Source organism: Phenylobacterium sp. (assembly GCF_035569475.1).
Classification (GTDB): domain Bacteria; phylum Pseudomonadota; class Alphaproteobacteria; order Caulobacterales; family Caulobacteraceae; genus Phenylobacterium.
This window is the reverse complement of record NZ_DATMNA010000107.1, coordinates 1-55,642: the sequence shown is the minus strand read 5'-3', so window position 1 is coordinate 55,642 and position 55,642 is coordinate 1. Positions and strand designations below refer to the sequence as shown.

50 protein-coding genes and 1 tRNA gene (1 of these 51 cut by a window edge) are annotated in these 55,642 nt (G+C 69.9%); 26 read left to right on the top strand and 25 right to left on the bottom strand.

Going from position 1 to position 55,642, the window contains the following annotated elements; genetic code table 11:
- The 5 genes from VNW53_RS17320 to VNW53_RS17300 all read right to left on the bottom strand — a co-directional run.
- Positions 1-752 carry the 5' portion of a hypothetical protein gene (locus VNW53_RS17320; RefSeq protein WP_325557095.1) on the bottom strand. The gene continues 106 nt to the left of window position 1, outside the view, so only the first 752 of its 858 coding nucleotides appear in the window; the start codon lies at positions 750-752; its stop codon lies off the left edge, out of view.
- A 9-nt stretch (positions 753-761) separates the two neighbouring features.
- Positions 762-1,739: a nitronate monooxygenase family protein gene (locus VNW53_RS17315; RefSeq protein WP_325557094.1), complete on the bottom strand. Its 978-nt coding sequence runs from the start codon at positions 1,737-1,739 to the stop codon at positions 762-764.
- A 199-nt stretch (positions 1,740-1,938) separates the two neighbouring features.
- Positions 1,939-2,718 carry an SDR family NAD(P)-dependent oxidoreductase gene (locus tag VNW53_RS17310; RefSeq protein WP_325557093.1) on the bottom strand — a complete coding sequence of 260 codons (780 nt, stop codon included), beginning with the start codon at positions 2,716-2,718 and terminating at the stop codon, positions 1,939-1,941.
- Between the two features lie 30 nt (positions 2,719-2,748).
- Positions 2,749-3,564: a peroxide stress protein YaaA gene (gene yaaA / locus VNW53_RS17305; protein ID WP_325557092.1), complete on the bottom strand. Its 816-nt coding sequence runs from the start codon at positions 3,562-3,564 to the stop codon at positions 2,749-2,751.
- A 42-nt stretch (positions 3,565-3,606) separates the two neighbouring features.
- Positions 3,607-5,016, bottom strand: a complete 1,410-nt coding sequence (locus tag VNW53_RS17300; RefSeq protein WP_325557091.1) for an FAD-binding oxidoreductase — start codon at positions 5,014-5,016, stop codon at positions 3,607-3,609.
- A gap of 68 nt (positions 5,017-5,084) precedes the next feature.
- Between VNW53_RS17300 and VNW53_RS17295 the strand changes: the two genes are divergently transcribed.
- A complete protein-coding gene (locus VNW53_RS17295; protein WP_325557090.1) occupies positions 5,085-5,354 on the top strand; it encodes a type II toxin-antitoxin system VapB family antitoxin in 270 nt (89 codons plus the stop codon).
- Positions 5,351-5,749: a type II toxin-antitoxin system VapC family toxin gene (locus tag VNW53_RS17290; RefSeq protein WP_325557089.1), complete on the top strand. Its 399-nt coding sequence runs from the start codon at positions 5,351-5,353 to the stop codon at positions 5,747-5,749. Before VNW53_RS17295 ends, VNW53_RS17290 begins: the two co-directional genes overlap by 4 nt.
- On the opposite strand, the gene VNW53_RS17285 is transcribed toward VNW53_RS17290, so the two are convergent.
- The 5 genes from VNW53_RS17285 to VNW53_RS17265 form a co-directional block, all read right to left on the bottom strand.
- The gene (locus tag VNW53_RS17285; RefSeq protein ID WP_325557088.1) at positions 5,737-6,669 is read right to left on the bottom strand and encodes an L-threonylcarbamoyladenylate synthase; all 933 of its coding nucleotides are present in this window, start codon (positions 6,667-6,669) and stop codon (positions 5,737-5,739) included. The genes VNW53_RS17290 and VNW53_RS17285 overlap by 13 nt on opposite strands.
- A 33-nt stretch (positions 6,670-6,702) precedes the next feature.
- Positions 6,703-7,455 carry a methyltransferase gene (locus tag VNW53_RS17280; RefSeq protein WP_325557087.1) on the bottom strand — a complete coding sequence of 251 codons (753 nt, stop codon included), beginning with the start codon at positions 7,453-7,455 and terminating at the stop codon, positions 6,703-6,705.
- Between the two features lie 75 nt (positions 7,456-7,530).
- Positions 7,531-8,853 (bottom strand): YceI family protein, encoded by a 1,323-nt coding sequence (locus tag VNW53_RS17275; protein WP_325557086.1) that lies wholly within the window; start codon positions 8,851-8,853, stop codon positions 7,531-7,533.
- Between the two features lie 34 nt (positions 8,854-8,887).
- Positions 8,888-9,493, bottom strand: coding sequence for a YceI family protein (locus VNW53_RS17270; protein ID WP_325557085.1), 606 nt, complete (start codon positions 9,491-9,493; stop codon positions 8,888-8,890).
- Between the two features lie 85 nt (positions 9,494-9,578).
- The gene (locus VNW53_RS17265; protein ID WP_325557084.1) at positions 9,579-10,073 is read right to left on the bottom strand and encodes a DUF421 domain-containing protein; all 495 of its coding nucleotides are present in this window, start codon (positions 10,071-10,073) and stop codon (positions 9,579-9,581) included.
- Between the two features lie 97 nt (positions 10,074-10,170).
- On the opposite strand from VNW53_RS17265, the gene VNW53_RS17260 reads away from it, so the two are divergent.
- The 4 genes from VNW53_RS17260 (at position 10,171) to VNW53_RS17245 (ending at position 16,428) form a co-directional block, all read left to right on the top strand.
- Positions 10,171-11,526: an amidohydrolase family protein gene (locus tag VNW53_RS17260; RefSeq protein WP_325557083.1), complete on the top strand. Its 1,356-nt coding sequence runs from the start codon at positions 10,171-10,173 to the stop codon at positions 11,524-11,526.
- Positions 11,523-12,635: a dipeptidase gene (locus VNW53_RS17255; RefSeq protein ID WP_325557082.1), complete on the top strand. Its 1,113-nt coding sequence runs from the start codon at positions 11,523-11,525 to the stop codon at positions 12,633-12,635. Before VNW53_RS17260 ends, VNW53_RS17255 begins: the two co-directional genes overlap by 4 nt.
- A gap of 42 nt (positions 12,636-12,677) precedes the next feature.
- A complete protein-coding gene (locus VNW53_RS17250; protein WP_325557081.1) occupies positions 12,678-14,420 on the top strand; it encodes an acyl-CoA dehydrogenase in 1,743 nt (580 codons plus the stop codon).
- Positions 14,421-14,565: 145 nt separating this feature from the next.
- The gene (locus tag VNW53_RS17245) at positions 14,566-16,428 is read left to right on the top strand and encodes an ATP-binding protein (protein ID WP_325557080.1); all 1,863 of its coding nucleotides are present in this window, start codon (positions 14,566-14,568) and stop codon (positions 16,426-16,428) included.
- Here VNW53_RS17245 and VNW53_RS17240 read toward each other — a convergent pair.
- The gene (locus tag VNW53_RS17240) at positions 16,416-17,597 is read right to left on the bottom strand and encodes an amidohydrolase family protein (protein WP_325557079.1); all 1,182 of its coding nucleotides are present in this window, start codon (positions 17,595-17,597) and stop codon (positions 16,416-16,418) included. The genes VNW53_RS17245 and VNW53_RS17240 overlap by 13 nt on opposite strands.
- A 17-nt stretch (positions 17,598-17,614) precedes the next feature.
- On the opposite strand from VNW53_RS17240, the gene VNW53_RS17235 reads away from it, so the two are divergent.
- Positions 17,615-18,229: a DNA-3-methyladenine glycosylase gene (locus tag VNW53_RS17235; RefSeq protein ID WP_325557078.1), complete on the top strand. Its 615-nt coding sequence runs from the start codon at positions 17,615-17,617 to the stop codon at positions 18,227-18,229.
- An 84-nt stretch (positions 18,230-18,313) separates the two neighbouring features.
- Here the strand turns inward: VNW53_RS17235 and VNW53_RS17230 are convergent, their stop codons facing one another.
- From VNW53_RS17230 to VNW53_RS17205, 6 genes are all read right to left on the bottom strand, one after another.
- The gene (locus tag VNW53_RS17230; RefSeq protein ID WP_325557077.1) at positions 18,314-18,670 is read right to left on the bottom strand and encodes a hypothetical protein; all 357 of its coding nucleotides are present in this window, start codon (positions 18,668-18,670) and stop codon (positions 18,314-18,316) included.
- Between the two features lie 54 nt (positions 18,671-18,724).
- Positions 18,725-19,282: a hypothetical protein gene (locus tag VNW53_RS17225; RefSeq protein WP_325557076.1), complete on the bottom strand. Its 558-nt coding sequence runs from the start codon at positions 19,280-19,282 to the stop codon at positions 18,725-18,727.
- A gap of 103 nt (positions 19,283-19,385) precedes the next feature.
- Entirely contained in the window at positions 19,386-20,288 is a 903-nt protein-coding gene (locus VNW53_RS17220; protein ID WP_325557075.1) for a DMT family transporter, read from the bottom strand.
- Positions 20,289-20,333: 45 nt separating this feature from the next.
- On the bottom strand, positions 20,334-22,232 hold the full coding sequence (locus VNW53_RS17215) for a PQQ-binding-like beta-propeller repeat protein (RefSeq protein WP_325557074.1): 1,899 nt from the start codon (positions 22,230-22,232) through the stop codon (positions 20,334-20,336).
- A gap of 10 nt (positions 22,233-22,242) precedes the next feature.
- On the bottom strand, positions 22,243-24,159 hold the full coding sequence (locus VNW53_RS17210; RefSeq protein ID WP_325557073.1) for a PQQ-binding-like beta-propeller repeat protein: 1,917 nt from the start codon (positions 24,157-24,159) through the stop codon (positions 22,243-22,245).
- Positions 24,160-24,300: 141 nt separating this feature from the next.
- A complete protein-coding gene (locus VNW53_RS17205; RefSeq protein ID WP_325557072.1) occupies positions 24,301-26,367 on the bottom strand; it encodes a hypothetical protein in 2,067 nt (688 codons plus the stop codon).
- A gap of 196 nt (positions 26,368-26,563) precedes the next feature.
- Between VNW53_RS17205 and VNW53_RS17200 the strand changes: the two genes are divergently transcribed.
- From VNW53_RS17200 to VNW53_RS17185, 4 genes are all read left to right on the top strand, one after another.
- Entirely contained in the window at positions 26,564-27,148 is a 585-nt protein-coding gene (locus tag VNW53_RS17200) for a TetR/AcrR family transcriptional regulator (protein WP_325557071.1), read from the top strand.
- Between the two features lie 108 nt (positions 27,149-27,256).
- Positions 27,257-27,643, top strand: coding sequence for a YciI family protein (locus tag VNW53_RS17195; protein ID WP_325557070.1), 387 nt, complete (start codon positions 27,257-27,259; stop codon positions 27,641-27,643).
- Positions 27,640-28,902, top strand: a complete 1,263-nt coding sequence (locus VNW53_RS17190) for an RNA polymerase sigma factor (RefSeq protein ID WP_325557069.1) — start codon at positions 27,640-27,642, stop codon at positions 28,900-28,902. The genes VNW53_RS17195 and VNW53_RS17190 overlap by 4 nt, the downstream gene beginning before the upstream one ends.
- A gap of 27 nt (positions 28,903-28,929) precedes the next feature.
- Positions 28,930-30,159 carry a pyridoxal-dependent decarboxylase gene (locus VNW53_RS17185; protein ID WP_325557068.1) on the top strand — a complete coding sequence of 410 codons (1,230 nt, stop codon included), beginning with the start codon at positions 28,930-28,932 and terminating at the stop codon, positions 30,157-30,159.
- Here the strand turns inward: VNW53_RS17185 and VNW53_RS17180 are convergent.
- Entirely contained in the window at positions 30,156-32,123 is a 1,968-nt protein-coding gene (locus VNW53_RS17180; RefSeq protein WP_325557067.1) for a CocE/NonD family hydrolase, read from the bottom strand. The two genes, VNW53_RS17185 and VNW53_RS17180, sit on opposite strands and share 4 nt — an antisense overlap.
- A 77-nt stretch (positions 32,124-32,200) precedes the next feature.
- Here VNW53_RS17180 and VNW53_RS17175 point away from each other — a divergent pair, with 77 nt between their 5' ends.
- Complete coding sequence (locus VNW53_RS17175; protein WP_325557066.1) at positions 32,201-32,629, top strand: VOC family protein; 429 nt, start codon at positions 32,201-32,203, stop codon at positions 32,627-32,629.
- 225 nt (positions 32,630-32,854) lie between these two features.
- Here the strand turns inward: VNW53_RS17175 and VNW53_RS17170 are convergent, their stop codons facing one another.
- Complete coding sequence (locus tag VNW53_RS17170; protein WP_325557065.1) at positions 32,855-33,256, bottom strand: DUF1801 domain-containing protein; 402 nt, start codon at positions 33,254-33,256, stop codon at positions 32,855-32,857.
- Between the two features lie 334 nt (positions 33,257-33,590).
- Here VNW53_RS17170 and VNW53_RS17165 point away from each other — a divergent pair, with 334 nt between their 5' ends.
- Genes VNW53_RS17165 through VNW53_RS17150 form a run of 4 tightly spaced genes read left to right on the top strand, consistent with a single transcriptional unit; the run spans position 33,591 to position 43,444 of the window.
- Complete coding sequence (locus VNW53_RS17165; RefSeq protein WP_325557064.1) at positions 33,591-35,510, top strand: efflux RND transporter periplasmic adaptor subunit; 1,920 nt, start codon at positions 33,591-33,593, stop codon at positions 35,508-35,510.
- A gap of 55 nt (positions 35,511-35,565) precedes the next feature.
- The gene (locus VNW53_RS17160) at positions 35,566-38,649 is read left to right on the top strand and encodes an efflux RND transporter permease subunit (RefSeq protein WP_325557063.1); all 3,084 of its coding nucleotides are present in this window, start codon (positions 35,566-35,568) and stop codon (positions 38,647-38,649) included.
- Complete coding sequence (locus VNW53_RS17155; RefSeq protein WP_325557062.1) at positions 38,646-41,978, top strand: efflux RND transporter permease subunit; 3,333 nt, start codon at positions 38,646-38,648, stop codon at positions 41,976-41,978. Before VNW53_RS17160 ends, VNW53_RS17155 begins: the two co-directional genes overlap by 4 nt.
- Positions 41,975-43,444 (top strand): efflux transporter outer membrane subunit, encoded by a 1,470-nt coding sequence (locus VNW53_RS17150; protein WP_325557061.1) that lies wholly within the window; start codon positions 41,975-41,977, stop codon positions 43,442-43,444. The genes VNW53_RS17155 and VNW53_RS17150 overlap by 4 nt, the downstream gene beginning before the upstream one ends.
- Here VNW53_RS17150 and VNW53_RS17145 read toward each other — a convergent pair.
- The 3 genes from VNW53_RS17145 to VNW53_RS17135 are packed head-to-tail and all read right to left on the bottom strand — an operon-like array spanning position 43,428 to position 45,101.
- Complete coding sequence (locus VNW53_RS17145; protein ID WP_325557060.1) at positions 43,428-43,991, bottom strand: demethoxyubiquinone hydroxylase family protein; 564 nt, start codon at positions 43,989-43,991, stop codon at positions 43,428-43,430. The two genes, VNW53_RS17150 and VNW53_RS17145, sit on opposite strands and share 17 nt — an antisense overlap.
- Entirely contained in the window at positions 43,988-44,494 is a 507-nt protein-coding gene (locus VNW53_RS17140; RefSeq protein ID WP_325557059.1) for a disulfide bond formation protein B, read from the bottom strand. Before VNW53_RS17140 ends, VNW53_RS17145 begins: the two co-directional genes overlap by 4 nt.
- Before the next feature lie 28 nt (positions 44,495-44,522).
- Positions 44,523-45,101: a YqaA family protein gene (locus VNW53_RS17135; protein ID WP_325557058.1), complete on the bottom strand. Its 579-nt coding sequence runs from the start codon at positions 45,099-45,101 to the stop codon at positions 44,523-44,525.
- A gap of 116 nt (positions 45,102-45,217) precedes the next feature.
- Here VNW53_RS17135 and hppD point away from each other — a divergent pair, with 116 nt between their 5' ends.
- The 8 genes from hppD (at position 45,218) to VNW53_RS17095 (ending at position 52,252) form a co-directional block, all read left to right on the top strand.
- Complete coding sequence (gene hppD, locus VNW53_RS17130; protein ID WP_325557057.1) at positions 45,218-46,312, top strand: 4-hydroxyphenylpyruvate dioxygenase; 1,095 nt, start codon at positions 45,218-45,220, stop codon at positions 46,310-46,312.
- Between the two features lie 5 nt (positions 46,313-46,317).
- Positions 46,318-47,301, top strand: coding sequence for an isoaspartyl peptidase/L-asparaginase (locus VNW53_RS17125; protein ID WP_325557056.1), 984 nt, complete (start codon positions 46,318-46,320; stop codon positions 47,299-47,301).
- On the top strand, positions 47,301-48,434 hold the full coding sequence (locus tag VNW53_RS17120) for a homogentisate 1,2-dioxygenase (protein ID WP_325557055.1): 1,134 nt from the start codon (positions 47,301-47,303) through the stop codon (positions 48,432-48,434). Before VNW53_RS17125 ends, VNW53_RS17120 begins: the two co-directional genes overlap by 1 nt.
- Positions 48,431-48,724, top strand: coding sequence for a hypothetical protein (locus VNW53_RS17115; RefSeq protein WP_325557054.1), 294 nt, complete (start codon positions 48,431-48,433; stop codon positions 48,722-48,724). The genes VNW53_RS17120 and VNW53_RS17115 overlap by 4 nt, the downstream gene beginning before the upstream one ends.
- The gene (locus tag VNW53_RS17110; protein WP_325557053.1) at positions 48,721-49,725 is read left to right on the top strand and encodes a fumarylacetoacetate hydrolase family protein; all 1,005 of its coding nucleotides are present in this window, start codon (positions 48,721-48,723) and stop codon (positions 49,723-49,725) included. Before VNW53_RS17115 ends, VNW53_RS17110 begins: the two co-directional genes overlap by 4 nt.
- Positions 49,722-50,219 carry a MarR family winged helix-turn-helix transcriptional regulator gene (locus VNW53_RS17105; RefSeq protein WP_325557052.1) on the top strand — a complete coding sequence of 166 codons (498 nt, stop codon included), beginning with the start codon at positions 49,722-49,724 and terminating at the stop codon, positions 50,217-50,219. The genes VNW53_RS17110 and VNW53_RS17105 overlap by 4 nt, the downstream gene beginning before the upstream one ends.
- 120 nt (positions 50,220-50,339) lie before the next feature.
- Positions 50,340-51,878 (top strand): sensor histidine kinase, encoded by a 1,539-nt coding sequence (locus VNW53_RS17100; RefSeq protein ID WP_325557051.1) that lies wholly within the window; start codon positions 50,340-50,342, stop codon positions 51,876-51,878.
- Complete coding sequence (locus tag VNW53_RS17095; protein WP_325557050.1) at positions 51,875-52,252, top strand: response regulator; 378 nt, start codon at positions 51,875-51,877, stop codon at positions 52,250-52,252. The genes VNW53_RS17100 and VNW53_RS17095 overlap by 4 nt, the downstream gene beginning before the upstream one ends.
- 2 nt (positions 52,253-52,254) lie before the next feature.
- Here VNW53_RS17095 and VNW53_RS17090 read toward each other — a convergent pair whose 3' ends face one another.
- The 3 genes from VNW53_RS17090 to VNW53_RS17080 all read right to left on the bottom strand — a co-directional run bounded on the left by VNW53_RS17090 (position 52,255) and on the right by VNW53_RS17080 (position 54,882).
- Positions 52,255-52,563 carry a hypothetical protein gene (locus tag VNW53_RS17090; protein ID WP_325557049.1) on the bottom strand — a complete coding sequence of 103 codons (309 nt, stop codon included), beginning with the start codon at positions 52,561-52,563 and terminating at the stop codon, positions 52,255-52,257.
- A gap of 121 nt (positions 52,564-52,684) precedes the next feature.
- Positions 52,685-54,559 (bottom strand): ferrous iron transporter B, encoded by a 1,875-nt coding sequence (gene feoB / locus VNW53_RS17085; RefSeq protein WP_325557048.1) that lies wholly within the window; start codon positions 54,557-54,559, stop codon positions 52,685-52,687.
- Positions 54,556-54,882 carry a FeoA family protein gene (locus tag VNW53_RS17080; RefSeq protein ID WP_414693293.1) on the bottom strand — a complete coding sequence of 109 codons (327 nt, stop codon included), beginning with the start codon at positions 54,880-54,882 and terminating at the stop codon, positions 54,556-54,558. The genes feoB and VNW53_RS17080 overlap by 4 nt, the downstream gene beginning before the upstream one ends.
- A 157-nt stretch (positions 54,883-55,039) precedes the next feature.
- Between VNW53_RS17080 and VNW53_RS17075 the strand changes: the two genes are divergently transcribed.
- A tRNA-Leu gene (locus VNW53_RS17075) sits at positions 55,040-55,123 on the top strand.
- Positions 55,124-55,298: 175 nt separating this feature from the next.
- The coding region (locus VNW53_RS17070) for an SLC13 family permease (protein ID WP_325557047.1) at positions 55,299-55,642 on the top strand (344 nt) is incomplete at its 3' end.

The following is a 55,642-nucleotide window of genomic DNA, read 5'->3' as shown; positions in this document are numbered from 1 at the left end:
AGCGCCCCACTGGCGGCGACTTCTAGGATCGAAACTTGATAATCGCTGGGCTCACGTATTCTTAGCTGAAGGGCGTCGCCGCCGGTTCTGGCATGCTGCACCCAGCGTTCATAAAAACCACCCTGGCCCGTGGCGGAACCTACGTAGAGCAATTTGGTATTGGGGCAGGTCAGAACGTATACCCCTTTGACGGCGCTGAGAGCAGTCTTCCAAGCTACCGGCAACGCCTCGATTTCAGACAGGGGTTTGATGAATTTCAAATAGCCTGGGAATTCCGGCTCCTGGAATTTGGACCGGAGTTCCAACACCGGCTTGTTCTGCTTTTCCGCCTGCTGAACCCACGCCAGAAAGCCAGGCCCCCAATCGATCACAAGCTTGCCGATATACTCACCAAGACGCTCAGATAGCGCGAGATCAAACGCGACATATTCCTCGCCTTCAACCGCATTGCGGATGTGAACCGCGGGGAGACCGATCTCTCCTGGTTGTGCCTCGCCGACGTCGTAGAGCCCTGCGAAGAGGGTTTCCTTTCCTGGCGTAACGACGAAAACGGCCCAGAAGGGCGCTGACAACGATCTGGCTGATCGCGGACTCTGCCTCGACTGATAGGTTACGAAGTCCGCTGAATGGTCGCGCCAAAGTGCATATGGTGTCCGATCTGCATCAGCCCGGCTGTCTTGATGCCTGACTAGCCTGACTCCCTTTGGATCGATCTCCGCGTCTCGGAGCAGCGCGTTGAAGGTGATGGGCATAGCGCCTCCCTACGCCAACGCCTTCGCCCGAAGCGCCGCCACGCGGTCGATCGCGGCTTCCGCCTCGGCCATGATCCGCGCCACGATCTCGCCGGCCGGGGCGATATCGTGGACGCCGCCCGCCGACTGGCCCATGGCGAAGGCTGAGCGGTCGATGTCCAGGCCCTCCACCTGGCCGCCGATGCCGCCCATGACGCCGGCGCGGCTGGACAGGATCGCCTGTTGCGGGAAGGGCTGGATGTCGGCAGGCCGGCTCTCCCACTCCTCGACGTAGGGGTTCTTCTTCACCCGCATGGGTTTGCCGGAATAGCTGCGGGTGCGGACGGTGTCCTCGTCGGAGGCCTCGACGATCACCTCGCGGTACATCTGGCCCGCGTGGGCTTCCTGGCTGGCGATGAACCGGGTGCCCATCCAGACGCCGACGGCGCCCAGGCTGAGCGCCGCGGCCAGCCCGCGCCCGTCATAGAGCCCGCCCGCGGCCACCACCGGGATCTTCACCGCCTCCACCGCCTGGGCCACCAGCGGCATGGTGCCGACCAGGCCTGTGTGCCCACCGCCCTCGCCGCCCTGGCAGATCACCGCGTCGCAGCCGGCCTGCTCGGCCTTCACCGCATGCTTCACCGCCCCGCAGACCACCATGACCTTCAGGCCCGCGGCCTTCAGCTTCTCCATGATCGGCATGGGCACGCCCAGGCCCGCCACGAAGGCGGACGCGCCCTCCTGGATGATGATCTCCACGCTGGCGGTCAGGCTGTCGGGACTGGCGGCCAAGAGGTCGACGCCGAACGGCTTGTCGGTCAGGGACTTCACCTTGCGCATCTCGTCGCGGATGAAGTCGGGCGTTCGGCCGGCCATGCCCAGCACCCCGTAGCCGCCGGCGTTGCTCACCGCCGCGACCAGTTCCGCGTAGGAGACCCCGCCCATGCCGGCCAGCATGATCGGGTGCTGCACGGCCAGGAGGTCGCAGAGCTTGGTGTGCAGGGTCATGGGGCGTTTCCTCGTTTTGAGCACGATGGCGCACCCGCCCATCCAGTGTCATCCCGGAAAGCGCGCAGCGCTTGTCCGGGACCCATAAGCTCAAGCTTCGGATAAACGCAGCAGCGCCGCTTCAGCAGCTTCGGCGCCATCCGCGTTTATGGATCCCGGTCTTCGCTTCGCGAAACCGGGATGACACCGAGGGGGAAGGTCAGAAGATCGTGTAGCCGCCGTCGATCACGAAGCTGTCGCCGGTGTGGAAGCGCGAGGCGTCCGAGGCCAGGTAGACCGCGATGCCGGAGAAATCGTCGCCCTCGCCCCAGCGGCGGAAGGGCACGCGGCGGATGACCTGGTCGTTGAACTTCTCATTGCCCTGCGCGCCGGCCGTCATGTCGGTGGCGATCCAGCCCGGCAGGATGGAATTGGCCCGCACGCCGTGGCGCGCATACTCGACCGCCAGGCCCCGGACCATGGCCAGGACGCCGGCCTTGGTGGAGGCGTAGGCCTCGTTGCGCGGCGCGCCGTGGATGGCGGATGTGGAGGACGTCACGACCAGGGAGCCGCCCGGATCGCCGTCCTTCGCGCGCTCCACCATGTGGCGGACCGCTTCGCGGAAGGTCCAGAACACCGCGTCCAGGTTCACCGTGGTCACCCGGCGCCACTTCTCGGTGGTCATCTCGTCGAAGGGCGCGCCGCCGCCGATGCCGGCGTTGGCGGCGCAGAAGTCCAGGCGGCCGAAGGTCTTGATCACCTCGGCGACGCCCGCCACCACCGCGGCCTCGTCGGCCACGTCGACCTTCTGCACCAGCACCTTGCCGCCGTGCGCCTTGAGCGCGGCTTCCGCCTTGGCGTTCTTCTCGGGGTTCTGCCCCCAGATGGCGACGCTGGCGCCGGCCGCGGCCAGGCCCTCGGCCATGCCGAGGCCGATGCCGCCATTGCCGCCGGTGACCAGCGCCACCTTTCCCGTCAGGTCGAACGGCTTGAACGCCATGACCGATGCCTCCCTTTCAGCAGTTGTGATTCATGATCGGGCCGCCGCCTTCGCCGCCGCGCGCGCCTGCGCCACCGGCGGCGGCTGCGGCCGGGCGAAAGTGAACGCGTCCTCGCCGGAAAGCGAGGGGACGAAGCGGTAGCCGTCGACGTCGAAGGCCTTGAGGTCCTCCGGCTTGTCGATCCGGTTGTCGATGGCGAAGCGGGCCATGGCGCCGCGCGCCCGCTTGGCGAAGAACGACATGATCCGCGCCTCGCCGTCCTTCTCTTCCAGGAAGCGGCAGGTGACGACGCCGGCCTTGAGCGCGGCGCGGTCGACGGCGCCGAAGTACTCCTGGCTGGCGCAGTTCACCACGACCTTCCGCCTGTGCCCCGCCAAGGCCGCGTCCAGCGCCTGCGCCACCCGCGGCCCCCAGAAGTCGTAGAGGCTGGCGCCGCGCCTGGTCTTGATCCGCACGCCCATCTCCAGGCGGTAAGGCTGGATGGCGTCGAGCGGGCGTAGCACGCCGTATAGGCCCGACAGGATCCGCAGATGGTCCTGCGCCCAGCCCAGCGCGCGCTTGTCCAGCTCGCGCGCCTTGAGCCCAAGATAGACGTCGCCGTTGAAGGCGAAGGCCGCCTGCAGGCCTTCCTCGCTGTCCGGCTGGAAGGCCTGGAACCGCTCGCGGTTCAGTTTCGCCAGCGCGTCTGAGAGGTCCATCATCCGCTTCAGGTCGGCGACCCGCAGCTTCTTGGCGACCACGGCAAGCTCGGCCGTCTGGTCGGCCATCTGCGGCGCGCTGATCGGCGCGCTGATCGGCGGCGCGGTGAAATCGAGCGCCTTGGCCGGGGAAAGGACGATGAGCATCGCGGGATGCTTTGCCGTGTCCCGGCGATGGCGCCAAGGGCCCTAGAACAGCACCCGCGGATTCATGATCCGCTTGGGGTCGAGCGCGCGGCGGATGGCCGACAGGGCCTCGATCTCGACGGGAGATTTGTAGCGCCGGGCCTCCTCGGTCTTCATCGAGCCCAGGCCGTGTTCGGCGCTGATCGAGCCGCCCATGGCGGCCACGATGTCGTGGACGATCCGCGAACCGGCGTCGCGCCGCGCCGAGTGCTCGGCGTCCGAGCCGCCGTCGGCGCGCAGGACGTCGTAGTGGATGTTGCCGTCGCCCATGTGGCCGAAGGCGGCGATGCGGCAGCCGGGGGCGAAGGCGCGCATGGCGGCGTCCGCCTCGGCGAGGAAGTCCGCGACCCGGCTCACCGGCACCGCGACGTCGTGCTTCCAGGTGGCGCCCTCCGGCTTCTGGGCGGGGGACTGGTTCTCGCGGATGGCCCATAGCGCCTTGGCCTGGCTGTCGGTCTGGGCGACCGCCGCATCGGCGATCAGCCCGTCCTCCAGGCCGGACGCCAGGAACCGCTCCATCGAGGCCTCGGCCGACCCCGGCTCGCCGGAGGAGAACTCCGCCAGGACGTACCAGGGATGCACGCCCGCCAGCGGATCGCGCGTCCCGGCGATGTTCTTGAGCGCGAAATCGACGCCGAGGCGACCCATCAGTTCGAAAGCCTCGACCGCCCCGCCGGTCTCGTCCTTGGCGCGGACCAGCAGCTTCAGCGCCGCCGCGGGGCTCTCCAGCCCGATCATCGCCACGGCCCGCGAGGCCATCACCGGATAGAGCTTCAAGGCCGCCGCGGTGACGACGCCCAGGGTGCCCTCCGCGCCGATCAGCAACTGCTTCAGGTCATAGCCGGTGTTGTCCTTGCGCAGGCGCTTCAGCCCGTTCCAGACCTCGCCGTTCGGCATCACCGCCTCAAGGCCCAAGACCAGGTTGCGGGTCATGCCGTAGCGCAGCACCTGGGTCCCGCCGGCGTTGGTGGAGACCACCCCGCCGACCGTCGCCGAGCCCTCCGACGCCAGGCCCAGCGGGAAGCGCCGGTTCATGGCCGCCGCCGCCTCGTGCACCGCCGACAGGGTTACCCCGGCTTCGGCCACCAGAACGTCGTCGAAGGCGTCGCTCTCGCGGATCGCCCGCAGCCGCTCGGTGGAGAGCAGCACCTCGCCCATGGGGATCTGGCCGCCGACCAGGCCGGTGTTGCCGCCCTGGGTGGTGATCGGGGTCCCTGCCTCGAAGCAGATTCCCACCACCGCCGCCACGTCCGCCGTGGTCCTGGGCAGGGCCAGGAACGGCGTCTCGCCGCTCCAGCGGTCGCGCCATTCCAGCAGCTTGGGCGCCAGCCGCTGCGGATCCTGGCTCCAGCCGCCCTCACCCAGCACGGCCTTCAGGCGGGAGAGCACATCGGCGGGGACGGGCGCGGTCATGAGGGCGAAACTACGCTTCGCGGGTCGGCGTTTCCAGTATATACTCCGATATATATGGAGCCTGGCGGATGGCCATCCTGATCAAGAACCCCGAGACAGAGCGCAAGGCGCGCGAATTGGCGACACTCAAGGGAGAGACGATCACCGGCGTGATCGATGGCGCCCTCGACCGAGCTCTGGCGGAGGCCCTGCCGAAGAGGCGGCCTACCGCCGCGGAAATCATTGCCGCGACGGACCGGATGCGGGCAAGCGCCGGCATTCGCGGACCTGTCGCACCGGTCACCAAGGAAGAATGGGACGAGATCAACGAGATTCCCGGCCTTGAGGATGACGATTGATCGCCGTCGACGCTTCCGCACTCGTCGCAATCGCCGCGCAGGAGCCCGACCGGGATCGATATATCGCTGTGCTGGAGCGAAGCGACGCCGCCCATATCGCCGCGCCAAACTATCTGGAGACCGGCTTGCTCCTCGTTCGCCGCAAGGTGGTCGCGAACCGACGGGATTTCGATATCTGGCTCAGTGGCGTCGGCGTGACTCTACGGCCCGACCTGCCTTTGGCGACTGAAGCGCTCGACGCCTACCTTCGTTTCGGCAAGGGCTTCCATCCGGCGCGCCTCAACCTCGCCGACTGCTTCGCCTACGCTCTCGCCAAGACCCTCGAGGCGCCGCTGCTCTTCAAGGGCGACGACTTCGCCAGAACCGACATCCGGTCGGCCCTTCAGCCGACGTAGCCCGCCGCGCGGCGCAGGCGGTCGTTGATGGCTTCGCCGAGGCCGGTGTCCGGGATCGGGGCCACGGCGATGCCCGCGGCGCCGGAGCGGTCGGCGGCGCGCAGGTAGGAGAAGAGGTTGGCGGCGGCTTCGGCGAGGTCGCCGGCCGGGCTCAGGTTCAGGGGCTCCGGGAAGCCGGGACCGAAGCCCAGCCAGACCTCGCCGTCGCGCGGCTCGGTGGCGTTCAGGCGCAGCGGCAGGTCCGGCGCATAGTGGCGGGCCAGGCGGCCGGGCGAGCGCCTGGCGTCCGCCTGGGCCTCGGCGAGCGGGCCGATCACCGCCTCGATCTCGGCGCGGGTGACGGCGCCGGGACGCAGCAGGCGTGGGACGTCGAGCAAGGCGACGACCGTCGACTCCAGGCCGATCTGACAGGGTCCGCCGTCCAGGCCCGCGGCCGCGGCCGCGCCGGTTTCCGCCATCGCGTCGGCGAGCGTCGTGGGGCTGGGCCGACCGGAGCGGTTGGCGGAGGGCGCGACGATCGGGCCGCCGAAGGCCTCCAGCAGGGCGTGGGCGAGCGGATGGGCGGGGCTGCGCACGGCCACGGTGTCGAGGCCCGCGCGGGCGAGGTCGCAGACCGCCGCCTCGTCGGAGACCGGTAGCACCAGGGTGAGCGGCCCCGGCCAGAACCGCGCCGCCAGCCGCTCGGCCCGGTCGTCGAAGCGGGCGATCCGCCGGGCCGCGGCCACGTTGGCGACATGGGCGATCAGGGGGTTGAAGGCAGGCCGGCCCTTGGCCTCATAGACCCTCGCCACCGCGCGGGGATCGGCGGCGGCGGCCGCCAGGCCATAGACCGTCTCGGTCGGCAGGATGACCAGGCCGCCGGCCCGAAGCGCGGCGGCGGCGATCTCGATCTTGGCGGCGATGTCGGCGGCGGCGTCCACGGCGGTGGGTTACACCGCCGCGGGCCAAAGCGCCTACCTGGGTTTGCGGAACTTGTAGATGAACTGGTCGGTGTGGCCGCGGATGCTCTTGTCAAAGACCAGCTTCTTCAGGTCGTCGCCAGGGTTCTTCAGGGCGGCGCTCTCGCCCACAAAGACGAAGCCCGCGTCGGTGACCTGCTTCTTGACGATCGCCGGGTCGATGCGGTGCAGGGTGTCGGTGTCGCGCATGCCGGAGCCGGCCTCGGCGGTGTGGTCGACCACCAGGAAGATCCCGCCGGGCTTCAGCGCCTTGTAGACCGCCCGGTTGAGGACCATCGGGTCGATCTTGCCCATGAATTTGTCCGGATAGTCGTGGTAATTCTGGACCGTGAACACCAGGTCCACCGGCTCGGGCGTCGCGAAGGCCGCGCCGGGCTGCAGGATCACCGAGGTGTTGGCGTAGCCGGTCTTGGCCAGCTCTTCGTTCTTCACCGGATCGGGCTGCGCCTCCTTGGCGTACTCGGTGGGCCAGATCATGTAGACGTGGCCCTTCTCGCCCACGATCTTCGAGAAGACCTTGGTGAAGTAGCCGGAGCCCGGGATCAGGTCGACGACCCTGTCGCCGGGCTTCACGCCGGAAAAGGCGACCACCTCGGCGATGTGGCGGCGCGCGTCGGCGTCGCGGTCGGCGTCGCGGCCCTTGTCGGCGACGGCGGCGTCCACATAGGCGGGGATCGCGGGCGCGGCGACGGCGCTCGCCGCGGCGAGGCCGATCGCGGCGCAGGCGGCCAGGAGCAGGGTTCTCATCTTCATGTCCTAACGCTGGTAGGTGAAGCTGCCGCGAAGCTCCGGCCAGCGCCTCGCCCTGTCAACGCCGCGGGCCTACCGCTTGTCGCGTGTGGCGTTCAGTTGGACGCGAACCGTCACCTTGGCCGGCACCTGGTCGGTGGCGGCGAACTCACCCTGGCCCACGCCGAACAGGGTCCGGTCGAGGCTGGTCTCGCCGCTCACCTGCGCCTTGTCGCCGACGATCTTCAGCTTGAAGGGCAGGTCCACCGGCTTGGTCACGCCGCGCAGGTCGAGCGTCCCATGGGCCACATAGCTTCCCTCGCCCTTCTTCTCGAACTTCGTGGCCGTGAACACCGCCTTCGGATGGGTGGCGGCGTCGAACCAGTCCGCGGCCGGCAGCGAGGCGTCGCGCTGGTCGTCGCCGGTCTTGGCCGAGGTCATGTCGATGGTCACGGTGACCTTGGATTTCTCCAGCGCGTCGGGGCCGAAGAGGATGTCGGCCCTCCAGGCGTTGAACCGGCCCTGGACGGCGTCGCCGCTCCACTTGGTCTGGAAGTTGAGGCTCGAGCCCGGCGCGACCTTCCAGGCGACGGCGCCGGTCGGGGCGGCCTGCGCCGGCGCCGCAGGGACTGCGGACGACGCCGCGGCGGCGGCGGCGGCCGGAGCCGGAGCGGCCGGGGTCTCGGGCAGGAAGGGCGCCGCCGGCGCCTCGGCGGCCGGAGCCGGGCCCGAGGCCGGGCGCGGCGGCTGGACGAATTGGCCGAAGGCGGCGGTCGCGGCCACGGCCAGCACGATCAGCAGCAGGCGCGGATCCCACCAGCGGCCGGCGACGGCGCCCGGCGCCATCCGCGCCAGCACCGGCGTGTCGCGCTCGAAAAGCTGGTGCTTCAGCGCCCCGGCCACGTGCAGCCCGAAGAGGCCGTAGAAGCCGAACGCCAGGAGTTCGTGGCCGTTCTTGCCGATGGCGTTGGCGATCTGCTTGGCGGCGGGGGCGAGGCCGTCCGTCCCCGGGATGTTCGGCCAGGCCACGGACCAGAAGAGGATGGTGGGAATCGCCGTGCGGCTGGTCGAGACCATCAGCCAGCCGGTCAGCGGCATGCCGATCATGATCAGGTAGAAACCCCAGTGGACGATCGCCGAGAGCACCCGCTCCCAACGCGCCAGGGCCGCGGGTTCCGGCGGCGGCGGATTGGTCAGGCGCCAGCCCAGGCGAACGATGCTCAGCACCAGGATCGCGATGCCGATCGACTTGTGCAACTGGAGCAGCGCGAAGGCTTCGGGGGTCTTGCCGCCCATCCGCCACGCGATCAGGACCTGCGCCACGATGGCGAGCGCGATCAGCCAGTGCATGATGATCGCCGCCGTCGCGTAGCGGCTCTTGCCGCCCAGGCCTCGGGCGTAGCGAGCGTTGGTCATCGGATGCCTTCCCTGCGAAGCTTCGCCCTACCTACTACTTCTTTTCGAATTCGACCTCGAAGATCACATCCACCTCGTCGCTGGTGAACTGGTTCAGGACGAAGCCGGTGAGGCCGAAGTCGGATCGCTTGATCTGGGTCGAGCCCGAAAACCCCAGGCGGGTGCCGAGCGGCGTGATCCCGTGGCCCGCGCCGTCGAAGGTGACGTCCAGGGTCACCGGCTTGGTCACCCCGTGAAAGGTCAGGTCGCCGGTCACCGTCCCCTTGCCGTCGGCCCCGCCGGCGACCGCGGTCGAGACGAAGGTGATGACCGGGTACTTGTCGGCCTCGAAGTAGCCGGCGATCTGCTTGTCGAAGGAAAGGTCGTGGGTGTCGACCGACTTGGGATCGACGGTGAAATTGACCTTGGTCTGCTGCCAGTTGGCCGGGTCGTAGGTGAAGCTCCCGTCCAGCCCGTCGAGGCGCAGGGTGTAGTGCGAGAAGCCCATGTGGACGATCTTCACCGTCAGGCTCGCGTGCTTCTTGTCGAGGACGTAGCTGCCGGCGGGCACCTTGCCCGGATCCGTCGTGGACGGCGCCGCGACGGCCGCGCCGCCCAGGCCGAGGGTCAAGGCGAGGATGGCGGCGCAGATACGGATCATGGTTGAGCTCCGGGCATCGGCCCAAGATGGTGGGCGCGGAACCTAGCCCCAAGTCCGGCGGAGCGGATTTACGGCGTATGACCGGTCAGCCCGCGCCGGACGCACGCCGGATGACGCTGATCTTGCCGCTGTTCTCCAGGGTCGCCAGGCGCACCTCGCCGGGAGTCTCGGCCTGCTCCAGGCGAAGGCTCTCGCGCAGGTCGGCCTCGCCTATCCCGTGCCACAGCATGGCCTTGCGGTCCTCGACCCCATCGCGGACCAGGGTCACCGGCTGGGCCTTCATCACCTTGGCGAGCCAGCCCCAGCGCAGCGTCAGCATGGCGAACACCCGGTGCAGCACGACGAGCAGGAGGGTCGCGGCCAGGGCCGGCCAGAACGGAGCCTTGCCGGTCATCGCGCGGCTGAGGTTGGAACCCACCACCAGGGCCACGACGATGTCGAGCGGAGAGGCGTTCGAAAAGGTCCGCCGCCCGGCGATGCGGATGTAGGCGATGCCGAGCAGGAACAGGATGATCGCGCGGGCGCAGAGCTGGGCGGCGGTGGCGTCGCCGTTGTCGGGCCCGATCAGTGCGCGGAACATCTCCATGCCGCGCCTAACGCCCAGGGTGACGCCGCGTTGCCCTTGCCCGCCGCCCGGGCGCGACCTATCGCTTACGGCGTCGGCAAGGGGGACGTGCGTGATCCGATTGGGCCTGGGAACCGCCGTGGCGGCCTGCGTCGCCGTACTCGCCGCGGGTCCCGGCCGGGCCGCGGACGCGCCGGGCGTCACCCTCTACCGTCACGCCAGCCTCATCGACGGAACCGGCGGCCCGACGCGGCCGGGGATGTCGGTGCTGGTCGAGGGCGAGCGGATCAAGGCCGTGACGCCGGACGCCGGGCTTGCGGTCCCGACCGGCGCGCACGTCGTCGACCTGATGGGCAAGTACCTGGCGCCCGGCCTGGTCGATTCCCACGAGCACCTGGCCACGCCGCCCAACCGCCGCGCGGCCGAGGCCAACATGCGCCGCGACCTCTACGGCGGGGTGACCGCCATCCGCGACATGGCCGACGACCTGCGCTCGGTGGCCGAGCTCGCCCGGGAATCCCGCGCCGCCGAGGTTCCAGGGCCGGACATCTTCTATGCCGCCCTGATGGCCGGCCCGAGCTTCTTCGTCGATCCGCGCACCCATGCGGCGAACTTCGGCGTCGAGCCCGGCCATGCGCCCTGGATGCAGGCGATCGACGCCGGGACCGACATCCGCACCGCCGTCACCCTGGCCAAGGGGACCTCCGCCACGGCGGTCAAGATCTACGCGAACCTGCCGCCGGATCTGGTCAGGAAGATCGCCGCCGAGGCGCACCGCCAGGGGATGGCCGTCTGGACCCACAGCGCCATCTTTCCGACCACGCCGGCCCAGGTGCTGGATGCGAAGCCCGACGTGACCTCCCACACCTGCTACATGGCCTATCAGGTGGCCGGCGTTCCGGCCTCCTACCAGGCGCGCGTCCCCGTGGATCCCAAGGCCATGATCGGCGGCGACAACGCCGTGATGGCGGGCCTCTTCGCGCGGATGAAGGCGCAGGGGACGATCCTCGACCCCACCTTGCGGGTCTACGCCGAGGACGCTGAGCGGTTCGCCAGGAACCCCAAGGGCCGCGCCCCGCTCTGCCCCCTGGATCTCGCCGTGGCCCTGACCCGCCAGGCCTTCCTGGCCGGCGTGCCGCTGTCGACCGGCACCGACGGGATCGCGCCCGCCTCCGATCCCTGGCCGACCGTCTATGACGAGCTGTCGCTGCTGGTCGGCAAGGCGGGGCTGACGCCGGCCCAGGCGATCCATGCCGCCACCGAGGTCGGGGCCCGCGCCGCCGCGCAAGGCTCCGACATGGGGACCGTCGCGCCGGGCAAGCTCGCCAACCTGATCGTCCTCGGCCGCGACCCCACCGCCGACATCGAGAACCTGAAGAGCCTGGAGACCACGATCAAGCGTGGCCGCGCCTATCCGCGCGCCGACTTCAGGCCGCCCACCGAACAGGAACTGAGAGACGCCCCATGAGCCTCGACCGCCGCGCCGTCCTGGCGCTGGGCGCCGCCGCCGCGGCCGCGCCCGCCTTCGCCGCGCCAAAGGACCCCATCGCCGGCTGGACGGTGATCAACGCCCTGGGCGGACTGCTCGACCCGAACACGCCGGACCTGCCGCGCGTCGTCATGACCCCGCGCATCCTCGGCGACGCCCACGCCTCGGGCATGACCGCGGTCAACTGCACGCTGGGCTACGTCTTCGGTCCAAAGGAGCCTTTCGAGAGCACGGTGGCCGACGTGGCCTATTGGGACCGGATCGTGCGCGAGAATCCGCGCGATCTCCTGAAGGTGTTCACCACCGCCGACATCGCCCGGGCCAAGGCCGAGAAGAAGATCGGCCTGATCTACGGCTTCCAGAACTGCGCGATGATGGGCAAGGACGCCAGGCGGGTGGACACGTTCGCCGACATGGGCGTGCGGGTCTTCCAGCTCACCTACAACAACGAGAACCAGCTCGGCGGCGGCTCCATGGCGCCTGAGGATCGCGGCCTGACACCCTTCGGCCGCGAGGTGATCGAACGCATCAACGCCAATCGCGCGATGGTGGATCTCAGCCACTCCGGCCGGCAGATCTGCCTGGACGCCGCGCTGGCCTCCAAGCAGCCGATCTCGATCAACCACACCGGCTGCCGCGCGCTCACCGACCTGCCGCGCAACAAGACCGACGAGGAGCTGCGCCTGGTGGCCGACAAGGGCGGCTTCGTGGGCATCTACTTCATGCCGTTCCTGAACCTCTCCGGCCACGCTGCCGCCGCCGACGTGGTGGCCCACATCGAACACGCCCTGAAGGTCTGCGGCGAGGACCATGTGGGCATCGGCACCGATGGCGGCACGACCCAGATCGACGACCTGGAAGCCTACAAGACCGCGCTCGCCAAGGAGCATGCCGATCGCGTGGCCAAGGGGATTTCCGCCCCCGGCGAGCGGGCCGACACCCACCCCTTCGTCGACGACCTGCGCGGCCCGGGCCAGTTCCGCGAGCTCGAGCGCCTGCTGGCCGCGCGCGGCCACAAGCCCGCACGGATCGAGAAGATCCTCGGCGGCGCCTTCGTGCGCTACGCCCGCGACATCTGGGGCGCCTGAGCCTAAAACAACCGCCGCCAGCCGACCTAGAAGAGCCCATCCATGACCTTCCGCGCGCCCGTCCGGGACCTCGCCCTTGCGCTTTCCAGTGTCGGCCACGACGCCCTGATCGCCCGGTCCTTCCCGGAGCTCGACGCCGACACCGTGGCCGCGGTGCTGGAGGCCGCCGGCGGCTTCACCGCCGATGTCCTCGCGCCCCTGAACCGCGTCGGCGACGTCCAGGGCGCCCGATATGAGAACGGCCACGTCACCGCGGCGCCGGGTTTCGCGGACGCCTACAGGGCGTTCGTCGCGGGCGGCTGGAACTCGCTCTCCGCCGACCCGGAGCACGGCGGCCAGGGCCTGTCGAAGGCCATGGAGCTTGCGGTCTTCGAAATGGTGCACGCCGCCAACATGGCCTTCGGCCTCTGCCCCATGCTGACCCAGGGCGCCATCGAGGCGCTCGCCCTGCACGGCACGGAACGCCAGAAGCGCCTGGTGCTGCCCAAGCTGGTTTCCGGCGAATGGACCGGCGCCATGTGCCTGACCGAGCCGCAGGCCGGCTCGGACCTGTCCGCCCTGACCGCCATGGCCAGGCCCGACGGCAAGGGCGGGTGGCGCCTGTCGGGCCAGAAGATCTTCATCACCTGGGGCGACCACGACGCGGCCGAGAACATCTGCCACCTGGTGATCGCCCGCACCCCCGATGCGCCCCCCGGCGTGAAGGGGATCAGCCTGTTCCTGGCCAGCAAATACCAGGTCAAGGACGACGGCAGCCTCGGCCCCCGCAACGACTTCCGGGCCGGCTCCATCGAGCACAAGCTGGGCATCCACGGCTCGCCCACCTGCGTCATGCTCTACGAGGGCGCCGAGGCCGAGCTGGTGGGCGAGCTGGGCCAGGGCCTGCCACACATGTTCGTCATGATGAACGCCGCGCGCCTGCAGGTGGGCGTCCAGGGCGTCGCCATCGCCGAGCGCGCCTTCCAGCAGGCGCTCGCCTTCGCCCAGGAGCGCAAGCAGGGCCGCACCGTCTGGGAAGCCGACGGCATGATCTACGGCCATCCGGACGTGCGCCGGATGCTGATGCTGATGAAGGCCAAGATCGAGGCTGCACGCGCCATCTGCCTGACCACCGGCGTCCTCGCCGACGTCGGCCGCCTGGCGGAGACGGAAGAGGAGCGCGCCGCCGCCAGGGCCCGCCAGGAACTGCTCACCCCCATCGCCAAGGCCTGGTCGACGGACGTCGGCGTCGAGGTGGCCTCGCTGGGCGTGCAGGTGCACGGCGGCATGGGCTTCATCGAGGAGACCGGCGCGGCCCAGCACTATCGCGACGCCCGCATCGCCCCGATCTACGAGGGCACCAACGGCATCCAGGCCATAGACCTCGTCGGCCGGAAGATCGGCATGGCGGACGGCGCGGTGATGCGCGCGCTCTGCGCCGAGCTGGCGCTGACCGCCGAACACCTGAGCGAGGTCCCCGACCTGGCGTCCGTCGGCCGCCGCCTGGCCGCCGGCGTCGCGGCGCTGGAGCGGGCCACCGACTGGCTGCTGGCCCACCGCGGCGTCCCCAGCCTGGCGGCCGCGACGCCCTACCTGAAGCTGGCCGGCGACGTGATCGGCGGGGCCATGCTGGGCCGCCAGGCCCTGGCCGCCGCGGGCTCCGACGATCCGTGGATGCGGTCGAAGGGCGCGCTGGCGCGGGTCTACTCGGGCCAGGTGCTGGCGCAGGCGCCCGGCCTCGCCGACGGGCTCATGGACGGGGCGGACGATCTCGAGGCCACGCCCGCCGCGGCGCTCGCGCCCTAGACCCTGTCCCGGCTATATCTGGAGCCCTTCTCCTCCATTCAGGTTGATCCAGCCTGAGTGGGAAGGGCTCTAGCTGCCGCTTCCACGAAGGATTCTCCGAGGTTTAACCTTTGGCGCGCCATCCTGCCGCAGGGTGAGGGGCCAGATGACACGACCGGTCTGGGAATTCGCGCGAGCGCGCGCCGCCGGCGAGGCGGTAACGCAGGGGCTGAGCCTCTACCAGCTCACGCTGCATGGCATGGTCCACCCCATCGCGTTCTTCGCGGTGTTCAACGCCCTCGCCGCGATCGGCTTCGCCCTGATTGGACATCCCGCGCTCGGGGTCGCGGCCTTCCTCGGCTACTGCGCCATCGACGTCGTCAACCAGTGGTTCATCCGCCGTTGGCTGGCCGGCGCGGCGCAGGCCGACGAGACCAAGGGCTTCCGTAACCTGGCGTGGCTCTGCGCGTTCCGCATCTCCGGCTATGTCATCCCCACGGTGGCCCTCGCGCTCAGCGGACGTTCGGCGGAGCTGCTGCTCTTCGCCCTGCAAGCCTCCACCCTGCTGGCGGTGGCGATCTCCACCGGCATCCTCTCGCGCCGCGTCTACTGGGGGTTTGCGAGCCCGGTCCTCTTGGCCCTCGCCGGGGTGACGCTCCACCTCCTGGGGCCGCCGGCGGCGGCCGCGGTGCTGATCAGCCTGTTCAGCCTGGCCCTGCTCATGGGCTTGATGGTCGAGGGGTCGAATCGCACGATCCACGTCCTGCACCAGGCCTTCGCCGGCAACGCCGCCCTGATTCCGGAGCTGAAGACCACCCGCGACCAGGCGATCGCCGAGCGCGCCGCGGCCGACGAGGCCCGCGAGGAGGCCCGCCAGGCCGGCCGCGCCAAGTCCAACTTCCTGGCCACCATGAGCCACGAGATCCGCACCCCTATGAACGGGGTCCTGGGCATGGCCCAACTGCTGCAGCGCGACGAGACCAATCCCGCCCAGAAGGAGCGCCTGGCGGTGCTGATCGACAGCGGCGAGTACTTGCTCTCGATCCTCAACGACATCCTCGACGTTTCGAAGATCGACGCCGGGCGCCTCGACATCCTGCCGGCCGCGGAGGACATGCGCCTGTTCCTGGAGCGGCTGGTGGGATTCTGGGGCCCGCGCGCCGACGAGAAAGGCGTGGCCATGGTGCTGGAGATGAAGCCGGGCACGCCCGACTTCGTCCTGATGGACGCGCTGCGCCTGCGCCAGGTGTTGTTCAACCTGGTGGGCAACGCGCTGAAGTTCACCGAGCAGGGCTCGGTCTCGGTGATCGCCGACGCCATGCCCAACGGCGAGGGCGCGGTGTTGCTGCACATCGTCGTGGTCGACACCGGCATCGGCATCGCCGAGCAGCACCTGCCGCAGCTCTTCACCCGCTTCAGCCAGGGCGACGAGTCCGAGATGCGACGGTTCGGCGGCACCGGCCTCGGCCTGTCCATCGCCAAGCAGTTGATCGAGCTGATGGGCGGCAAGATCTGGGCGGAGAGCAAGCCGGGCCAGGGCGCGGCCTTCCACATCAAGCTGCCGCTGGCCCTGGCCGACGGCCCCGCGCTGGCCCGGCGGCCCGCCGCGGCCCCGGACAAGGCGGCGACGCCCGGGGGCTTGCAGATCCTGGCGGTGGACGACAACGCCGTGAACCTGCTGGTTCTCGACCAGGTGCTCGCCAGCTTCGGCCACGAGGTCGCCAAGGCCGCCGGCGGCGCAGAAGCCCTCGTGCAGATGGGCGAACGGCCCTTCGACCTGATCCTGCTGGATATCCAGATGCCCGGCATGACCGGCGTCGAGGTGCTGCAGCAGCTACGCGCCGAGGAGGGGCCCAACCGCAACGCCCCGGTGGTGGCGCTCACCGCCGACGTGACCTCGGGCGGCCGCCAGCGCTACCTGGACCTGGGCTTCACCGAGCACAGCCCCAAACCGATCCAGATCCAGGAGCTGATGGACTCCATCGGCCGCGCCATGGCCGCGCCGCGCCGCAAACGTCAGGCGGCCTGAAGCTTCGGCAGGTCGTGCAGGGCCGGATCGAGGCCCGCGCCCATCAGGTCGATGAAGTTGTCGCGATAGAAGCGGCACCGCACCTCGTCCGGCACGCCCGCGAGGCTGTCGTTGAACCGCTTCAGCGGGTTGCGGCCGCCCTCGACGTGCGGGAAGTCCGACGAGAACAGCAGCATCTCCGGCGCCGTGTTCTCGATGATCCAGCGGGTGTCCTCGTGCGGATAGGGCGTGGCGCGGAACTGGCGGCGCAGGATCTCGCTGGGCTTGCCGGAGAGCTTCTGCAGCCGCTCCTCCTTGCCGAAGGCCGCGACGCCGGAATCCAGGAAATGCATCAGGCTGGGCAGCCATGAGGCGCCCAGTTCGATCGCGCCCCACCTGAGCCGTGGGAAGCGGTCGAAGACACCGTCGATCACCAGGGCCGACAGCGTCTGCCAGAGCGAAAGCGGGATGGCCATGAAGGTCAGCGAGGTGAAGTTCTCGTCGCCGCCGTGGAAGTCCTTCACGAAGGGCAGGCCGTTCTCAAGGTAGTCCTTGGCCATCTTCTCCTCGCCGCCCACGTGGAAGAGGATCGGGATCCTGGCTTCCTGCGCCAGCGCCCAGAGCGGGTCGAGCTCCACATGGCTGGGCGAGAAGCCGTTCGGATGGCGCGAAGGGATCACCAGGGCCTTGGCGCCCAGCGCCAGCGCCTCGCGGGCGATGTCGGGGGCCCGCGCGCGGTCGATCAGCGGCACATAGCCGGTGGCCAGCAGCCGGCGATCCACCGAGCAGAACTCGGTCATCATCCGGTTGTGGGCGCGGGCGGCCTCAACGGCCAGTTCCGCCTCGCCCATCTGCTCCAGGCCGAAGTTCGAGAGGCAGGCGGTGGTGAACACCAACTGGCTGGCGAAGCCCAGGTAATCCAGCGTCTTCGGCCGGTCGGACGCCTTGAAGGCGCCCAGGGCTTCGTAGTTCTTCCGCAGGAGGATGTTGGCCTCGGCGCCGGCCAGGAACTCCGGGTTCTCCGCCTGGGCGGCGGCCTTGGCGAACCACTCGGGCAGCACGTCCTTGCGCCCGGTCTTCTCGACGAAGGCCTCGCGGAATTTCGGGTCGAGGTAGCGGTTGATCGTCCCCGGCAGCTCCATGACGTGGGAGTCGGCGTCGTGAACGGTTTGGCCCTCGACGTACGGCATGCGAAATCCTCCCGCTTATGATCGCCCCCATTTCGCGCCCCGAGGTCGCGCGCCGTCAAGCGGAGCTGTTCCACGCGCCCAGCGTCCAGGCCGCCCGCGAGTTGATCGGCTGGACCCTGACGGTGGACGGCGTGGGCGGGCGGATCGTCGAGACCGAGGCCTATCACTATTCGGACCCCGCCTCGCACAGCTTCCCCGGCCCCACGCAGCGCAACGCGGTGATGTTCGGGCCGCCGGGCGCGATCTACGTCTACCGCTCCTACGGCATCCACTGGTGCATGAACCTGGTGTGCGGCGACGAGCCGGGGAGCGCGGTCCTGTTGCGCGCGCTCGAGCCTACGGCGGGCCTGGACCTGATGATCGCCCGGCGGGGTCTGGACGATCCGCGGCGGCTTTGCTCCGGGCCCGGGCGCCTCTGCCAGGCGCTGGGCGTGACCGGCGAGCACAACGGCCTCAAGGTGACCGAGCCGCCGTTCGAACTGACGCCTGGCCTGTCCGTCGAGGTCGCGGTCGGCCCACGCATCGGCATCACCAAGGCGGCGGATGTGCCCTGGCGCTTCGGCGAGCGCGGCTCGCGCTATCTCAGCAAGCCGTTCCCGAAGATCATCCCTGCCGATTCCGGGGAGGGATGATCTGGGCGCATCCAGACCCTGTCCCGGCTCACTCTGGAGCCCTTCTCCTCCACTCAGGTTGATCCAACCTGACCGGGAAGGGCTCTAGCGGCGGTTCTCGGAGGCGGCCACGGCGCGCGCGTTGGACGCCGCCAGCTCCGCGTCGGGAATCTGCACCATCTGGCTCATCTCGAGCTTCGGCGGCACGAAATTGGAGCTGAACGGCACGGTCGCGCCAGGCGCCGTCCCCCGCGAGGCCGCAAGCCCGCTCAGCGTCTCGTCGGTCTGGACGCGGGACTGCAGGACGGACAGATCGTTGGCCGCCGCGATGTCGCGGCTGCGCTGCGCCTGGGCGGCGGCGTCGCGCTGGGCGTCCAGCGACTGGGTCAGGCCAAAATAGGGCTGGGCGGCGGCCGCCCCGCCGACGGCGGCGAGGACAAGGGCGGCGATCAGGGTACGCATACTGGACACCTCAAAAAGGGAGGTTCAGTAACGCTTGGCCCCGGCCAAGGTTCCCTACTCCTTTCGCTCCACGTGGAAGCGGGCGAGCTCGGTCTTGGGCGCCTCCCAGTCGGGGCTGAGCTCGACGGCCTTCTGGTAGTCGAAATAGGCCGACTTGGCGTCGTCGAGGCCCTCATAGGCCAGCGCGCGGTCGAAATAGACCTTGGCCGGCGCCTCGACGCCGAGCGCCAGGCCCTTGTTCAGGTCCGGCAGGCTTTCGGCGTACCTGTGCATGCCGATCGAGACGGCGCCGCGGTTGGCGTAGGCCTCGCCCAGATCGGGCTTCACGCGGACGGCCTCGGTGAAGTCGCTGGCGGCGCCTTCCCAGTTCATCCGGCGCATCTTCAGGATGCCGCGGTTGACCAGCGTGCCGGCGCGGTCGCGGTTCGACAGCATCTCCTTTTCGAGGGACTCCGTGCAGGTGCGCTCCAGCCGCGCCTCCGTCTTGCCGGAGATGGCGGCCTTGGAACAGGCCTCCGCCAAGCCGCCGCCGATCACCGTGACCGAGGCCCGCGCCTCGGCGCCTGCCGCCAGGGCGGCGATCAACGCCGCGCCGAAAATCAGCCGGTTCATCTACTTTTTCCTCCCCGCCGCGCGGCCGGAGGCCGCGTATCGGCGTTCGCTTGGAGAGTCCTCCCGCGGCCGGCGCCTGTCAACGCGCGACGCTGACGCCGCGTCAGGCGGGGGTGCGGCCGAAGCGCCGCAACTCGCGGTGCAGGATGTAGAGGCCGCTGGCCGCCACCACAGCGGCGCCCGCCAGGGTCACCGGCTGCGGCAGCTCGCCCCAGACCAGGTAGCCCAGGATCGTGGCCCAGATGAGCTGGGTGTAGTCGAAAGGCGCCACCACGCCCACCGGCGCCACGCGGATCGCCTCGGTGAGGAATAGCTGCCCCACCCCGCCGATCAGGCCGGAGAAGATCAGCGCCGCCAGGGTCGCCGGGTCCGGCGTCACCCAGTCGAACAGCGAGACGCCGAGGCCCAGGAGCGTCCCGGCCAGGGTGAAATAGAAGACGATGGTCGCGCCCTTCTCGGTGACCGAGATCTGGCGGATCTGCACCATGGCCAGGGCGCTGCCGACCGCGGCGGTCAGGGCGAAGGCGACGCCGGTCAGGTTCATGTGGCCGGGCTGCGGGCGCACCATGATCAGGACGCCCGCAAAGCCCACCAGCACCGCGCCCCAGCGGTGGCGGCCCACCGCCTCGCGCAGCATCAGGGCCGACAGCGCGGTCATGAACAGCGGCGCGGCGAAGGTGAAGGCGGTGGCTTCGGTGAGCGCCAGGCGCTGCACCGCCGAGAAGCTGCAGCACATGCCGACCAGGCCCGCGACGGAGCGGGTCAGGTGGCCCCAGGGCCGCTGGGTCTTCAGCACCGAGAAGCCGGTCGTTCGCCAGATGTAGAGGCCCAGCGGCAGGAAGGCGAAGGCGTTGCGGAAGAACACCAGCTCGAAGACCGGAATGCCGCGATGCCCGGCCCACTTCACGGACGCCGTCAGGCCGGCGACGCAGACCATCGCCATCGTCCGGTAGGCGATGCCGAGGCCGTTGCGGTGGTGCGGAAGCTGGGCAGTCGGCGCGCTCACCGGCGCGGTGTGGGGGCCTGCGCTCGCGCGGTCAACCGCTGCGCCCTATCGGCCGTCCACCGAGAAGGCCAGCAGCAGGTTGCTCGCGCCGGCGCTGCCGCCATAGCCGGAGTGGATGAACAGCCGCCCACCGGCGATCGCCGCGCCGCCCATGTCCAGGCTGCCGCCGCTCGCGGCCCTGATCCCATTGACCGTGTCGGCCGGCGTCGTGGTGTCGAAATCCCAGATGAGCTTGCCGTCGGCGGCGTAGGCCCGCAGGTGACCGTCCAGGGCGCCGGTGAACACCGCGCCGGGCATGGCCGTCACCGCCTGGGAGTAGCCCGGCAGGCAGCGGCCCGACGGGACGTTGCAGGCGATGCCCTTCGGCGCGTCCATTTGCCAGAGGACCTTGCCGTCGGCCACGCTGAGGCCCGCGATGCCCGGACGCCCGCGGCCCGGGAAATCGGCGAGCGCCGCGTAGACGATCCGCCCGTCGGTGGCCGTGCCCCACTCGACGCCGCCGCCGGCCCCGCCGCTGCCGAGCTTGGCCGTCTGCCAGACGGTCTTTCCGGTGTCCGGGGCCATCGCATAGACGATCGAGGACTTGTTGCCGGTGATCACCAGATCCCTGCCGCCGATGCTGACCAGCATGGGCGAGGCCCCGAAGTCGTAGTCCGGGCCGCGTTCGCCCAGCGGCCCGTTGACGGTCCCGGACATGAAGTTGTCGCGGGCGAGCACCTGGTTCACCCAGCGGATCTTGCCGGTCTTCAGGTCCATGGCGATGACCGCGTCGGAGGTCGGGTGCTCCACCTCGGTGTAGGAATCGCCGCTCGCCACGTAGAGCTGGCCGCGCTTCGCGTCGATGGTCGGCGCCGACCAGAGCGCGCCGCCGGCCGGTCCGAACATCTGGGTCCCGGCGACGTTCTTCCGCGTGGGATGCGGCGCCTCGTCGAGGATCGCCTGCTTCCAGATCTGTCCGCCGCTCCGCGCGTCCAGCGCCACGACCGCGCCGATGAAGGTGCAGCAGCCGTAGGCGCCGACATTGCCCTGGCTCTCCTCCGAGGCCGACAGCGGGACATAGAGGATGTTGTCGTAGAGCGCCGGCGAGCCGGTGATGCGGCCCACCGCGTGATCGCCGACGCGGACCTTCCACAGCGCCTTGCCGGAGCCGGCGTCGAAGGCGCGGACATACATCCGGTCGTCGCCGAAATAGAGCGCCCAGCCGCTGGGCGCGGTCGCCAGCTTGCCGATGGTCATCGAGGCGCGCCCGCCGCCGCGGTAGTCGAAACGCCAGTGGACGCAGCCGCTCGCGGCGTCGAGCGAATAGACCTTGCCGCCCATGCTGGCCACGAACACGCGGTCGCCGAACACCAGCGGCTGGGTGTTCTTGGTGCCCGGATAGGCGAACGCCCATTTCACCTTCAGGCGCGGGATGTCGGCGGCGGCGAAGCCCGGCTTCGGCTGATAGCGGCTGTTGGCCACATCGCGGCCCCAGCCGTTCCATTGCGGTCCGGTCGGCTGCAGCGAGCCGTTGGCCCTGCAGGGGTTCGGGTCGGGCGCGGCGGCCACCTGCGGCACCGGCGACTTGCCGGTCAGGAACCGCACGACGCCGTAGATCTCGGCGGCGCTCATCCCCTGGGCCATCGGCGCCATAGCCCCGATCGTCAGGGCGTCATAAACCTCTTCCGGCGCGCGGGCGCCCAGCATCTGGCGGGTCGGCGCGCGTCCCGTCGCCGGCTCATGGCAGCCCGCGCACCTGGCCTTGAATATCGGCTCCCCGCTGACCGGATAGAGCCCGGCGGAGTTTTCCGGCGGGACCACATAGCCGGGCCGGGGCGTCACCGCCGGGCGCGTCGGCGGAGCCGACGCCGGCGGCTGAGCCATCGCCCAGCCGCTCGTCCAGACACTCGCCAGGACCGCCGCGGCCAGCGCCGCCAGGACCCCGGCCGCCCGCGTGGTCCGCATGGGCGGCGCCCTACTTGCCGTCCACCGAATAGGCCAGCAGCACATTGACCCCGTTGGAGCCCACGCGCGCCGCGCCGTTGTTGCCGCTGGTGACGAACACCATGCCGCCGGCGATGGTCGGACCCATGCCGTCGAAGCCGCCGCCGGGCTGGCCCTTGACGCCGTTGACCGTGTCGTAGGTCCGCGACGTGGTGGAATCCTCCCAGACGATCTTGCCGGTCTTGTCGTCATAGGCGCGCAGCCAGCCGTCCAGGCCGCCCTCGAAAACCAGGCCTGGCATCACCGCGGGCGCGGCCGGCTGGGCGCGGGCGCAGCGGCTGGGCCGGTCCTTGTCCGGGGCGTAGTGGCAGGGCGCCTCAGGCGCGGGCGCCGACCAGGCGATGGCGCCTGTGGCCGGGTCGAGCGCATAGACGCCGGCCTTGCCCTTCGGCGCGCCGGGCCGCGGATTGAACAGATAGGGCAGGTCCGAGATCGGGACGAAGACGTGGGTGGCGTTGGCGCCGAGGCCCCATTCCACGCCGCCCAGGGCGGAGCCGGCGCCGACCTGGGTCTTCCAGACGACCCTGCCGTCGTCCGGATCGATCCCGTAGACGATGCCCGACTTCTGGCCGGCCACCAGCACCTGCTTGCCGGCCTTCAGCGTCATCAGGACCGGCGTCGCCCCGAAATCGTAGTCCGGGCCCATCGGCGTCGGGCAGTTGCCCGACTGCGACGACGGCCCGCAGCCCATGACGAAGTTGTCGTGCTCGGTCACCTGGCGGCGCCAGCGGATGGCGCCGGTCTGGATGTCCAGGGCCACCACCGCGTCGTCGCCGTCGGTGTCGACGTCGGTGTAGCTGTCGCCGGTGACCACATAGACCTGGCCGCGCTTGCGATCGACGGAGGGCGCCGCCCAGACCGCGGCCCCCGCGGGCCCCTGGACCTTGCCGCCGCCGTCCTTCTCGCGGATGGTCCTAATCGGACCGGTGACCATCGGCGTCTTCCAGAGCAGCTTGCCGCTCTTCAGGTCCAGCGCCGCCACCGAGCCGCGGAAGGTGCAGCAGCTATAGGGCTTGCCCATGGCCGCAGCTTCCTCGATCGAGGAGATCGGCACGATCAGGCGATCGCCCACCACCACCGGCGCGCCGGTGAGCACGGCGAAGGGATGGTCCTCGAGCCTGTCGCTGCGCCAGAGTTCCTTGCCCGTCTGCGCGTCGAAGGCGCGGACCAGGCGGTCGCTCTGGCCGATGAAGGTCGCCCAGCCGCTGGGCGCGATCGACGAGCGGATGACCATCGGCGTGGTGCGCGAGACCAGGTCGTCCACCGACCAGTGGACACAGCCGGTCCGGGCGTCGAGCGCGTAGAACTTGCCGGAACGGTTGGTGACCCACAGCCAGTCGCCGACCACCGCCGGCTGGCCGCCGCCGGTCATCGAGAAGGCCCACTTCACCTTCAGGCGCGGAGCCTCGGCGGCGGTGAAGCCCGGGCGGCGCTGGAAGCGGGTGGCGGCGTCGTCGACGCCCATGCTGGCCCAATCGCCCGGGCCGGCCTTGATGGGCGGGTTGGAGGCGCACTTGGGATCGGTCCCGATCACGCCGCCCTTGATGGCGACCTGCGGCATCTCCTGGCCGGTCGGACGCATCGGCGCCGCCGAGGCGGACGCGGCGGCGGTGAGGTAGGCGGCCACCGCCTGCTTGTCGGCGTCCGAGAGGCCCTGGGCCATCGGCTGCATGATGCCGCTGGTCAGCGCCTGGACGATATCGCCGGGCGCGCGCTGGCCGAGGTCGGCTCGGCTCGGGGCGCGCGGCGAGCCGCCCTCGTGGCAGGCCTTGCACCGGGTCTCATAGATCTGCTGGCCGTTGGAAGCCGGTTGAGCCTGGGCGGAAAAGCCGAGGGCCCAGGCCGCCGCGACGGCGACGCCGAAAAGCCAGGTACGAACTAAGCGCAACGTGAAATCCCCCGGATGGCCCCGGATCCCGGGGCTCTAAATGCTTGAATCGAAACCCGCGCAGCATGCACCGCGCGGGCCTCTCGGTCACCTGGATCGTCGCGACCACCGCGCGGGCGATCGCTCCGTATCCGTTCGCCGTCAGCGGCCGCCGGCCGCCGCAGGCGTGGCCGCCGGCATGGGCTGAGCCGCCGGCGCGGCCTTGTCGCCGCCCTGCGCCGCCTGGCCGCCGCGGCCGCGGGCCATGAACTTCTGCGCCGCCGCCAGTTCCTTGGCGTCGATCGAGCCGTCGTGGTCGGAGTCGATCAGGTCGAAGTACTGCAGCAGCGTCCGGGCCGGGCTCTTCGGCCCACCCCGCAACTCGGCCTTCTCGATCTTGCCGTCCATGTTGGTGTCGAGGACGCCCATCATCAGGTTGGCCTGGAGCATCTTCTCGTATTCCGGCGTCTGGTGAGTCACCGTCTCGTCCGTCCAGCGATAGTGCAGGTAGGTGGCCATCATCTCTTCGCTGGTCTGCTCACCCCAGTAGACCGTCTTCTTCGGATCGGGATTGCCCGGGTTCCGCGTCGAGTTGTCGTAGGTCCAGGTGGTCAGGACCTTCGAACCCGCCGGCACCTTCAGCGGCGTCTTCAGGAAGTACTCGTACTGCCAGTTGAAATTGTAGCGCGGCAGGGCCAGCAGCTTCTCTTCCTTGCCGTTCGGATAGATGATCGAGACCTGGGTCGAACCGCCGCGCACATGAGCGTGCGGGGTGATGCCGTAGAGGAGCGCTTCCTTCGGGAACTCGATGTAGCTGCTCTCCTTGTGCCACTCCTCGCCCGCGGGGATCTCGATGTTGAAGTTGAAGATGCCGAAGGTCCGCAGGATGTACTTCGGCTCCTGCCCCTTCGGGTAGAAGTAGATGCCCATCTGGGTCTGCTCGGTCGTCTCGCGGCCGTAGGGCGTATAGTGGTTCTGGAAGCCCACGCCGCCGGATGCGGGCACCCAGACGCCGGTGTCGACCGGCTGGATGTTGGAGCCGCGGCCCGGGCCGTAGCCGCCCAGCGAGGCGCCCCACTGGGTCTCCGAGAAGGTGTTGCCGGCGTGGTCGGAGGCGACGACGCCGGTCAGGATGTGGTGCACGACCTGGCGGTCGGAAACGCGGAAGGTGGTGGCCTTCATCCAGCGGCCCTCGGTCATGGCGTTGGCGACCACCGGATGCTGGTAGTCCATGACGCCCGTGGCCGCGATCTTCACCGCCGGCACGTTCAGGACCACGTCCGGCTTGCCGAGCGGCCATTCGGGGGCGTGGAAGGCGATCTTCTTCAGCGGGTCCTCTCCGGCCCCGCGCGGCGCGCCGGCGTCGATCCAGTGGACGAGGGTCTTCATCTGCTGCGGCGTAAGCCGGTCGTCGTCCTGGAAGGCGCCCACGGTCTCATCGGCCAGGTAGGGCGGCATCCGGTGGGTGCGGATCACCTCGCGGATCATCGGCGAGAAGCCCTTGACCTGCTCATAGTTGTTGAGCGGCATCGGTCCGATCCCGCCGGGCTGGTGGCAGGTGGCGCACTTGGCCTGGATGATCGGGGCGATGGCCTGGGCGTAGGAAATCCGGGCGTAGGCGCCGGCGTGGGCGCGCTCCGGGAAGGCGATCAGCTCGCCCTTCGCCTCGCGGGAGGTGAGCGCGACCTTCTGGCCGGCCACCAGGGCGTCTATGGCCGCCTTGGCCCCGTCCACCGGCCCACGGTAGGCGATGGACCAGCTCCGCGGATCGATGACGATCACCTCCGCGGCGCGGGTCACGCCCAGCTCTTCGCCCACAAGTTGCTCGTAGTCGAACAGGATCGGCATCTCGAGGCCCGCAGCCTTGGCGTCGGCGATCACCGGGTCGCGCCGGTCGCCGATGCGGCTGTCGACCGCCAGCATGTCGACCTTCTGGCCCGCGTAGGCGGCCTTGAGCGCCATCAGCGCCTGGGCGTCGGCGTGCAGTTGCTTGTCGCCGCTGGCGTAGGTCACCAGGACCACGGCCCTGTCGTCGCCCATCCGGTAGAGCTGGCGGCCCAGCAGGTCCTGGTCGGCCAGCATGAAATCGTCGACCCGCGCCGGCCCCGTCACCTTGGACGCCTCGGCCTTGGCGCTCGAAACGCCGTGCGGAGAGGCCATCAAGGCCAGGGCGCTTGCCGCCGTCGCCAGCGCGCCGAGCCCGATAATCGCCTTACGTGAAATGCCCATGATCCTCTCCCTCGCCCCTCTTCGCCGGCCCGCGCGACGCGCCGTGGCTGGCCCAGGTGTTCAAATCCCGCTCTAGCCCCGTGACATTGCGGATGCGTTTCTGGCCTGACCTTGCGGAAGCCTGCCGCACGGTCCACAACGGCCTACCACGGCGAGTTACGAGACACAGTGGATCATAGTGGATTCCAGCGCCCAAATGTCAACGGTTTCCGACGCGCGTGTGGTGCGCACGCGCGAGGCGCTTCGCCGCGCCATGACGGCGCTGGCCGAGGAAAGCCCGCTGGATTCGATCACCGTGCGCGCCATCGCCGCGAAGGCGGGCGTGGGCTACGCCACCTTCTTCCGGCACTACGCGGACAAGGACGCCCTGCTCGCCGACGTCACCGACAACCTGGTCCGCGAGTTCCTGGCCCAGGCCGCGCCCTGGCTGCAGCAGCGAGATCGGACCGGCGCAGCCAAGTTCCTCTGCGCCTTCGTCGAGAGCCATCTCGCCATCTACAAGGCCCTGATCGCCGGCGGTTCCGGCGAGACGGTGCGCGCCGAGATGCTGCGTCAGACCATGGCCACCATGGTTCAGGCCCGCCCGCACCGGCCGGACGGCCCGCTGGATGACCTCGTGCTGTTCCAGACCGTCTCCGGCATTCTGAACTTGCTCGCCTGGTGGCTCCGCAATCTCGACAGCGTCGACGCCGACACCATGGCGGAGATCATCGAGCGCCTGATCCTGACGCCGGTCAGCGCCGTGCGCCACCAGCCGCCGGCCGGATTGGACAGAGCCTAGGCTTTAACCCGCCCGCCTGGACTCGGGCGCGAGGCGTATCTTTTTGCGGACCCCTGTCGGAGGCGGTTAGGCTGACGCGTCCTCAGGCCGCCACAGGAACCCGCGCCGATGCTCTACGCCCTGCTCTGCTACAATTCCGAAGAGGCGGTGTTCTCCTGGACCAAGGAGCAGGACGACATGGTCATGGCCAGGCTGGGCGTCGTGCACGAGCGGCTGGCGATGCAGAACAAGCTCGGGCCGTCGCTGCGCCTGATGCCGACCACCGCGGCCACCACCCTGCGCAAGAACGCCGACCCGCCGCTGATCATCGACGGCCCCTTCGCCGAGACCAAGGAACAGCTTCTGGGCTTCTACGTCATCGACTGTGACGACCTGGAGGAGGCCCTCGGCGTGGCGCGCGACCTGGCCGCGGCCAATCCCGGCGGCGCCTATGAGATCCGGCCCCTGCTCCTGTTCCTGCCCGGGACCCTGCCGGAAGGAGCCGCAGCCGGATGAGCGAGGACCTCGCCTGGATCGATGCGGCGCTGACCTCGGCGCGCCCCCAGGCGATCGGCGCCCTGCTGCGATACTTCCGCGACCTGGACACCGCCGAGGAAGCTTACCAGGAAGCCTGCCTGCGGGCGCTGAAGAGCTGGCCGCAGAAGGGGCCGCCGCGCGACGCCGCGTCCTGGCTGATCATGGTGGGCCGCAACGCCGCCCTGGACGGCGTGCGGCGCAAGGCGCGGCTCACCGAGCTGCCGCAAGAGGACGCCATCTCCGACGTCGACGACGTCGAGACCCCGATGGCCGAGCGGCTGGACGGCGCGCACTACCGCGACGACATCCTGCGGCTGATGTTCATCTGCTGCCATCCGGAGCTTCCGGCGACCCAGCAGATCGCGCTCGCCCTGCGCATCGTCTGCGGCCTGTCGGTGAAGCAGATCGCCCGCGCCTTCCTGGTCGGCGAAGCGGCCATGGAGCAGCGGATCACCCGCGCCAAGGCCCGCATCGCCAAGGCCGAGGTCCCGTTCGAGGCGCCGGGACCGGTGGAGCGCTCCGAGCGGCTCGCGGCGGTCGCCTACATGGTCTACCTGGTGTTCACCGAGGGTTACACCGCCGGGCGCGAGACGGCCGAGGCCCGCGGGCCGCTCTGCGAGGAAGCGATCCGGCTCGGCCGCCTGCTGCTGCGGATCTATCCCGCCGAACCGGAGATCATGGGCCTGACGGCGCTCATGCTGCTGCAGCACGCCCGCGCCCCGGCCCGTTTCGACGCCGACGGCGCGGCCGTCCTGCTGGAAGACCAGGACCGCACGCTCTGGAACCGCGACATGATCGGCGAGGGCCTGGCCCTGATCGACAAGGCCATGCGTCACCGCCGGCCGGGGGCCTATCAGGTGCAGTCGGCGATCGCGGCCCTCCACGCCCGCGCCGCTACGCCGGCGGACACCGACTGGGCCGGGATCGAGGCCCTCTACGGCGCGCTTGAGGCCATGCAGCCCTCGCCGGTGATCACGCTGAACCGCGCCGTGGCGGTGTCCAAGACCCGCGGGCCCGCCGAAGCCCTGGCGATGATCGAACCCCTGGCCGATGCGCTGGGCGGCTATTTCTACTTCTTCGGCGCGCGCGGCGCCTTCCTGCTCCAGCTCGGCCGCGACGCCGAGGCGAGGCAGGCCTTCGACCGAGCCATCGCGCTCGCCAACACCGCCGCCGAGGCCGCCCACATCCGCGGCCAGATCGATCGCCTGACAGCGGACGCCAAGGCCCGCGCGAGCTAGGATCACCGCCGAAACGGAGACGTCCACATGCGGCAACCGCTGCCCGAGCAGGGCCAAGCCTGGCCTGAGCTGAAGGCCCGGATGCTCGCCTACGCTGACGGCGACGTGCGCTGGCGCGAGGGCAGGACCGCCGTCTACGTCTTCAACGCCGGCCCCGAGGTCGAGCAGGTGCAGAAGGAGGCCTACGCCCTCTTCATGTCGGAGAACGGCCTGGGCCCCGCCGCCTTCCCGAGCCTGAAGCGGATGGAGGAGGAGGTCGTGGGCTTCGGCTTGGGCCTGCTGCACGCGCCCGAGAACGCTGCCGGCGCCATCACCTCGGGCGGCACCGATTCCATCACCATGGCGATCAAGGCCGCCCGCGATTTCGCCCGCAAGGCGCGCGGCGTAGGCGGCCCGCTGAACATCGTCGCGCCGCGCTCGGCCCACCCGGCCTTCGACAAGGCCTGCGCCCTGATGGAGATCGAGGTGCGGCGCGTGGCCCTCAAGGACTACCTGGCCGATCCGGCGGCGATGGCGGCGGCGGCCGACGCCTCGACCGTGATGATCGTGGGCTCGGCGCCCAACTTCCCCTACGGCCTGATCGACCCGATCGCGGCCCTGTCCGAGCTGGCGGTCGAACGCGACCTGTGGCTGCACGTGGACGCCTGCGTCGGCGGCTATATCGCCCCCTTCGTGCGGATGAACGGCGAGCCGATCGCGCCCTTCGACTTCGAGCTGCCGGGCGTGCGCTCGATGTCGGCGGACCTGCACAAGTACGGCTACTGCGCCAAGGGCGCCTCGACGGTGTTCTTCCGGTCGAAGGCCTTGCAGGACTTCATGGTCTTCGACTTCCGGGACTGGCCGGGCGGACGGATGGTCACGCCGACCCTGGCCGGCACCCGGCCCGGCGGGGCGATCTCGGCGGCCTGGGCGGTGATGAATTTCCTCGGCGTCGAGGGATATCGGGCCAAGCAGGCCCTGGTCACCGACGCGCGCGCGAAGATCGCCGCCGGGGCGGAAGCCCTCGGCTTCACGGTCCTGGGCCGCCCGCAGCTCGGCCTCCTGGCCTTCACCCGCGCCGACGCCGACTGCCTCGCCATCTGGGCCAAGCTGCGCGAGCGCGGCTGGTTCTCCGGCGTCACCACCGAGCCCAAGAGCTTGCACCTGATGCTGTCACCGATCCATGCGCAGGTCGCGGACGAGTATCTGGCCGACCTCGCCTGGGCGCTGAAGGCAGCCGGGGGCGCTGCGCCGGCCGAGGCCCCGCGGTACGCCTAACCCCGCCTCGGGATCACCGGCAGCACCACATGGCTCGGCCGCCCCGCGTCCACGAACACCGTGTTCCTGGCCACGCGCCGCGTCAGGCCCATGCCCTCCGGGTCGCCGGTGTTCGGGTTGACGTCGAAGTGGGGGAAGTTGCTGGACGAGACGTCCAGGCGGATGCGGTGGCCGGCCTTGAACAGGTTGGAGGTCGGGAAGGCCGCCACCTTGATCCGATAGCTCTGGCCCGGCGTCATCATCGCCGGCGCCTCCCAACTGTCGCGGTAGCGGCAGCGCAGGATCCCGTCGGTGAGGTTGAGCGCATAGCCCTCGGGATAGTCCTCGCTGGGCGGATAGACGTCGATCAGCTTGATGGTGAAGTCGGTGTCTGGACCATCGGAGGCGATCCAAAGCTCAGCCTCGATGGCGCCGGTGACCTCGACGTCCTCCTTCAGGGGCGCAGTCTGGAACACCAGCACGTCGGGCCGCGCCTCCAGCGGCAGATAGGGCTGGCGCGAGCCGTAGACCGTGGCCCCCTCGCGCTGGTCGAAGCCGCCGCCGCGCATCAGCGGCTCGCCGGAGGTGATCGTGCCGCCGATGCTGGGGACCGGCCGGCTGGGGTCGAAGTCGTAGCTCAACGGCTCAACTGCCGCGGCCGGAGCGGCGACCGAAAGTTGTCCGTCCGCATGCAGATGATAGGCGAGGAGCTTGGCGTCGGCGATCGGCCAGGCGCTCTCGGCGCGCCAGCGGCCGCCGTGCATCAGCCGCCCTTCCGGCGTCTTGCGCCCGACACCCTTGCCGTCCAGGCCGCCGCCCATCACGAATATCCGCACCGGCGGATCGGGATCGGACTTGCTCGAGCCCTTCAGGTGCCGGTCGAACCAGGCCAGGCGCTGGGCGTCGAGGTCGCCGTGGCCCAGCGCGTCCAGCGTCGAGCCCGGCCCGGACTCCACATCCCCGGAATAGGTCGTCGAGCGCGCCCCATGGGTCCAGGGGCCCATGATCAGCCGGATCGGCCCGGTCTTCTTCTTCGACAGCGCCACATAGTTGTCGGTCGTGGAGCGGGAATAGGCGTCGTACCAGCCGCTCATGTGGACCATGGCCGCGTCGGCGTAGCGGTCGTAGGAGCCTTCGGCGTAGATGCCGACCTGCTTCCAGTAGCCGTCGAAATTCCCGTGCCGCCACTGGTCCAGCACATAGGCCTCGTAGCCCGGGATCAGCGACAGCGGCGTATGCCCGGCCTTCCACGGCATGGAGGCGAACCAGGCCTTGAGGTCGACCTTCTTCAGCGCGGCCATCAGGCGCGGGTCCTTCTGGGCCTCGGGGCTCTCCAGGCCGAGGTTGTAGGCCCAGGTGACCTGCTTCAGCTCGAACGCCCCGCCCTGGCGGATGCCGTCCTGGTAGGCGTTGGCGAACCCGCCGCAGTCGAGGAACATGGCCTTCAGCCCCGGCGGGTTGAGGCAGGCCAGCGCCCCTTGCGTATGGGCCGCGTAGCTGAGGCCGAAGGTCCCGATCCGCCCGTCGCTCCACGGCTGGGCGGTCAGCCAGCGGCAGGCGTCGAAGCCGTCGGCCCCTTCGCTCAGGTATTTGACGAACTCGCCCTCGGAATCGTAGCGGCCGCGGCAGTCCTGGAAGACCACCACATAACCCTGGCGCACATAGGTCGCGGCCACCTCGGCGCGGGTCTTCGGCGTCTTCGGATTGGCCTGGGTGATGTCGCGGAAGCTGGTGACGTTCCGCCCATAGGGCGTGCGCTCCATGATCGCCGGAAAGCGGCCGGGCACGGCCTTGCCGCCGCGGGCCGGGCGGTAGACGTCGGTCGCCAGCTTCACCCCGTCGCGCATCGGCACGCGGATGTTGCTCTCCAGCACGACCTCGTAGGGCCCGTCCGGCGCGGCGGCCGCGCGACCGGCGCCGGCCAGGGTGAAGGCTGCGATCAGGCGCGAAAGGCCGCGCCGGGTGAAGGAGGCAGGGTGACTCATGCGAAAAAGTTCGCACGCCCTGTCGGGGCCGCCTAGCGTCGTTCGTCCTTGGGGCGAAGCGCACGCGGAGGCTGCCTATGAGCGAGAACCGGATGCCCCAGATCGAGCCAGGCTCGCTGGCGCCCGCCAAGGGCGGCATCGTCACCGCCATGCAGCTGAGCGACGCCGGCGCCGCCTCGGCCTTCTACCAGAAGGCCTTCGCCGCCCAGGAGGTGACGCGGATGCTGCACCCCGACGGCAAGCGGCTGATCCACTGCCACCTCTACATCAACGACGGCTCGGTGATGCTGAACGATCCGTTCCCCGAGCAGGGCATGCCGCACCTGGAGCCGCAGGGTTTCACCCTGACCCTGATGGTCAAGGACATCGACGCCTGGTTCAAACGCGCCGTCGACGCCGGCTGCACGGTCACCATGCCGGTCGCCAAGATGTTCTGGGGCGCGCGCTACGGCGCCCTGAAGGACCCGTTCGGCGTCAGCTGGGCGATGAACGAAGACGCGGGCTGAAGCGAATCGGCGCTCCAAAGCTCCTCCTCCCCTTGTGGGAGGAGGTGGCCCGCGACGCGGGTCGGAGGTGGGGTTTCTCGGCGCTTCAGCGGCGGCCGAAACTCAGCCTCGCACGGAGAGGCGGGCGCGACCCCACCTCCGTCAGCCGTCCGGCTGACACCTCCTCCCACAAGGGGAGGAGGATAGCGAAGGGGCCGCCCGCTTCAGAGTAAGGTTCGCTCGGTTTCAGACCCGCTCGGCAGCGGCCCAGGCGGCGCTCACCAGCTCCTCGAGCACGCCTTCGTCCACGTCCGCCAGCTTGTTGATGTAGAGGCAGCCCTTGCCGGTCCCGTGCTTGCCGAGGCGGGCCAGCCGCCCATCCCAACCCTCTGCGTGCCGGATGTAGAGCACCAGGGCGGCTTTGCGGGGCGAGAAGCCCATCGCGAGCACGCGACCCTTCTTGCCGCCCGCGAGGTCGTATTCCCGCTCGCCGAAGCCCACGATGGTCGGCCCCCACATCTTCGGCTCAAGGCCGCTGACCCGGCGCATGAGGGCGCAGAGCGCCGCCCCGTCCGCGGGCTTGGCCGAGCCCGCGATGAAACCGTCCACGTCGACCGCGGTGACCTTGGTCTTGGGCTCGTAGGGCACGGCGCTTCCTCTCGCCCATCGGCAAGCCCAGCACACTAGCCATCATCCCGCCCCTGGGCCGGATTAAATTTCGGTCAGACTTCGCGCCGCGGACGCCGGCCGACCCCCGTTCACCGAGGAGCGCATTGCGAGCCCGTCACCCAGTTGCAACGCCGGAAGGTTCCGACGCAGGGCGGAAAGACGCTTGTCATGGTGAGGCCCTACTAGCAGGCGACTAAGCTTGGCAAACGGCCCCCGTTCGGTATTGAGCGGGGAACCGTGTTCGCTGCGCGACTGTTGTGGTGAAGCTTGCGCCATCGCGCGAACCGGTCCGCAAGTGACCCCCGGAGGAATGATGGATAATCGAGAGCGCGCCGCCGCCTTTTGGAGCGAGGGTCATCCCCTCCGGCGCCCCCTGGTCATCCTGCTGGTCCTGGCCGCCCTCGCCGGCCTGATCTGGTTCGCGGTCTCCATGGCTCACAGCAGCAAGGCCGGCGGCGCCGGCGCCGGCGGGCCGGGCGGCGGACGCGGCGGGCGCCGGCCCGCGACGACCGTGGGCGTGGCCACTGCGACCACCTCCGACATTCCGATCACCCTGGACGCCCTGGGCTCGGTGACGCCGCCCGCGACGGTCACCGTGACGCCGCAGGTCTCCGGCGTGATCGTCAAGATCCTCTTCAAGGAGGGCCAACTGGTGAAGAAGGGCCAGTCGATCGCCCAGATCGACCCGCGACCGTTGCAGATGTCGCTGCTGCAGGCGCAGGGCAACGAGACGCGCGACGAGGCGCAGCTCGCCAACGCCAAGCTTCTGCTGGCCCGCGACCAGACCCTGCTCACCCAGGACTCCATCGCCCGCCAGGATGTCGACACCCAGGCCGCGCTGGTCAAGCAGCTCGAAGGCACTGTGATGACCGACAAGGCCGCCGTCGGGACGGCCAGGCTCAACCTCGGCTACTCCAACGTCGTCTCGCCAGTGGCCGGGCGGATCGGCCTGCGCGCGGTGGACCTGGGTAACTTCATCCAGGCCGGCAGCGCAACCGGGCTGGCGGTGGTGACCCAGGTCACCCCGATCGACGTGCAGTTCACCATTCCCCAGGACTCGGTCCCGAACGTGCAGGCCCAGGCCGCCAGCGGCCGCCTGCCGGTGACCGCCTTCGACCGCACCAAGACCGTGGTCCTCGACGAGGGCCTGTTCTCGACCCTGGACAACCAGATCGACCCGACCACCGGCACGGTGAAGGCCAAGGCGCGCTTCGCCAACGCCCGCGGGAACCTGTTCCCCAGCCAGTTCGTCAATGTCCGCGTGGCGCTGCAGACCCTGCACAACGTGGTGGTGGTGCCGGTGACGGCGGTCCGCACCGGGCCGCAGGGCGACTTCGTCTGGATCCTCAACCCCGACAAGACCGTGACCAAGCGCAACGTCCAGCGCGGGCCCGGCACGCCGACCATGACCAGCATCGTCCAGGGCCTGCGCCCCGGCGAGAGGGTGATCACCGAAGGCGGCGACCGCCTCACCGACGGCGGCAAGGTCACCCTGCCCGGCGACAAGAACCCGATGATGGCCTGCGCGGCCGACGTGAAGAAGCTGTGCGGCGGCAAGCAGGGCCGCGAGGCCATGATGTGCCTGCGCCAGAACATGGCCAAGGCCAGCCCCACCTGTAAGGATGCCCTGTCCGGCGGCGGCAATGGTGGCGGCGGCGGCGGTGCTGGCGGTGGCGGCGGCTTCGCCATGACGCCGGAGATGCAGGCGGCCCGCGAGGCCATGCACAAGGCCTGCGACGCCGACACGACCAAGCTGTGCCCCGGCCAGCAAGGCCGCGAAGCCATGGCCTGCCTGCGCGACAACAGCGCCAAGGCCACGGCGGCCTGCCAGGCCGCGCTGGCCAAGATGCCGAGCCGGAACGGTGGCGGCGGTGGCGGTGGCGGCGGTGGCGGCGGCGCCGCCTCGGGCCCGAGCAGCGGTATCGCCGGCGCCTCGCCCGTGGGCGGCGGCTACGGCGCCTCGGCGCCGGTCGGCGGCGCGGGTGGCGGCGCGGCCGGCGGTGGTGGCGGCGGCGGCGGTGGCGGCTTCACCATGACGCCGGAGATGCAGGCGGCCCGCGACGCCATGCGCAAGGCCTGCGACGCCGACACGAAGAAGCTGTGCCCGGGGCTGGAGGGCCGCGAGGCCTTCATGTGCCTGCGCGAGAACACCACCAAGGCCGGCGCGGCCTGCCAGGCGGCGATGGCCAAGATGCCCCATCGGCCGCCGGGCGGCGGTGGCGGCGGTCAGTGAGCAGGAAGCCTAGAGACCGGTCCCTGAACGGATGAACCCGTCACGCCCATTCATCATGCGACCCGTCGCGACCGCCCTTCTGATGGTGGCGATCGTGCTGGCGGGCCTCGTGGGCTTCAAGCTCCTGCCGCTGTCCGCCCTGCCGGAGGTGGACTACCCGACCATCCAGGTCTCGACCCTCTATCCGGGCGCGAGCCCGGAGGTGATGGCCCAGACCGTCACCGCCCCGCTCGAGCGGCAGTTCGGCCAGATGTCGGGCCTGGAGCGGATGACCTCGGTCTCTTCGGCCGGGGCCTCGGTGGTGACCCTGCAGTTCACGCTGAAGGAAAGCCTCGACGTGGCCGAGCAGGAGGTGCAGGCGGCGATCAACGCCGGCGCCACCCTGCTGCCCGCCGACCTGCCGGCGCCGCCGGTCTACGCCAAGGTGAACCCCGCCGACGCCCCGGTGCTGACGCTCGCCGTCACCTCCGACACCGTGCCGCTCACCGACGTCCAGAACCTGGTCTACACGCGCCTGGCGCAGAAGGTCAGCCAGGTCTCCGGCGTGGGCCTGGTGACGCTGTCCGGCGGGCAGCGCCCGGCCGTGCGCATCCAGGCCGACACCCCGTCGCTGGCCGCCTACGGCCTGACCCTAACCACGGTGCGCAACGCCATCTCGGCGGCCAACGCCAACACCGCCAAGGGCAGCTTCGAAGGCCCGACCCGCAGCTATTCGATCAACGCCGACGACCAGCTCCTGACCGTCGACGACTACCGGAACATGATCATCGCCACCCGCAACGGCGCGTCCGTGCGGCTGTCCGATGTGGCCAAGGTGGTCCAGGGCGCGGAGAACACCGCGCTGGGCGCCTGGTCCGGCAAGACGCCGGCGATCATCGTCAACGTCCAGCGCCAGCCCGGCGCCAACGTCATCGCCACCGTCGACGCCATCAAGGCCCAGCTCCCGGAACTGACCGCGGCCCTGCCGCCCGGGCTGAAGGTGACCGTGCTGTCCGACCGCACGACCGGCATCCGCGCCTCGGTGCACGACGTGGAGATGGAGCTGCTGCTGGCCGTGGGCCTGGTGGTGCTGGTGATCTTCCTCTTCCTGCACTCGATCCGCGCCACGATCATCGCGGGCCTCGCCGTGCCGATCTCGCTGATCGGCACCTGCGGGGTGACCTACCTGCTGGGCTTCTCGCTCAACAACCTGAGCCTGATGGCCCTCACCATCGCCACCGGCTTCGTGGTCGACGACGCCATCGTCATGCTGGAGAACATCTCCCGCCACATCGAGGACGGCGAAGCGCCGTTCGAGGCCGCGCTCAACGGCGCCAAGCAGATCGGCTTCACGATCATATCGCTGACCGTCTCGCTGCTGGCGGTGCTGATCCCGCTACTGTTCATGGGCGACGTGGTGGGCCGGCTGTTCCGCGAATTCGCCATCACGCTCGCCATCACCATCCTGATCTCGGCGGTGGTCTCGCTGACCCTGACGCCGATGATGGCCGCGCGCTGGATGCGCCCCGAGGAGGGCCTCAAGCCCGGCAGCTTCGGCGAGAAGACCCAGGCCTGGTTCGACAAGCTGATCGGCCGCTACGACAAGGCCCTGCAGTGGGTGCTCGACCGCCAGAAGGCGACGCTGATCACCGCGATCGCCACCTTCCTGTTCACCGTCCTGCTCTATGTGGTGATCTCCAAGGGCCTGTTCCCCGTGCAGGACACCTCACAGCTTCAGGCGCGCGTCGTGGCGCCGCAGACGGTGTCCTATCCGCGGATGGTGCAGCTTCAGCAGGCGGTGGCCGCCGCCGTGCTGGAAGACCCGGCGGTGGAGAACCTGTCGTCCTTCGTGGGCGTCGACGGCGCCACCAACGCCACGCTCAATTCCGGCCAGATGCTGATCAACCTGAAGCCCAATCACGGCTCGCAGGCCAAGGTCATGCAGCGCCTGCGCGATCGCGCCGCCGGGGTGCCGGGCGTCCAGCTCTTCATGCAGCCCACCCAGGACCTGACCGTCGACGCCGAGTCCGGCCCGACCCAGTACCGGGTCTCGGTCGAGGGCGCGAACACCCAGGCGGTCGACGACTGGGCGGTGAAGCTGACCGGCGCCCTGACCCAGGAAAAGAAGCTCGCCAACGTCACCACCGACGCCTCCGACAAGGGCCTGTCGGCCTTCGTCAACATCGACCGCGACACCGCGGCCCGGCTGGGCATCACGCCCGCCTCGATCGACGATTCCCTCTATTCCGCCTATGGCCAGCGGATCGTCTCGACCATCTTCACCGAGACCAACCAGTACCGGGTGATCCTGGAATCGCGGTCCACCGACGCCACGCCCCGGGGCCTGGCCGACGTGCAGTTGCAGTCCACCGGCGGGTCCACGCCGCTCTCGGCGGTGTCCACCATCAAGGAGCAGACCGCCCCGCTGCAGGTGCGCCACGTGGCCCAGTTCCCGGCCGCGACCATCGGTTTCGACACCGGCCAGGGCGCCTCGCTCGGGACCGCTGTCAGCGCCATCCGCGCGGTGGCCGACAAGGTGGGCAAGCCCGCCGGCCTGACCCTGACCTTCCTGGGCGCGGCGGGCGCCTACGAGAACTCGCTGAACAACGAGCTGTGGCTGATCCTGGCGGCGGTGGTCTGCGTCTACATCGTGCTGGGCGTGCTCTACGAGAGCTACATCCACCCGCTGACGATCCTGTCGACCCTGCCCTCGGCCGGGGTCGGGGCGCTGCTGGCCCTGATGGTCACCGGCAACGACCTGGGCGTCATCGGGATCATCGGCATCATCCTCCTGATCGGCATCGTGAAGAAGAACGCGATCATGATGATCGACTTCGCCCTGGACGCCGAGCGCGAGCAGGGGATGAGCGCGCGCGACGCCATCCACCAGGCCGCCCTGCTGCGCTTCCGGCCGATCCTGATGACCACCATGGCGGCCCTGTTCGCGGCCGTCCCGCTGATGCTGGCCATCGGCCAGGGGGCCGAGCTGCGCCGGCCGCTGGGCATCGCCATCTTCGGCGGCCTGATCGTCAGCCAGCTCCTGACCATCTTCACGACGCCTGTGGTCTACCTGGCCTTCGACCGCCTGGTCCCGAAGAAGGCCCGGACGGGCCCCGCCCAGGGCGAGGCGCCCGCCGCTTCGCCGGAGCCGGCGGAATGAACCTCTCCGCCCCCTTCATCCGGCGGCCGATCGCCACCGTCCTGCTGACCATCGGCCTGGCGCTCTCCGGCGTGGCCGGCTACCTGGTCCTGCCGGTGGCGCCCCTGCCGATGGTCGACTTCCCGGCGATCGGCGTGCAGGCGAACCTGCCGGGGGCGAGCCCCGACACCATGGCCATCAGCGTGGCCACCCCTCTGGAGCGGCGGCTGGGGGTGATCGCGGGCGTCAACGAGATCACCTCGCAGAGCTCCACCGGCTCGACGCGGATCAGCCTGCAGTTCGACATTTCCAAGAACATCGACGGCGCCGCGCGCGAGGTTCAGGCCGCGATCAACGCCGCGCGCGTCGACCTGCCCGCGACGCTGCGCAGCAACCCGACCTATCGCAAGGCCAACCCGGCCGCCGCCCCGGTGATCATCCTGGCGCTGACCTCCGACACCAAGACGCCGGGGCAGATCTACGACGCAGTCAACAACATCGTGCAGCAGCGCCTGAGCCAGGTCACCGGCGTCGGCGACGTGGAGATCGGCGGCGGCTCGCAGCCGGCGGTGCGCGTCGAGGTCTCGCCCTTCGCGCTCAACCGCTTCGGGGTAAGCCTCGAGGACGTGCGCGCCGCGATCCAGTCGGCCAACGCCAACCGGCCCAAGGGCGTGGTGCAGGACCAGGGCGGCCGGCGCCTGCAGATCTACACCTCGACGGGCGGCACCAAGGCGGCCGACTACGCCCCGCTGATCATCGCCTACCGCAACGGCGCGGCCGTGCGCCTGCAGGACGTCGCCCAGGTCACCGACAGCGTCCAGGACACCCGAACGATCGGCCTCTACAACGGCAAGCCCTCCATCGTGGTGCTGATCACCCAGCAGCCGTCGGCCAACGTCATCGCCATGGTCGACTCGGTGCGCGCGGCCCTGCCGCTGCTGCAGGCGCAACTGCCCAGCGACGTGAAGATGCAGGTGGCGTCCGACTCCACCACCAGCATCCGCGCCTCCCTGCGGGAGATCGAGATCACGCTGGCCATCGCCATCATCCTGGTGGTGCTGGTGGTCAGCGCCTTCCTGCGCCGCTGGAAGGCGACCCTGATCCCGGCCGTGGCGACCGTCGTGTCGCTGATGGGCACCTTCGGGATCATGTACCTGCTGGGCTTTTCCCTGAACAACCTGTCGCTGATGGCGCTGACCGTGGCCTCCGGCTTCGTGGTCGACGACGCCATCGTCGTGCTGGAGAACACCAACCGGCATATCGAGAACGGCATGGGCCGCTTCGAGGCCGCCCTGGCCGGCGCGCGGCAGGTGGGCTTCACCGTGCTGTCGATGAGCATCTCGCTGGTGGCGGTGTTCATCCCGCTGCTGTTCATGGGCGGCCAGGTCGGGCGCCTGTTCCGCGAGTTCGCGGTGACCCTTTCGGCGGCGGTGCTGATCTCGCTGGCCGTGTCGCTGACCACCACGCCGATGATGTGCGCCTACCTGCTGCGCTCGAAGGAAGAGGAGAAGCCGGAAGGGGCCATCAGCCGCGCCTTCGGCAAGGGCTTCGAACGGCTGCACCGGGTCTATGAGCACAGCCTCGACTTTGCGCTCTCGGCGCGGCCGCTGATGATGCTGGTCCTGGCCGCGATCATCGGCCTGAACGTCTACCTCTACATGGCCATCCCCAAGGGCTTCTTCCCGATCCAGGACAGCGGCCGCCTGAACGGCGGGCTGCGCGCCGACCAGTCGATCTCCTCCGAGGAGATGGGCCGCAAGATGAAGCAGCTCGTGGCGATCCTGATGAAGGACCCGGCGGTCGACCACGTGGTGGGCTTCACCGGCGGCGGGCGCTCGGGCGGCGGCTTCCTGTCGGTCGACCTGAAGCCCCGCGGCCAGCGCAAGGAGGGCGGCCAGGCGGTGATCACGCGGCTGCGCCCGCAGCTCGCCAAGGTGACCGGCCTCACCGTCTTCCTGAACCCGCAGCAGGACGTGCGCGCGGGCGGCCGCCAGACCAACGCCACCTATCAGTACACGCTGAAGGCCGACAACGCGCAGGATCTGAAGACCTGGGCGCAGAAGCTCAACGACGCCATGGCCACGCACACCGACGTGCTGACCGACGTCAACACCGACCAGCAGGACAACGGCGTGGAGAGCTACGTCGACGTCGACCACGACACAGCCGCGCGGCTGGGCGTCAACCTGCGCGACGTGGACAACGCCCTCTACGACAGCTTCGGCCAGCGGCAGGTGGCCAACATCTACGAGGACCTGAACCAGTACACCGTGGTGATGGAAACCGCGCCGATGTACAGCCTGTCGCCCGACGCGCTGGCCAATGTCTATGTGCCGGCGTCTGGCTCGATCACTGCGCCCACCACGCCGGCCCAGACCGCCGCCCGCCAGAGCGCCGCCGCCGTGGCCGCCGCCAACGCGGCGGCGACGCAGGCGAGCCTGTCGACCACGGCGCCTTCATCAGCCGCGGCCGGCGCGGCCACCGGCGCCAGCGGGACCACCGCCTCGTCCTCCGCCAACCCCGGCGCGCGCGACCCCTCGACCGGCAGCCCGCTCAACACCGCCGTGCGCCGGATGGTGCCGCTTAGCGCGATCGCCCACTTCTACAACCGCTCCACCCCGGCGGCGATCAACCACCAGGACGCCGAGCTCGCCACCACCGTCTCGTTCAACCTGGCGCCCGGCGCCTCCCTGAGCGACGCCCAGACGGCGATCAGCGAGGCCGAGGCGGACATCGGCATGCCGACCAATGTGCGCGGCAGCTTCCAGGGCACCGCCAAGAGCTTCACCGACAGCCTGAAGCAGGAGCCGGTCCTGATCCTGGCGGCGCTGATCGCCATCTACATCGTCCTGGGCGTGCTCTACGAGAGCCTGGTCCACCCGATCACGGTGCTGTCCACCCTTCCCTCGGCGGGCGTCGGCGCGCTCCTGATGCTGATGGTCTTCAAGATGGAGTTCTCGATCATCGCCCTGATCGGCATCTTCCTGCTGATCGGCCTGGTGAAGAAGAACGCAATCCTGATCATCGACTTCGCGCTCGACGCCCAGCGCAGCCGCGGCCTGTCCGCCGTCGAGGCCATCCGCGAGGCCTGCCTGCTGCGCTTCCGCCCGATCCTGATGACCACCATGGCCGCCGGCCTCGGCGCCCTGCCGCTGGCCATCGGCTTCGGCGAGGGCTCCGAACTGCGCCAGCCGCTGGGCGTCGCCATCATCGGCGGCCTGATCGCCAGCCAGCTCCTCACCCTGCTCACCACTCCGGTGGTCTACGTTTACATCGACCGTTGGCGGCGGCGTCGCGACGAGCGCTTCCTCAGCCGCAATAGCGTCGAAGGCCAGGCCTTGCCCGCATGATCCAGTCCCCGTTCCGCCTTTCCGGCATCCTGCTGGCCTCCGCCGCCCTCGCCGGCTGCGCGGTCGGCCCCAACTATGTTCGGCCCACCGCGCCGCTCTCGCCGACCTTCAAGGAAGCCGCCGGCTGGTCGCCCGCGGCCCCGGCCGACACCCTCGACCGCGGCGACTGGTGGACGCTGTTCAACGACCCGATCCTGAACGGCCTCGAGGCCAAGGTGCAGGTGTCGAACCAGAACATCGTCGCCGCGGAGGCCGCCTACCGCGAGGCGCGCGACGTGGTCACCGAGCAGCGCGCGAGCCTGTTCCCGACCGTGACCCTCAACGGCAGCGGCTCGGAGTCCGGCTCCGGCGGCGGCAGCAAGGGGACGGTGATCACCGGCGCCGGCGGCAGCACGGTCGTCACCGGCGGCGGCAGCACCCATACCAGCCAGTACCGCGCCAGCGTCGGCGGCGCCTGGGAGCTCGACGTCTGGGGCCGCATCCGCCGCACCATCGAGGCCGCCAAGTCCAACGCCCAGGCCACGGCCGCCGACCTGGCCGCCGCGCGCCTGTCGGCCCAGGGCATGCTCGCCATCGACTACTTCGGCCTGCGCGAAGCCGACGCCGAGATCGCCCTCGACCAGGCCACCGTGGCGGCCTACCAGCGCTCGCTGACCATCGCGTCCAACCGCTACGGCGCCGGCGTCACGGTGCGCAGCGACGTCTACCAGGCGCAGACCCAGCTCGCGAACGCCCAGGCCGACCTGGCGGGCCTCAGCCAGACGCGCGCCACCTTCGAACACGCCATCGCGGTGCTGACCGGCGAGGCGCCGGGCAACTTCTCCCTGCCGCCGGCGCCCTGGGTCGGCACGGTCCCGGCGATCCCGCCGGCCGTGCCCTCGACGATCCTGCAGCGGCGCCCCGACATCGCCGGCGCCGAGCGCCGGGTGCAGGCGGCCAACGCGCAGATCGGGGTGAACACCGCCGCCTATTTCCCGACCCTGACGCTCAGCGGCAGCTACGGCTTCGCCGCCAGCGAGCTGGGCTCGCTGTTCAACAGCGCCAATTCCCTGTGGAGCTACGGCGCTTCGGCGGCCGAGACCCTCTTCGACGCCGGCGCGCGCCGGGCCCGCGTCAACGAGGCCAAGGCGACCCACGACCAGACGGTGGCCAGGTACCGCGAGACGGTGCTGGAGGCGCTGCAGGACGTCGAGAACCAGCTCGCCGCCACCCGGGTGCTGGCCGAGCAGGCCACGCTGCGCGCCGAGGCCTCGGTGGCCGCCGACGCGGCCGAGAGGATCGTCATCAACCAGTACCAGTCGGGCCAGGTCGTCTACACCGACGTGGTCACGGCCCAGACCGCCGCCTACACCGCGCGGCGCGCGCTGGCCCAGTCCGCCGTCCAGCGGCAGACGACGGCGGTGGCCCTGATCCAGTCGCTGGGCGGCGGCTGGCAGGCCGGGACCGACCCTAAAGTTTCTCGCTGATCTTGATCGCCGCGCGGCAACCGGCGCCGATCACCGCCGAGAGCAGGGCGTAGCCCGGCGCAGCCTTCGCGCCCTCCTCCACCGCCAGGTCGCGGTGGGCGAGCTCCTCGTCGCGGAAGCCCGACAGCTCGGCCGCCAGCTTGGGGTCGCGCTCGGCCAGCTCGGCGATCTGGTGGGCGTAGTGCTCCTCGATGACGGTCTCGACCGCCTCGGTGCAGGCGTGGGCGGCCTTGTCGCCCATCAGCGCCGTGCCGGCTCCGAGCGCGAAGGCCGCGATCCGCCAGACCGGCGCCAGGGCCGTCGGGCGCACCCGGCGCTCGGTCAGCAGCGTGTCGAACCGCGCCAGGTGCTGGGCCTCCTGGGCCTCCATGTGGGCGAGCTGGCCGGCGATGCGCTCGTGGCCAGCGGCCTCGCCCAGGACGGCCCGCTGGCCACGGTAGATGGCGACGGCCGCCATCTCGCCGGCGTGGTCGACGCGCAGGATCTCGGCCATCCGCGCCGCGGTCGCGCCGCGCCCCGGCCGGGGCGGGATGGGCTTGGCGCTCATGGCTTGGCCCGTTCGCGCAGGGCGGCCGCGACGCTCAGCGCCACGAGCCCGATGGAGGCGAGCGTGTTCCAGCCGGCCATGGACAAACCCAGGAACACCCAGGCCGGCCGGTCGCACGCCGGCATCTTCACCCCGCCGCCGTTCAGCAGCGCCTTCAGCGAGGCCATGGTCACCGCCCCGCCGCCGGAGCAGCTCTGGGGCCCGGGCCAGAACTTCCATTCCACGCCGGCGTGGTAGCCGGCCACCCCGACGCCGGCCAGGAAGACCAGCGCGAGCAGCCAGCAGGTGGCCTCGCGCCAGCGCGCGCCGCCGGGCAGGCGCACCAGGACCATGGCCGCCGCCGCGAGGCCGCCGGCGACCCAATAGACCGTCCGCTGCTTCAGGCAGAGTTCGCAAGGCGCGAGGCCGCCGAAGGTCTGAAAGGCGTGGGCTGCGGCCAGCATGGCCGCCGAGACCAGCAGGGCGACGAGCCGCCAGCGGTCGAGGAAGGATCGCAGGATCATGGGTCGGGATATGAGCCCAATTGCGCCGCTAGCCAAAGACCTTCAACGCGACGAGGCCGCCGACCAGCAGCACCAGGAAAGCCAGGGCGTAGATCGCCAGCCGACGTTCGACCTCGTGGAGGATCGCCGGACCGTAGGCCTTCAGCACGGCGGCCTCGATGAAGAACCGCGCGCCCCGCGTGACGATCGCCGCCCAGACGAAGGTGAAGAGGTCGAAGTGCGCCAGGCCCGCGCTGATGGTCACCAGCTTGAACGGGATCGGCGTCAGGCCCTTGAACAGGATCACGCCCAGGCCGTACCTGGCGAACCAGGCCTGGAATTCCTGCTGGCCGTTCGCATGCCCGAAGAACGCCAGGATGGCGTGGGCGAGCGGGCCCAGGAACATGCCGATCGCATAGCCGAGCAGCCCGCCCAGCACCGAGGCCGCGGTGCAGATCGCGGCGAACAGGAAGGCCCGCTGCGGCCGCGCCGCCACCATCGGGGCCAGCATGACGTCCGGCGGCACCGGGAAGAACGAGCTCTCCGCAAACGACACCGCCGCCAGCGCCCACGGCGCATGCTTCGACGCCGCGAGGGCCAGGACCTGGTCGTAAAGCTTGCGGAGCATGGGGGTCCCAGCGGCGGCGTCCGGCGTTCAGCTATCAGGCGAGACGAGTCTTGTCTTCCCGCTACCGGAAACTAGTTTCATATGATACGACTTCGCCGCGAACAGGAGATTCCGCAATGAACGTCCAGACTCAGGCCCAAGGCCGCGACCTCTTCGAAAATCCGCTGGGCACCGACGGTTTCGAGTTCGTGGAATTCACCTCGCCCGAGCCGGAGCGGCTGAAGGGCCTGTTCGAGCTGATGGGCTTCACCGCCGTCTCGAAGCACCGGTCGAAGAACGTGCTGCGCTTCCGCCAGGGCGACATCAACTTCATCCTGAACATGGAGGCCTCCGGCCAGCCGGCCGACTTCCGGCAGGTGCACGGCCCCTCGGCCAACGCCATGGCCTTCCGCGTTAAGGACGCCGCCAAGGCCCTGAAGCTGGCCATCGAGCGCGGCGCGACGCCGGTCACCGGCCCGGTCGGGCCGATGGAGCTGAACATCCCGGCGATCGAGGGGATCGGCGGCTCGAACCTCTACCTGGTCGACCGCTACGGGGCCCAGGAGATCTATGATGTGGACTTCGTGCCCATCCCCGGCGCGGCCGAGGCGGCGGCGAAGAACGCCAAGGGCCTCACCTACCTCGACCACCTGACCCACAACGTCCAGCGCGGCAACATGGTCAAATGGGCCGACTTCTACGAGCGCATCTTCAACTTCCGGGAAATCCGTTACTTCGACATCGAGGGCGCCCAGACCGGCCTGTTCTCCAAGGCCATGACCAGCCCGGACGGCAAGATCCGCATCCCGCTGAACGAAAGCCAGGACGAGCATTCGCAGATCGAGGAGTTCCTGCGCGACTACCACGGCGAGGGCATCCAGCACGTCGCGCTGGGCGCCGACGACATCTTCCATTCGGTGGAGTCCATGCGCGAGCTGGGCGTCAGGTTCCAGGACACCAACGACACCTACTACGAACAGCTCGACGGCCGCGTGCCCGGCCACGGCGAGAACCTCCAGCGCCTGAAGGCCGACAAGATCCTGCTCGACGGCGCGCCCACCGAGGGCCAGGGCCTGCTGCTGCAGATCTTCACCGAGAACATGATCGGCCCGATCTTCTTCGAGCTGATCCAGCGCAAGGGCAACGAAGGCTTCGGCGAGGGCAACTTCAAGGCCCTCTTCGAATCCATCGAAATGGACCAGATGCGCCGCGGCGTGCTTCCGCCTAAGTAAGGGCGATGAGCACATCGAACTGGTCCCTGGTCGCCCACGGCGGCTCCGGCGTCATTGACCGCGCCGATCTGAATCCCGAGCAGGATCGCGCCTACCGCGCGGTCCTGGCCCAGGCCGCCGAAACCGGCGCGGCGGTGCTGGGCGGCGGCGGGGCGGCGCTCGACGCGGTCGAGGCCGCGATCCACGTCCTGGAGAACGACCCCCTGTTCAACGCCGGGCGCGGCGCGGTCTTCACCGCCGATGGCCGCGTGGAGCTGGACGCCGCGATCATGGACGGCGCGACGCTGGCCGCGGGCGCGGTGGCGGGCCTGACCCGGACGCGCAACCCGATCTCGGCGGCGCGCGCGGTCATGGAGCGGTCGCCCCACGTCCTGCTGGCCGGCAGCGGCGCCGACGCCTTCGTCGCGGCCGAGGGCCTGGCGCAGGTCGACCCCGGCTATTTCTTCGTCGAACGGCGCTGGCGCGCGCTGGAGGCGCAGCTCGTTCGCGACGGCCTGCCGGTTCCGTCTCGGCCCCACGGCGCCTGCACAGACCTCGCCCACGCGGCGCTGGCCCACGACGAGGGCAAGCGCGGCACGGTGGGTGTGGTGGCTCGCGACGCCCAAGGCCATGTGGCGGCCGGCACCTCCACCGGCGGCACCACCGGCAAGCGCTGGGGCCGGGTGGGCGACGCGCCGTTGATCGGCTCCGGCACCTACGCCACGGACCGCGCGGCCGCCGTCTCCGGCACCGGCGAGGGGGAGTATTTCATCCGCCTGGCCGTGGCCCACGAGATCTGCGCCCTGGTCGAGCTGAAGGGCCTGAGCCTGCAGGCCGCAGTCGACGAAGTGATCCACAACCAGTTGACCGCCCTCGGCGGCGTAGGCGGCGTCATCGCGGTCAGCCCGGACGGCCAGATGGCCTGGGGCTTCAACACCTCGGGCATGTACCGCGCCCGCATCGCCGACGGTCGGCCGCTCGAAGTGGCGATCTACAAGGACGAACCCTGATGGCGACCCGCAACTGGATCCCCGTACGCGCGGCCCAAGGCGAGCACTCCCGCCAGGCCCACGCCGACATGCCGCCTGGCACCTACGAGCGGGAGATCTCAAAGGAGGGCTTCTTCGGCCCCGCCGCCTTCATCCACCACCGGCGCCCGCCCACCGGCTGGGTGGATTTCCAGGGGCCGCTTCGCCCCCGCGCCTTCGACCTCAACGCCCTGAACGCCGCCGAGCCCAGCCCCTGGGCGTCCGGCAAGGTGCTCGGCAACACGGCGGTGGAGATCCGCTTCTGGAAGCTCGCCGCGGCCATGCCCGCCCTGGCCCGCAACGCCGACGGCGACCAGCTCCTGTTCATCCACCAGGGCTCGGGCGAACTCTTCTGCGACTACGGCCGCCTGGCCTATCGGGGCGGCGACTACCTCTACCTGCCGCGCGGCACCATGTGGCGGCTGAAGCCCGCCGAACCGACCGCCGTCCTGATGATCCAGGCCAGCAACACCCACTTCACCCTGCCGGACAAGGGCCTGCTCGGCGGCCACGCCCTGTTCGACCCGGCCATGCTGGAAACGCCGGTGATCGACGAGGCCTTCCGCGCCCACCAGGAGGAGGCCGGCGAATTCCGCGTCGAGATCAAGAAGCGCGGCGAGGTCTCCACCGTCACCTATCCCTACAATCCCCTGGACGCCGTCGGCTGGCACGGCGACCTCGCGCCCGTGCGGCTGAACGTGGCGGACCTCAGGCCCGTTTCCAGCCACCGCTACCACCTGCCGCCCAGCGTCCACACGACGTTCCTCAGCGACCGGTTCGTGGTCTGCACCTTCGCGCCCAGGCCCTTCGAGACCGATCCCGGCGCGCTGAAGGTCCCGTTCTTCCACAACAACGACGACTTCGACGAGGTGCTGTTCTACCACGCCGGCGACTTCTTCAGCCGCGACCACATCGAGGCCGGGATGATGACGTTCCACCCGTCCGGCTTCACCCACGGGCCGCATCCCAAGGCGTTGAAGAACATGCTCTCGCAGCCCAAGCCCGCGACCGACGAATATGCCGTGATGATCGACACCCGCGATCCGCTGGAGGTCGGCGAGGCCGCAGCCGGCGTCGAGAACCCGGCCTACGTGGATAGCTGGAAGGGCGCGTGAGCAACCAGGACGACCTGGAAGCCGCGGCCCATGAGGAACTGGACCGCGCGCTCAGCCTGGGCTGGCCCCAGCTCGCCCGGCACACGCCCTGGGGCGACACCTTCGAGGGTTTCACGCCCGGCGGCCGCGAGGTCTGTTTCGAGCGCAGCTACCTTTGGGAGGGCGATCCGGGCGGCGACATCCGGGTCGAAGTCATGGTCTATGAGCCCAAGGCCTATGAGGACGGCGTCAAATTGACCCGCGAGATTCGCCGCAATCCCCTGCCCGGGGACCTGAAGGAGAACCTATGAAGCTTGCGTCCCTGAAGGGCGGCCGTGACGGGCGGCTGGTGGTGGTGTCCAACGATCTGGCCTGGTTCACCGAGGCCCACCATATCGCCCCCACGCTGCAGGCGGCGATGGACCACTGGCAGGGCCTCGAACCGGTGCTGCGCGGCCTGGCCGAGAGCCTGGAGCTTGGGGCGGTCCCGCGCGAGCGGTTCCACGAGCACGCCGCGGCGAGCCCTCTGCCGCGGGCCTACCAGTGGGCGGACGGCTCGGCCTATGTAAACCACGTGGCCCTGGTGCGCCAGGCGCGCGGGGCGGAAATGCCGGAGAGCTTCTGGACCGACCCCCTGATGTACCAGGGCGGCTCCGACGGGTTCCTGGGCCCGCGCGATCCGATCCCGCTGGCCGACCCGGCCTGGGGGCTCGACCTGGAGGGCGAGATCGCGGTGGTCACCGGCGACGTGCCGCAAGGCGCCGGCCGCGAGCAGGCGCTCGCCGCCATCCGCCTGGTGATGCTCTGCAACGACGTCTCCCTGCGCAACCTGATCCCCGGCGAACTCGCCAAGGGCTTCGGCTTCTTCCAGTCCAAGCCCGCCTCGGCCTTCTCGCCGGTGGCCGTCACCCCCGACGCGCTTCCCGGCTGGAAGGACGGCAAGCTCCACGGCGCGCTCTCCGTCGAGTTGAACGGCAAGCCCCTGGGCGAGGCCGACGCCGGCGTGGACATGACCTTCGACTTCGGGACCCTGGTCGCCCATGCCGCCAAGACGCGGGCCCTGTCGGCCGGCTCCATCGTGGGCTCGGGCACCGTCTCCAACCGCGGCCCCGACGGCGGCCCCGGCAAGCCGGTCAGCGAGGGCGGCGTCGGCTATAGCTGCTTGGCCGAGGTCCGCACCATCGAGACCATCGCGTCGGGCGCGCCCAAGACGCCCTTCCTGGCGGCGGGCGACACGGTGCGGATCGAGATGCGGGACCCCAAGCGCCATTCGATCTTCGGCGCCATCGAGCAGACGGTGGCCGCGGGATGACCGCCGAGCCGACCGGGACGGGGACGCGGAGCGAGGAACTCAAGCTCGACGCCTACCTGCCCTATCGGCTCTCGGTGGCCTCCAACGCCGTCTCCGGCCTGATCGCACGGGCCTATCAGGACCGCTTCGCCCTGACGGTCCCGCAGTGGCGGGTGATCTGCGTCCTCGCCGAGGACGGCGGCCTGACCCAGGGCCAGATCGTCGCCCGCACGGTGATGGACAAGGTGACGGTGAGCCGCGCGGCCCAGGGCCTGCTGACGCGGCGGCTGGTGGCGCGTTCCGACCACCAGGCCGACGGCCGCAGCCATGTCCTGGCGCTGACCAAGGAAGGCGCGAGCCTGCATGCGGAGATCGCGCCGCTCGCCTTGGCCTATGAGGCCGCGCTAATCTCGGGCCTGGCGCCGGAAGAGGTCGGCCTGCTCAAGCGCCTGCTCGCGCGCCTGCAGGCCGCAGCCGGGCAGCTCAGCGGCGACGCCGCGCCGCCCCCCGCCTGATCGCATATCGACGTTTTTCAACATCCTCGCCCCTTCCGCGAATAGAGCGTATTGGTTGTAAAGGGGGCGTGCAGCGACTCACCTTGGGTTGTCGATGCCCGGGCGTGGTGGGGCTTCGGCATGTCGGTCCAGGAATGGCTGTTCAACCCGGCGGGCATGACCCCGCATGGATTCTGCCTCAGTTGGTCACCGAGTCTGATCGCCCTGCACGTCGTCTCCGACGCCGTCATCGGGCTGGCCTATTTCTCGATTCCCCTGGCCATAGCTGAGTTCGTTCGCCGCCGGCCCGACCTGCGCTATGGATGGGTTGCCTATCTCTTCGTGGCCTTCATCCTGGCGTGCGGAACGACCCATTTCATGGGGATCGTGACCCTTTGGGCGCCCGCCTATGGCGTCGAGGGGCTCATCAAGCTCTTGACCGCGGTGCTGTCGATCGCCACCGCGGCCCTGCTGTGGCCGCTGATCCCCAAGGCCGCCGCCCTGCCATCGGCGGCGCAACTCGAGATTCTCAACCAGGATCTGGAGCGTCGGGTCGCCGACCGGGTGCAGGATCTGGAGGAACTCAACGCCCGGCTGACCGCGGCCCTGGAGGAGAAGATCCATGCGCAGCAGGCCCAGGCCCACAGTGACGCCCATTTTCGTGCAAGCTTCGAATCCGCTGCGGTGGGCCAGGTGCACTACGACCCGGTCTCGGGGCTGATCTTGCGCGCCAATCACGCCTATGCGGCCATGCTGGGCTACGAGCCGGAAGAACTGGCGGGCCGTCTGGGCTCGGACTTCACCTATCCGGACGACAGGGACTCAACAAGCTACGGGGAGATGCTGCACGGCTCCGGCGCCAGCTATGCGCGCGAGAAGCGTTATCTCCGACGCGACGGCACGCCGGTCTGGGGACGGGTCTCGGCCTCCCTCGTGTGCGCGCCGCAGACCGACAAGCCGCTGTTGGCCGTCGCCGTGGTCGAGGACATCGACGAGGGCCACAAGGCGCAGATCGCGCTGCGCGAGGCCAAGCACGACCTGGAGATCGTCGTCGAGGAGCGCACCGCCGCCCTCGCCCAGCGGGACCTCCTGTTGCGCGAGGTCTACCACCGGGTGAAGAACAACCTGCAGATTGTCGACAGCATGTTGCTGATGCAGGCGCGGCGCCTGACTGATCCCGACGCGAAGGCGGCGCTAGAGAATCTGCGCGGCCGGGTCTATGCGCTGGGCCTGGTGCATCACCAGCTGATGGGCTCGAAGGACCTTGAGACCTTCGATGTCGCACCTTTCCTCGAAGAGCTGTCGCGCCATCTGCTGGAAGGCGCCGGCCGGGCCGAGGTAGGCCTTTCCGTGCGCGCCGCACCGCTTAAGGTCGGTCTCGACTTCGCGATTCCTTTAGGCCTGCTCGTGACCGAACTGGTGACCAATTCCATGAAGCATGCTTTCGGCGGCGGTCCCGGGGCCATCGACGTCACGCTCGACGACGTCGAGGCGGGCGAGGTGGTGCTGCAGGTCAGCGACAACGGCCGCGGCTACGATCCCGCCGCGGCCAGCGGGGGCCCCTCGCTCGGCGCGTCGATCGTCGATGGGCTGGTTCGTCAGCTCCGCGGCGTCCTGACCGTTTCCAGCGAAGGCGGGACCCGCAGCGTGATCCGGCTGCCGGCGCCGGTGCACGCATGAGCGGCCCGCTGGAAGACTGCGTCGCCGTGGTCGACGACGAATTCCTGATCGCCACCGGCCTGACCATGCAGCTCGAGGACATGGGCATGAGGGTCTGCGGCACGGCCGCGACCGCCGACGAGGCGGTGAGCCTGGCCCAGGCCGCACGGCCGGCCGTGGTGCTGATGGACGTTCGCCTGGCCGGCCAGAAAGACGGCATCGACGCGGCTCTGGCCATCCACGAGACGGTCGGGTCCAAGGTGATTTTCGTGACCGGATCGCGCGAGGCGGCGACCATCGCGCGGATCGAGCAGGATCACCCGGCCGGCCTGCTGTTCAAGCCGGTCCTCGCCTGGCAACTGCGCGAGGCGATCAGCGCCGCCTTGGCCAGCTAGGGTTAGTGGGCGTAGGCTTCCGGGGCGCGCACGCTCCAGCGGTGCGAGCCTTCGCCGAACGGCAGGTGGAAGCCGTAGGCGGCCCGCCTGCGCTCATCGCGCCAGTTCTGTTCGAAGGACAGGATCACCGCCTCTTCCAGCTCCTCGGGAATCTGGCGGGCGTCGTGGCCCATGTGCTTGGCGATCTGCTCGATCACCGTGGCGCGATGCGCCTCGCCACCGAGCGACAGCAGGGCTTCTCGGACGCGCTTGGCGAGGGTCTGGGTTCCACGGGCCGGCTTTTTGCTGGCGACGGCGACTTCAGTGTTCATCGGGGTTTGTCCCATGCGGGTTCTGCACGCGGTAACCCTGCGCCCACTCGTTTAGCGGCGGGTTAAGGGGCAGGTTGAATTCCGAGTTAATCCGCACCCAGAGGTTTAGCCCGGTCCGCGGCTAGCCGAGGCCGAACGCGCGCGCCGTCTGATAGACGACGAAGGCCGCGAGATAGGCCAGCGCCGTCATGTAGGCCAGCATCACCGCCGGCCAGAGCCAGGAGTTGGTCTCGCGCTTCACCACCCCGATGGTCGAGGCGCACTGCGGGGCGAAGACGTACCAAGCCAGGAAGGCCAGGCCCGTGGCGATCGACCAGTTGTGCTGCAGCGTCGTGGCCAGCGCGCCGGGCGAGGCGTCGGCGGCGCCGATGGCGTAGACCGTGCCCAGCGCCGCCACCGCCACCTCGCGGGCCGCGAAGCCCGGGATCAGGGCGACCGTCATCTGCCAGTTGAAGCCGATCGGCGCGAGCAGCGGCTGCAGCAGGTGGCCGATCCGCCCCGCCAGGCTGTAGTTGATCGCCGGGTCCGTGGCCCCGGCCGGCGCCCCCGGGAAGGACGACAGGAACCAGACCAGGATCATCATCGGAAAGATGATCGTGCCCGCCCGGGTGATGAAGATCTTGCCGCGCAGGTAGAGGCTGCGCAGCACGTTCAGCGGGTCGGGCAGCTTGTAGGCCGGCAACTCCATCAGGAACGGCTCGACCGCGCCGCGCCAGAACAGCCGGCGGGTGACGAAGGAGACGGCGAGCGCGCTGACGATCCCCGCCGCATAGAGGCCGAACATGACGAGGCCCGGCAAGCTGAGGACGCCCAGCACCGTGCGGTTGGGGATGAAGGCCGAGATGATCAGGGTGTAGACCGGGATCCGGGCCGAGCAGGTCATCAGGGGCGCCACCATGATGGTGGTCAGCCGGTCGCGCTTGTTGTCGATCACCCGCGTCGACATGATCCCGGGGATCGCGCAGGCGAAGCTGGAGAGCAGCGGGATGAAGGCGCGGCCGTGCAGGCCGGCGCCGCCCATGATCCGGTCCATCAGGAAGGCCGCGCGGGCCATGTAGCCGAAGTCTTCCAGGAGGATGATGAAGAAGAACAGCACCAGGATCTGGGGCAGGAAGACGATCACCGAGCCCACGCCGCTGATCACCCCGTCGGTCAGGAAGCTGGTCATCAGGCCCGCCGGCAGGTGCGCGGCCACGAAGCCGCCCAGGGCCGCGAAGCCGTCGCTCATCAGGTCGCCGGCCGCCTTGGACCAGGTGAACACCGCCTGGAACATGACGAACAGCAGGGTGAGCAGGATCGCCAGGCCCGCCACGGGGTGCAGCAGCAAGGAGTCCACCTTGCCGGTGAAGGTGTCGGGGCGCTCCGGCGGGCGCACATGGGCCTTCAGGATGCGCTGGGCCTCGCGGTGGGCGTCGCGGATCTGACCGGCGTCCGGCTCGCGCCAGCTGTTCTCCGCGCCGATCGCCCCGGCCGCGATCAGGCCTTCCACCTGGGCCACCAGGTCGTCGATGCCGCGCTTGCGGGTGGCCACCGTGGTGACAATCGGGCAGCCCAGGTCGCGCGACAGGCCATCCAGGTCGATCCGCAGGCCCTGGCGTTGGGCGATGTCGTACATGTTGAGCGCCAGCACCATCGGCCGGCCCACGGCCTTCAGCTCCAGGATCAGCCGCAGCACCAGGCGCAGGTTGGTGGCGTCGGCCACGCAGACCAGCACGTCCGGCGGCTCCTCGCCCGCGAGCTTGCCAAGCACAGCGTCGCGGGTGACCACTTCATCGGGGCTGCGCGCGCGCAGCGAGTAGGTCCCCGGCAGGTCGAGGACCGAGAGCGTGCGGCCGGCGCCGGTGAACACCTGGCCCTCCTTCCGCTCGACGGTGACGCCGGCGTAGTTGGCCACCTTCTGGCGGCTGCCGGTCAGCGCGTTGAACAGCGCCGTCTTTCCGGAGTTGGGATTGCCCACCAGCGCCACGCGCGCCGTCGGCAGGGCGGCGTCGCTCATTGCGGGTCCAGCAGGATCCAGACGTCCTCGGCGTCGCGCCGCCGCAACCCGATCCGCATGTCGTCGAGCCGCACCGCGATCGGATCGCGCCAGATCGCGCCCTCGTGCAGCACCTCGATCCGCGCGCCCTCCACGAAGCCGAACTCCAGAAGCCGCCGCTGCAGCTCGTCCACGTTCACTCCGTGGTCGCCGGGATGGCTTTCGGCCCGCACGTCGACGATGACGCCCCTGTCGCCGGGCCGGGCCGCGCTGAGCCGCACGGTCCGCGCCGCCTCGTCGACGGCGGCCAGGACCTTTGCAGAGTCGGCGATCATGTCGTGCATGGGGACGCAGGTTTCCGTGTGGGGAACACTTAGTTGCGATTGATTATCAGTTTGGTTCGCAACTGTCGATGCGCAAGGGGCCGCACCCTCTTTTCCCCGCGTTGACCGTTCATCGCCCATGACTAGAGTGCGCCCGCCCTGTTACCGGCATGCCGGGGCCCCAGTGGCGAAATGGTAGACGCGGTAGACTCAAAATCTATTGCCGAGAGGCGTGCTGGTTCGAGTCCGGCCTGGGGCACCATCATCGGTTCGATCGTTCCTCGCGACGCGCAGGCCCGAGGAACTGCGCCAGTCTCAGGCGTCGCGGCGTTGAAGACGCTCCGGATTCGAACTCCGGTTCCGCCGGCCGTCTGACGAAAAGGCGCAGCTTTATCCCCGACGCCGCGTTTCCGTCCGACCTGGAGTGGAGGCGGCGCGTGACCCATCAGCAGGCCCTGGCCTTCGGCCTGGTGGCCGTCACCATCGCGATGTTCGTCTGGGGACGATTCCGCTACGACGTCATCTCGCTGGTGGCCCTGCTCGCCTCGGTGCTGCTGGGCCTGACGCCGGCGAAGAAGGCCTTCGACGGCTTTTCCAACGACGTGGTCCTGATCATCGCCTGCGCCCTGGTGGTGAGCGCCGGCTTTGCCCGGTCCGGCGTGATCGAGGCGATCCTGCGGCCGATCACGCCGCGCCTGAAGACCGCCAGGAGCCAGGTTCCGGTGTTCGTCGTCGCCACGGCGATCCTGTCGATGGCCACCAAGAACGTCGGCGCCCTGGC

What these genes read in the sequence shown, in the direction of transcription:
- VNW53_RS17315 (WP_325557094.1), bottom strand. Translation starts at nt 1,739, where the DNA reads ATGACCCTGCACACCAAGCTCTGCGACCTCCTGGCCGTGCAGCACCCG.
- VNW53_RS17310 (WP_325557093.1), bottom strand. Translation starts at nt 2,718, where the DNA reads ATGGCGTTCAAGCCGTTCGACCTGACGGGAAAGGTGGCGCTGGTCACC.
- yaaA (WP_325557092.1), bottom strand. Translation starts at nt 3,564, where the DNA reads ATGCTCATCGTCCTTTCCCCGGCCAAGGCGCTCGATTTCACCGCGCCG.
- VNW53_RS17300 (WP_325557091.1), bottom strand. Translation starts at nt 5,016, where the DNA reads ATGACCGCGCCCGTCCCCGCCGATGTGCTCTCCCGCCTGAAGGCCGTG.
- VNW53_RS17295 (WP_325557090.1), top strand. Translation starts at nt 5,085, where the DNA reads ATGGCCATCCTGATCAAGAACCCCGAGACAGAGCGCAAGGCGCGCGAA.
- VNW53_RS17280 (WP_325557087.1), bottom strand. Translation starts at nt 7,455, where the DNA reads ATGAGAACCCTGCTCCTGGCCGCCTGCGCCGCGATCGGCCTCGCCGCG.
- VNW53_RS17275 (WP_325557086.1), bottom strand. Translation starts at nt 8,853, where the DNA reads ATGACCAACGCTCGCTACGCCCGAGGCCTGGGCGGCAAGAGCCGCTAC.
- VNW53_RS17270 (WP_325557085.1), bottom strand. Translation starts at nt 9,493, where the DNA reads ATGATCCGTATCTGCGCCGCCATCCTCGCCTTGACCCTCGGCCTGGGC.
- VNW53_RS17265 (WP_325557084.1), bottom strand. Translation starts at nt 10,073, where the DNA reads ATGTTCCGCGCACTGATCGGGCCCGACAACGGCGACGCCACCGCCGCC.
- VNW53_RS17255 (WP_325557082.1), top strand. Translation starts at nt 11,523, where the DNA reads ATGAGCCTCGACCGCCGCGCCGTCCTGGCGCTGGGCGCCGCCGCCGCG.
- VNW53_RS17250 (WP_325557081.1), top strand. Translation starts at nt 12,678, where the DNA reads ATGACCTTCCGCGCGCCCGTCCGGGACCTCGCCCTTGCGCTTTCCAGT.
- VNW53_RS17245 (WP_325557080.1), top strand. Translation starts at nt 14,566, where the DNA reads ATGACACGACCGGTCTGGGAATTCGCGCGAGCGCGCGCCGCCGGCGAG.
- VNW53_RS17240 (WP_325557079.1), bottom strand. Translation starts at nt 17,597, where the DNA reads ATGCCGTACGTCGAGGGCCAAACCGTTCACGACGCCGACTCCCACGTC.
- VNW53_RS17235 (WP_325557078.1), top strand. Translation starts at nt 17,615, where the DNA reads ATGATCGCCCCCATTTCGCGCCCCGAGGTCGCGCGCCGTCAAGCGGAG.
- VNW53_RS17230 (WP_325557077.1), bottom strand. Translation starts at nt 18,670, where the DNA reads ATGCGTACCCTGATCGCCGCCCTTGTCCTCGCCGCCGTCGGCGGGGCG.
- VNW53_RS17225 (WP_325557076.1), bottom strand. Translation starts at nt 19,282, where the DNA reads ATGAACCGGCTGATTTTCGGCGCGGCGTTGATCGCCGCCCTGGCGGCA.
- VNW53_RS17215 (WP_325557074.1), bottom strand. Translation starts at nt 22,232, where the DNA reads ATGCGGACCACGCGGGCGGCCGGGGTCCTGGCGGCGCTGGCCGCGGCG.
- VNW53_RS17205 (WP_325557072.1), bottom strand. Translation starts at nt 26,367, where the DNA reads ATGGGCATTTCACGTAAGGCGATTATCGGGCTCGGCGCGCTGGCGACG.
- VNW53_RS17200 (WP_325557071.1), top strand. Translation starts at nt 26,564, where the DNA reads ATGTCAACGGTTTCCGACGCGCGTGTGGTGCGCACGCGCGAGGCGCTT.
- VNW53_RS17195 (WP_325557070.1), top strand. Translation starts at nt 27,257, where the DNA reads ATGCTCTACGCCCTGCTCTGCTACAATTCCGAAGAGGCGGTGTTCTCC.
- VNW53_RS17190 (WP_325557069.1), top strand. Translation starts at nt 27,640, where the DNA reads ATGAGCGAGGACCTCGCCTGGATCGATGCGGCGCTGACCTCGGCGCGC.
- VNW53_RS17185 (WP_325557068.1), top strand. Translation starts at nt 28,930, where the DNA reads ATGCGGCAACCGCTGCCCGAGCAGGGCCAAGCCTGGCCTGAGCTGAAG.
- VNW53_RS17180 (WP_325557067.1), bottom strand. Translation starts at nt 32,123, where the DNA reads ATGAGTCACCCTGCCTCCTTCACCCGGCGCGGCCTTTCGCGCCTGATC.
- VNW53_RS17175 (WP_325557066.1), top strand. Translation starts at nt 32,201, where the DNA reads ATGAGCGAGAACCGGATGCCCCAGATCGAGCCAGGCTCGCTGGCGCCC.
- VNW53_RS17165 (WP_325557064.1), top strand. Translation starts at nt 33,591, where the DNA reads ATGGATAATCGAGAGCGCGCCGCCGCCTTTTGGAGCGAGGGTCATCCC.
- VNW53_RS17160 (WP_325557063.1), top strand. Translation starts at nt 35,566, where the DNA reads ATGCGACCCGTCGCGACCGCCCTTCTGATGGTGGCGATCGTGCTGGCG.
- VNW53_RS17155 (WP_325557062.1), top strand. Translation starts at nt 38,646, where the DNA reads ATGAACCTCTCCGCCCCCTTCATCCGGCGGCCGATCGCCACCGTCCTG.
- VNW53_RS17150 (WP_325557061.1), top strand. Translation starts at nt 41,975, where the DNA reads ATGATCCAGTCCCCGTTCCGCCTTTCCGGCATCCTGCTGGCCTCCGCC.
- VNW53_RS17145 (WP_325557060.1), bottom strand. Translation starts at nt 43,991, where the DNA reads ATGAGCGCCAAGCCCATCCCGCCCCGGCCGGGGCGCGGCGCGACCGCG.
- VNW53_RS17140 (WP_325557059.1), bottom strand. Translation starts at nt 44,494, where the DNA reads ATGATCCTGCGATCCTTCCTCGACCGCTGGCGGCTCGTCGCCCTGCTG.
- VNW53_RS17135 (WP_325557058.1), bottom strand. Translation starts at nt 45,101, where the DNA reads ATGCTCCGCAAGCTTTACGACCAGGTCCTGGCCCTCGCGGCGTCGAAG.
- hppD (WP_325557057.1), top strand. Translation starts at nt 45,218, where the DNA reads ATGAACGTCCAGACTCAGGCCCAAGGCCGCGACCTCTTCGAAAATCCG.
- VNW53_RS17125 (WP_325557056.1), top strand. Translation starts at nt 46,318, where the DNA reads ATGAGCACATCGAACTGGTCCCTGGTCGCCCACGGCGGCTCCGGCGTC.
- VNW53_RS17120 (WP_325557055.1), top strand. Translation starts at nt 47,301, where the DNA reads ATGGCGACCCGCAACTGGATCCCCGTACGCGCGGCCCAAGGCGAGCAC.
- VNW53_RS17110 (WP_325557053.1), top strand. Translation starts at nt 48,721, where the DNA reads ATGAAGCTTGCGTCCCTGAAGGGCGGCCGTGACGGGCGGCTGGTGGTG.
- VNW53_RS17105 (WP_325557052.1), top strand. Translation starts at nt 49,722, where the DNA reads ATGACCGCCGAGCCGACCGGGACGGGGACGCGGAGCGAGGAACTCAAG.
- VNW53_RS17100 (WP_325557051.1), top strand. Translation starts at nt 50,340, where the DNA reads ATGTCGGTCCAGGAATGGCTGTTCAACCCGGCGGGCATGACCCCGCAT.
- VNW53_RS17095 (WP_325557050.1), top strand. Translation starts at nt 51,875, where the DNA reads ATGAGCGGCCCGCTGGAAGACTGCGTCGCCGTGGTCGACGACGAATTC.
- VNW53_RS17090 (WP_325557049.1), bottom strand. Translation starts at nt 52,563, where the DNA reads ATGAACACTGAAGTCGCCGTCGCCAGCAAAAAGCCGGCCCGTGGAACC.
- feoB (WP_325557048.1), bottom strand. Translation starts at nt 54,559, where the DNA reads ATGAGCGACGCCGCCCTGCCGACGGCGCGCGTGGCGCTGGTGGGCAAT.
- VNW53_RS17080 (WP_414693293.1), bottom strand. Translation starts at nt 54,882, where the DNA reads ATGCACGACATGATCGCCGACTCTGCAAAGGTCCTGGCCGCCGTCGAC.